This is a genomic window from Galactobacillus timonensis, from assembly GCF_900240265.1.
Lineage (GTDB): Bacteria > Bacillota_I > Bacilli_A > Erysipelotrichales > Erysipelotrichaceae > Bulleidia > Bulleidia timonensis.
Map to the genome: position 1 here is coordinate 2,028,748 of NZ_LT964739.1, position 57,671 is coordinate 2,086,418.

52 protein-coding genes, 2 tRNA genes and 1 other annotated feature (2 of these 55 only partly in view) are annotated in these 57,671 nt (G+C 52.1%); of the genes, 47 read left to right on the forward strand and 7 right to left on the reverse strand.

Translation table 11 applies throughout. From position 1 onward, the window contains the following. The 10 genes from C1714_RS09630 to C1714_RS09675 form a co-directional block, all read left to right on the forward strand. A protein-coding gene (locus C1714_RS09630; protein WP_102342965.1) for an NAD-dependent epimerase/dehydratase family protein crosses the window boundary here: on the forward strand, positions 1–108 show its 3' end. 789 nt of this gene lie to the left of the window's left edge; the window shows 108 of its 897 coding nt (coding positions 790–897); its start codon lies off the left edge, out of view; it ends in the stop codon at positions 106–108. An 81-nt stretch (positions 109–189) separates the two neighbouring features. Beyond that, entirely contained in the window at positions 190–1,632 is a 1,443-nt protein-coding gene (locus tag C1714_RS09635) for an oligosaccharide flippase family protein (protein ID WP_102342966.1), read from the forward strand. Beyond that, positions 1,625–2,599 carry a glycosyltransferase family 2 protein gene (locus C1714_RS09640; RefSeq protein WP_102342967.1) on the forward strand — a complete coding sequence of 325 codons (975 nt, stop codon included), beginning with the start codon at positions 1,625–1,627 and terminating at the stop codon, positions 2,597–2,599. The genes C1714_RS09635 and C1714_RS09640 overlap by 8 nt, the downstream gene beginning before the upstream one ends. A gap of 4 nt (positions 2,600–2,603) precedes the next feature. Then, entirely contained in the window at positions 2,604–3,653 is a 1,050-nt protein-coding gene (locus tag C1714_RS09645) for a glycosyltransferase family 2 protein (RefSeq protein ID WP_102342968.1), read from the forward strand. Beyond that, positions 3,628–4,422 (forward strand): thioredoxin domain-containing protein, encoded by a 795-nt coding sequence (locus C1714_RS09650; protein ID WP_102342969.1) that lies wholly within the window; start codon positions 3,628–3,630, stop codon positions 4,420–4,422. Before C1714_RS09645 ends, C1714_RS09650 begins: the two co-directional genes overlap by 26 nt. 70 nt (positions 4,423–4,492) lie before the next feature. Next, complete coding sequence (locus C1714_RS09655; protein WP_167850006.1) at positions 4,493–5,470, forward strand: glycosyltransferase; 978 nt, start codon at positions 4,493–4,495, stop codon at positions 5,468–5,470. A gap of 131 nt (positions 5,471–5,601) precedes the next feature. Further along, the gene (locus tag C1714_RS09660) at positions 5,602–7,044 is read left to right on the forward strand and encodes an oligosaccharide flippase family protein (RefSeq protein WP_102342971.1); all 1,443 of its coding nucleotides are present in this window, start codon (positions 5,602–5,604) and stop codon (positions 7,042–7,044) included. Between the two features lie 6 nt (positions 7,045–7,050). Then, entirely contained in the window at positions 7,051–8,436 is a 1,386-nt protein-coding gene (locus C1714_RS09665; RefSeq protein WP_102342972.1) for an NAD(P)/FAD-dependent oxidoreductase, read from the forward strand. Then, the gene (locus tag C1714_RS09670; RefSeq protein WP_102342973.1) at positions 8,429–9,004 is read left to right on the forward strand and encodes a hypothetical protein; all 576 of its coding nucleotides are present in this window, start codon (positions 8,429–8,431) and stop codon (positions 9,002–9,004) included. Before C1714_RS09665 ends, C1714_RS09670 begins: the two co-directional genes overlap by 8 nt. After that, the gene (locus tag C1714_RS09675) at positions 8,997–10,199 is read left to right on the forward strand and encodes a glycoside hydrolase family protein (RefSeq protein WP_102342974.1); all 1,203 of its coding nucleotides are present in this window, start codon (positions 8,997–8,999) and stop codon (positions 10,197–10,199) included. The genes C1714_RS09670 and C1714_RS09675 overlap by 8 nt, the downstream gene beginning before the upstream one ends. Positions 10,200–10,285: 86 nt before the next feature. Here the strand turns inward: C1714_RS09675 and pta are convergent, their stop codons facing one another. Next, positions 10,286–11,293, reverse strand: coding sequence for a phosphate acetyltransferase (gene pta, locus C1714_RS09680; protein WP_102342975.1), 1,008 nt, complete (start codon positions 11,291–11,293; stop codon positions 10,286–10,288). 65 nt (positions 11,294–11,358) lie between these two features. Between pta and C1714_RS09685 the strand changes: the two genes are divergently transcribed. Next, complete coding sequence (locus C1714_RS09685) at positions 11,359–11,955, forward strand: DUF5011/hyalin repeat domain-containing protein (protein WP_102342976.1); 597 nt, start codon at positions 11,359–11,361, stop codon at positions 11,953–11,955. A 60-nt stretch (positions 11,956–12,015) separates the two neighbouring features. On the opposite strand, the gene C1714_RS09690 is transcribed toward C1714_RS09685, so the two are convergent. After that, the gene (locus tag C1714_RS09690; RefSeq protein ID WP_102342977.1) at positions 12,016–13,191 is read right to left on the reverse strand and encodes a hypothetical protein; all 1,176 of its coding nucleotides are present in this window, start codon (positions 13,189–13,191) and stop codon (positions 12,016–12,018) included. Then, the gene (locus C1714_RS09695; protein WP_102342978.1) at positions 13,176–14,201 is read right to left on the reverse strand and encodes a phosphodiester glycosidase family protein; all 1,026 of its coding nucleotides are present in this window, start codon (positions 14,199–14,201) and stop codon (positions 13,176–13,178) included. Before C1714_RS09695 ends, C1714_RS09690 begins: the two co-directional genes overlap by 16 nt. A gap of 132 nt (positions 14,202–14,333) precedes the next feature. Here C1714_RS09695 and trxA point away from each other — a divergent pair, with 132 nt between their 5' ends. The 6 genes from trxA (at position 14,334) to C1714_RS09720 (ending at position 21,010) form a co-directional block, all read left to right on the forward strand. After that, positions 14,334–14,648, forward strand: coding sequence for a thioredoxin (trxA, locus tag C1714_RS09700; RefSeq protein WP_102342979.1), 315 nt, complete (start codon positions 14,334–14,336; stop codon positions 14,646–14,648). Between the two features lie 174 nt (positions 14,649–14,822). Continuing rightward, entirely contained in the window at positions 14,823–14,963 is a 141-nt protein-coding gene (locus C1714_RS14085; protein WP_167850007.1) for a hypothetical protein, read from the forward strand. A 58-nt stretch (positions 14,964–15,021) separates the two neighbouring features. Then, positions 15,022–15,978 carry a Gfo/Idh/MocA family protein gene (locus C1714_RS09705; RefSeq protein WP_102342980.1) on the forward strand — a complete coding sequence of 319 codons (957 nt, stop codon included), beginning with the start codon at positions 15,022–15,024 and terminating at the stop codon, positions 15,976–15,978. Between the two features lie 179 nt (positions 15,979–16,157). Next, the gene (locus C1714_RS09710; protein WP_167850008.1) at positions 16,158–18,041 is read left to right on the forward strand and encodes an LTA synthase family protein; all 1,884 of its coding nucleotides are present in this window, start codon (positions 16,158–16,160) and stop codon (positions 18,039–18,041) included. A 1-nt stretch (position 18,042) separates the two neighbouring features. Continuing rightward, a complete protein-coding gene (locus tag C1714_RS09715; protein ID WP_245305093.1) occupies positions 18,043–18,960 on the forward strand; it encodes a glycosyltransferase family 2 protein in 918 nt (305 codons plus the stop codon). 7 nt (positions 18,961–18,967) lie between these two features. Further along, positions 18,968–21,010: a hypothetical protein gene (locus C1714_RS09720; protein ID WP_135567929.1), complete on the forward strand. Its 2,043-nt coding sequence runs from the start codon at positions 18,968–18,970 to the stop codon at positions 21,008–21,010. Positions 21,011–21,241: 231 nt separating this feature from the next. Here C1714_RS09720 and C1714_RS09725 read toward each other — a convergent pair whose 3' ends face one another. Next, a complete protein-coding gene (locus C1714_RS09725) occupies positions 21,242–22,555 on the reverse strand; it encodes an IS4 family transposase (RefSeq protein WP_102342983.1) in 1,314 nt (437 codons plus the stop codon). A 465-nt stretch (positions 22,556–23,020) separates the two neighbouring features. Between C1714_RS09725 and C1714_RS09730 the strand changes: the two genes are divergently transcribed. The 18 genes from C1714_RS09730 to C1714_RS09815 all read left to right on the forward strand — a co-directional run bounded on the left by C1714_RS09730 (position 23,021) and on the right by C1714_RS09815 (position 42,737). Continuing rightward, complete coding sequence (locus C1714_RS09730) at positions 23,021–24,040, forward strand: IS1/IS1595 family N-terminal zinc-binding domain-containing protein (protein WP_102342984.1); 1,020 nt, start codon at positions 23,021–23,023, stop codon at positions 24,038–24,040. A 295-nt stretch (positions 24,041–24,335) separates the two neighbouring features. Continuing rightward, positions 24,336–24,875: a helix-turn-helix domain-containing protein gene (locus C1714_RS09735; RefSeq protein WP_102342985.1), complete on the forward strand. Its 540-nt coding sequence runs from the start codon at positions 24,336–24,338 to the stop codon at positions 24,873–24,875. 29 nt (positions 24,876–24,904) lie between these two features. Beyond that, positions 24,905–26,485 carry an ABC transporter ATP-binding protein gene (locus tag C1714_RS09740; protein ID WP_102342986.1) on the forward strand — a complete coding sequence of 527 codons (1,581 nt, stop codon included), beginning with the start codon at positions 24,905–24,907 and terminating at the stop codon, positions 26,483–26,485. 3 nt (positions 26,486–26,488) lie between these two features. Then, positions 26,489–27,274, forward strand: a complete 786-nt coding sequence (locus C1714_RS09745) for an ABC transporter permease (protein ID WP_102342987.1) — start codon at positions 26,489–26,491, stop codon at positions 27,272–27,274. Positions 27,275–27,277: 3 nt separating this feature from the next. After that, the gene (locus tag C1714_RS09750) at positions 27,278–28,096 is read left to right on the forward strand and encodes an ABC transporter permease (RefSeq protein WP_102342988.1); all 819 of its coding nucleotides are present in this window, start codon (positions 27,278–27,280) and stop codon (positions 28,094–28,096) included. Next, on the forward strand, positions 28,068–29,195 hold the full coding sequence (locus tag C1714_RS09755; RefSeq protein ID WP_102342989.1) for an ABC transporter substrate-binding protein: 1,128 nt from the start codon (positions 28,068–28,070) through the stop codon (positions 29,193–29,195). Before C1714_RS09750 ends, C1714_RS09755 begins: the two co-directional genes overlap by 29 nt. A gap of 51 nt (positions 29,196–29,246) precedes the next feature. Then, positions 29,247–31,508: a glycoside hydrolase family 9 protein gene (locus C1714_RS09760; RefSeq protein WP_167850009.1), complete on the forward strand. Its 2,262-nt coding sequence runs from the start codon at positions 29,247–29,249 to the stop codon at positions 31,506–31,508. A 56-nt stretch (positions 31,509–31,564) separates the two neighbouring features. Next, positions 31,565–31,638, forward strand: a tRNA-Cys gene (locus tag C1714_RS09765). Positions 31,639–31,650: 12 nt separating this feature from the next. After that, positions 31,651–31,734 (forward strand) — tRNA-Leu (locus C1714_RS09770). Between the two features lie 103 nt (positions 31,735–31,837). After that, positions 31,838–32,653: a transketolase gene (locus C1714_RS09775; RefSeq protein ID WP_102342991.1), complete on the forward strand. Its 816-nt coding sequence runs from the start codon at positions 31,838–31,840 to the stop codon at positions 32,651–32,653. Beyond that, positions 32,653–33,579, forward strand: a complete 927-nt coding sequence (locus tag C1714_RS09780) for a transketolase family protein (RefSeq protein WP_102342992.1) — start codon at positions 32,653–32,655, stop codon at positions 33,577–33,579. The genes C1714_RS09775 and C1714_RS09780 overlap by 1 nt, the downstream gene beginning before the upstream one ends. 14 nt (positions 33,580–33,593) lie before the next feature. Further along, the gene (gene efp / locus C1714_RS09785; protein WP_102343207.1) at positions 33,594–34,169 is read left to right on the forward strand and encodes an elongation factor P; all 576 of its coding nucleotides are present in this window, start codon (positions 33,594–33,596) and stop codon (positions 34,167–34,169) included. Between the two features lie 95 nt (positions 34,170–34,264). Continuing rightward, on the forward strand, positions 34,265–35,869 hold the full coding sequence (locus C1714_RS09790; protein WP_102342993.1) for a hypothetical protein: 1,605 nt from the start codon (positions 34,265–34,267) through the stop codon (positions 35,867–35,869). A 13-nt stretch (positions 35,870–35,882) separates the two neighbouring features. Continuing rightward, entirely contained in the window at positions 35,883–36,863 is a 981-nt protein-coding gene (locus C1714_RS09795) for a hypothetical protein (RefSeq protein WP_102342994.1), read from the forward strand. After that, the gene (gene cmk / locus C1714_RS09800) at positions 36,860–37,543 is read left to right on the forward strand and encodes a (d)CMP kinase (protein WP_102342995.1); all 684 of its coding nucleotides are present in this window, start codon (positions 36,860–36,862) and stop codon (positions 37,541–37,543) included. Before C1714_RS09795 ends, cmk begins: the two co-directional genes overlap by 4 nt. After that, complete coding sequence (gene der, locus C1714_RS09805) at positions 37,528–38,838, forward strand: ribosome biogenesis GTPase Der (RefSeq protein ID WP_102342996.1); 1,311 nt, start codon at positions 37,528–37,530, stop codon at positions 38,836–38,838. The genes cmk and der overlap by 16 nt, the downstream gene beginning before the upstream one ends. Beyond that, complete coding sequence (locus C1714_RS09810) at positions 38,835–39,830, forward strand: NAD(P)H-dependent glycerol-3-phosphate dehydrogenase (protein WP_102342997.1); 996 nt, start codon at positions 38,835–38,837, stop codon at positions 39,828–39,830. The genes der and C1714_RS09810 overlap by 4 nt, the downstream gene beginning before the upstream one ends. A gap of 51 nt (positions 39,831–39,881) precedes the next feature. Then, on the forward strand, positions 39,882–42,737 hold the full coding sequence (locus C1714_RS09815; protein WP_167850010.1) for a transglycosylase domain-containing protein: 2,856 nt from the start codon (positions 39,882–39,884) through the stop codon (positions 42,735–42,737). A gap of 97 nt (positions 42,738–42,834) precedes the next feature. Here the strand turns inward: C1714_RS09815 and C1714_RS09820 are convergent, their stop codons facing one another. Continuing rightward, a complete protein-coding gene (locus tag C1714_RS09820; RefSeq protein ID WP_102342999.1) occupies positions 42,835–43,683 on the reverse strand; it encodes a DegV family protein in 849 nt (282 codons plus the stop codon). Between the two features lie 78 nt (positions 43,684–43,761). Here C1714_RS09820 and C1714_RS09825 point away from each other — a divergent pair, with 78 nt between their 5' ends. The 4 genes from C1714_RS09825 to C1714_RS09840 are packed head-to-tail and all read left to right on the forward strand — an operon-like array spanning position 43,762 to position 49,632. After that, positions 43,762–46,824, forward strand: a complete 3,063-nt coding sequence (locus tag C1714_RS09825) for a DNA polymerase III subunit alpha (protein WP_102343000.1) — start codon at positions 43,762–43,764, stop codon at positions 46,822–46,824. Between the two features lie 25 nt (positions 46,825–46,849). Beyond that, positions 46,850–47,518 carry a response regulator transcription factor gene (locus tag C1714_RS09830; protein ID WP_102343001.1) on the forward strand — a complete coding sequence of 223 codons (669 nt, stop codon included), beginning with the start codon at positions 46,850–46,852 and terminating at the stop codon, positions 47,516–47,518. After that, entirely contained in the window at positions 47,508–48,995 is a 1,488-nt protein-coding gene (locus C1714_RS09835; protein ID WP_102343002.1) for a sensor histidine kinase, read from the forward strand. The genes C1714_RS09830 and C1714_RS09835 overlap by 11 nt, the downstream gene beginning before the upstream one ends. Next, positions 48,982–49,632: a tRNA1(Val) (adenine(37)-N6)-methyltransferase gene (locus C1714_RS09840; RefSeq protein ID WP_167850011.1), complete on the forward strand. Its 651-nt coding sequence runs from the start codon at positions 48,982–48,984 to the stop codon at positions 49,630–49,632. Before C1714_RS09835 ends, C1714_RS09840 begins: the two co-directional genes overlap by 14 nt. A 52-nt stretch (positions 49,633–49,684) precedes the next feature. Here C1714_RS09840 and C1714_RS09845 read toward each other — a convergent pair whose 3' ends face one another. Next, positions 49,685–49,942 carry a hypothetical protein gene (locus C1714_RS09845; protein WP_102343003.1) on the reverse strand — a complete coding sequence of 86 codons (258 nt, stop codon included), beginning with the start codon at positions 49,940–49,942 and terminating at the stop codon, positions 49,685–49,687. 289 nt (positions 49,943–50,231) lie between these two features. Here C1714_RS09845 and rplU point away from each other — a divergent pair, with 289 nt between their 5' ends. The 6 genes from rplU (at position 50,232) to ruvB (ending at position 54,163) form a co-directional block, all read left to right on the forward strand. Beyond that, positions 50,232–50,543, forward strand: coding sequence for a 50S ribosomal protein L21 (gene rplU, locus C1714_RS09850; RefSeq protein WP_102343004.1), 312 nt, complete (start codon positions 50,232–50,234; stop codon positions 50,541–50,543). Beyond that, entirely contained in the window at positions 50,543–50,854 is a 312-nt protein-coding gene (locus tag C1714_RS09855) for a ribosomal-processing cysteine protease Prp (RefSeq protein ID WP_102343005.1), read from the forward strand. The genes rplU and C1714_RS09855 overlap by 1 nt, the downstream gene beginning before the upstream one ends. Before the next feature lie 2 nt (positions 50,855–50,856). Continuing rightward, positions 50,857–51,144, forward strand: a complete 288-nt coding sequence (gene rpmA / locus C1714_RS09860; protein WP_102343006.1) for a 50S ribosomal protein L27 — start codon at positions 50,857–50,859, stop codon at positions 51,142–51,144. Between the two features lie 118 nt (positions 51,145–51,262). Further along, the gene (obgE, locus tag C1714_RS09865) at positions 51,263–52,537 is read left to right on the forward strand and encodes a GTPase ObgE (RefSeq protein WP_102343007.1); all 1,275 of its coding nucleotides are present in this window, start codon (positions 51,263–51,265) and stop codon (positions 52,535–52,537) included. Between the two features lie 9 nt (positions 52,538–52,546). After that, entirely contained in the window at positions 52,547–53,146 is a 600-nt protein-coding gene (gene ruvA, locus C1714_RS09870) for a Holliday junction branch migration protein RuvA (protein WP_102343008.1), read from the forward strand. Continuing rightward, positions 53,147–54,163 (forward strand): Holliday junction branch migration DNA helicase RuvB, encoded by a 1,017-nt coding sequence (ruvB, locus tag C1714_RS09875; protein ID WP_102343009.1) that lies wholly within the window; start codon positions 53,147–53,149, stop codon positions 54,161–54,163. On the opposite strand, the gene C1714_RS09880 is transcribed toward ruvB, so the two are convergent. Beyond that, positions 54,160–54,723 (reverse strand): SOS response-associated peptidase, encoded by a 564-nt coding sequence (locus tag C1714_RS09880; RefSeq protein WP_102343010.1) that lies wholly within the window; start codon positions 54,721–54,723, stop codon positions 54,160–54,162. The two genes, ruvB and C1714_RS09880, sit on opposite strands and share 4 nt — an antisense overlap. 19 nt (positions 54,724–54,742) lie before the next feature. Here C1714_RS09880 and C1714_RS09885 point away from each other — a divergent pair, with 19 nt between their 5' ends. After that, entirely contained in the window at positions 54,743–55,099 is a 357-nt protein-coding gene (locus tag C1714_RS09885; protein WP_102343011.1) for a hypothetical protein, read from the forward strand. Then, positions 55,073–55,274, forward strand: a binding site (T-box leader). Its footprint overlaps the gene before it by 27 nt. 43 nt (positions 55,275–55,317) lie before the next feature. Then, positions 55,318–57,671, forward strand: partial view of a valine--tRNA ligase gene (locus tag C1714_RS09890; protein WP_102343012.1) — the 5' portion only. It continues 259 nt past the right edge of the window; 2,354 of the gene's 2,613 nt are visible here — the first part of the coding sequence; its start codon is at positions 55,318–55,320; the stop codon falls past the right edge of the window.

Below are 57,671 nucleotides of genomic sequence, written 5' to 3' on the forward strand. Positions count from 1 at the left end.
GATGTTTCGAAGCTGGAGGGGATTACAGGCATCCATTCTTCCATATCAATGGAGAAGGGGATGCGAATGGAAGATGAGCGGATCCGCCGTGAACTCGGTATTCGCTGACCGTTCCTTCGCCATCGGCCAATGGCGGATGGCGCCTGTGTCTTTTCTGCTATAATGCATGGAATCTTCTGACAGTCATATATGGATCGTAAAATACTTAGAAACTACATTTACAACGCGCTGTATCAGCTGATCCGGATTATTCTTCCGTTCATCCTGGTACCTTATACACTTTCCCATATCGGGACCAGGACGCTGGGCATCTATGACTATGCCGGTTCGATCATGAACTGGTTCATTCTGTTCGGTGTACTTGGCATTAATACCTACGGGAACCGTGAGATTGCCAAGGTGCGCAACGACAAGGGTTCGCTGCAGACAGCGTTCTGGGAAATCTTTGCAATGCAGGTATGCAACGTCCTGATTGCGATGGCGCTGTTCTATGTCTGGATTGCACTGTTTGTTCATGAGAACGTGTTTTATTATCAGCTGACGGGTTTGACGATGATCGCCAGTGCGCTGGATATTTCGTGGTTTTTCTTCGGGGTTGAAGACTTCAAGAAGGCGAGTATCCGCAATATTCTGGTGAAATGCCTCGGCGTTGCGCTGATTTTCCTGATGGTTAAGTCGCCGTCGGATCTCTGGATCTATATTCTGATCAATGTGGGATCGGAGCTCTTCGGGCAGGCGGTTCTTTTTCTGCAACTGCGTCAGTATGTGGGCTTTGAAAAGATATCCCTGAAGAATGCGTACCGGCATCATTTCAAGGCGACATTTCAGCTGTTTATTCCGACGATTGCGATCTCGGTCTATACAATGCTGGATACGACGATGGTCGGAGCATTGTATTCGGAAGAGCATGTGACGCTCTACAAGACGAGCATGAACATTATCAAGATGTTTCTGTCTCTGATTACGGCGATCGGTACCGTGACGATGCCGCGGGTTACCAACGTCTTCTACAATGACAGCGATGGCGAAGCGAAGGCGGAGCATCTGATCAATTCGACGATGAAGTTCGTCAATATGCTGTCGTGGCCGATGTGCTTCGGCATGATGGCGATTGCGACCAATTTCATCGCCTGGTATACGCCGGAGTATCCGATTATTGCAAACCTGGTGCGGCTGGGCTGTCCGATCATCATTCTGATATCGATGTCGAATGTGACCGGAATTCAGTACATGGTTCCGACGGGCATGTTCAATCAGTATACGACCTCAATCGTTTCTGGATCGGTGATCAACTTCATCTGCAACATGATCATGATTCCGCGCCACGGGGCGACCGGTGCCATTGTCGGCAGTATCATTGCGGAGGCGACGGTTACCTGTGTTCAGCTGGTTCTTGTCTACAGGAAGAGTCATCTCAATTTCCGTCAGAAGTCCTATGCCCTCTATATCAGCGGATCGCTGCTGATGTATGTGATTGTCAACCGACTGAACTATGTCCTGGAAGTATCGGCGACGATGACGCTGCTGCAGGTACTTGTGGGCATGGTGGTGTATCTGGCGTGGCTGTTAATCTTCAGGGAACCGGTGCTGATGGCCGTACTGGGAAAGGTCAGGGATCGTCGTCATGCCTGAAGTATCGATCGTTGTTCCGGTCTATAAGGCCGAAGCCTATCTGGATCAATGTGCACAGTCGATCTTTGCGCAGACATTCAGGGATTTCGAGGTGATCTTCGTCGATGATGGCAGTCCGGACGGCTGTCCAGCGATGCTCGATGGCTATGCTGAAAAGGATCCGCGGGTACGTGTCATCCACAAGACCAACGGGGGCCTTTCGGATGCGCGCAATGCGGGCATGAAGATTGCCCGGGGCACCTATATTCAGTTCATTGATTCCGATGATTTCGTGGAGCCGGATCTTCTTGAGGAATGTGTCAGAAAGCTCAGGGAAACGGGTGCGGACATGGTCATCTTTGACTATGCCCAGTACTACATGTCAACCGGGACGAAGGAAGAGATCCGCAATGTCTTTTCCGAAAAGGAAACCTATCAATTGAGCGATCATCCTGAGCTTCTTACAAGCATCGCCAATGCGGCCTGGAATAAGATGTACAGGCTGTCGCTGTTCCGTGATTACGGGATCGAATATCCCTGGGGCTATTTCTATGAAGACCTGGGGACGACCTACCGTCTGCTGGCAAGGGCGAACAAGGTTGCCTTCGTCAATCAGGTTCTCTATGATTATCGTCAGGATCGTCCCGGCAATATTACGGGGACGTTTGATATTCGTGCCTTCCATGTGCTGGACATGGTGAAGATCAATCTTGATGATTATCAGCAGCTCGGCATCTATGAGAAATATTACGAGGAGCTGAAGTTTCTCGGCTGCGTCAACATTCTGGAATGTCTTAAGAAAACAAGAAACGCCGGTGATCATGCGCTGGCGCTGAAGTTTGTGCAGGTGTGTTTCTGGTTCATCCGCAGCCACTGGCCCGAATTCCCCAAGTGCAGATATAAGATTGCGCGTCAGAAGGGAGACTGGATCTATACCAGTGAGCCGCGGCTCAGACTGTATCTGAAATGGAAGTGGAAGGGAGAATAAATCTATGCCCCAGGTAACTGTTATTGTGCCGATTTACAACGTTGAGCGGTATCTGAAAAAATGTTTCGATTCGCTTCTGAAACAGACGTCGGATGACTATGTCGTGCTGGCGGTCAACGATGGTTCGCCCGATGGCTGTGACGCCATCATTGCCCAGTATGTCAAAACCTATCCGGACAGGTTCAAGGGCATCAAGAAAAAGAACGGCGGCTATGGTTCCGTACTGCAGATTGCGATCCGCGAGACGAAGACACCGTATTTTCTGGTGTGCGATCCAGATGATACGCTGGAGCCGGAAGCCGTGCAGACGCTGCTTTCCATGGCAAAAATGTCCGGAGCCGATATCACCGTCGGCGCCAAAACTCTGATCTATGAAGACAGTGATATCCGCGAATACGATGCGTCCTACAACAAGGATTTTACGACGCTGAAGAAGGATACGGTCTATGACGTCCATGATCCTGATTCTGACGGACTGTGGTTCATCAATCCAAGTCCGCACGCCAAGCTGTACAGGACCGAAATCGCGCGCGGCATCACGTTCCCGGAACATGTCGGTTATACCGATAACATGCTGTTTTATTTATCGATGCTGAATGCGAAGAAGCTGATCTATACCGATCAGCCTCTGGCCAAGTATCTGATCAACCGCAAGGGCAACTCGATGGGCGATGTCAGCGCTCCGGCGATGAACGGCGAAATTCTCGTCTTCAAGTCGATTCTTTCGCAGGCGGAACATATCGAAAATGTTCCGGACATGTTCTATTACCGCATGTATGAAAGTTTCCGTTACATGCTGCAGCAGATGCCTCGGCTCAACTGCAGTCGGGAAGACTTTGAAATTGCCATGGACTACCTTGGAACCTACAGTACCAAGCTCAGCGCCTATGGCTCGATCATCCGTCCTCTTTACCAGCAGTATGCCAAAGTCCGCCCGCTGGAAAAGATCCGGGATCTTGAACTGATGAACAGCCGCCTCAGCGCCTATGCCTTTGAGAGACTGAAGAAGAAAATGATGAAGGAGTACGATGAAAAACACAAATCAGACAATTAAATCCGCAGTGCTGGCACTGATTCTATTGGCCGGCTGCGGCAGCAGCACTGCAGCTACGGCCGCCACCGCCTCACCATCATCCGCCACCACCGGTACACAGGGCTGTGATATTTTCGAAGAATGTGCGGATGATACGGCGGCGCCGGAAGGAGAGGAGAGTGGCAGTGCAGCCGCTGCCTCCACATCCTTCAAGGAAGAATATGAATCCCTCAACGGAACGGAAACATCCTCCGGCAATACGTATCGGACCGTATCCATTCCCGAGGAAAATCCCATCGTCGAGATTACGGGTGATGAAGCAGCTTCCAAGATTCAAAACGGCGACACGTTCTATCTCTACATTGGAGATGAACAGTGTCCATGGTGCCGCAGTGTCATTGAGCAGGCTTTGACTTCGGCAGCTGAACACGGTGTCGATACCATCTACTATGTGCAGATCTGGGATGCGGACCATAACGAAGTGCTCCGTGACCGCTATGAACTGCAGGATGGCAAAGCGGTACAGACAGGCTTTGGAACAGGAGCCTATACGGTACTGCTGAAAGCTGCGGATGCCTTCCTGGATGAATACACCCTGGAAGATGATGATGGCAATACGGTAGATACCGGTGAGAAACGCATCTATGCGCCTACGTTTATGAAGATTGAAAACGGAACGGTAACGGCATTGACGACCGGCACCTCACCTTCGCAGACGGATGCCTATCAGGATCTTGATGATGGCATTGTCGCCGATGAAAAGGCGATGTTTGATTCTTTCTTCAATTAATCGATCCATTCGTACCAATGGCACAGCGTCCGGTTTGAAAACCGGGTGCTGTGCTATAATTTTTTTCGTTATGAATGCAAACATTCTCGTCTCTGTCATTGTGCCGATGTATAACGCCTCCAGATATCTTTCAACGTGTCTGGATTCATTAGCCTCCGCAACTTTCCGCGATCATATGCAGGTGATTCTGGTCAATGACGGCAGTACGGATGAGACAGCGGCTCTTGCCGGGAGTTATGTGGATCGTTTCCCCGATCTCTTTCAGCTGGTTGAAAAACAGAACGGCGGCCTTTCGGATGCCCGCAATTTTGGCCTGCCGTATGTAAAGGGCACCTATCTTGCCTTTCTTGACAGCGACGACTGGATTGAGCCGGACCTTTACGAACGTCTGTATCAAACGATTGAAAACGAAGGGGCGGATGTATGCGTCTGTGATCTGGAGTACTGGTTTGAGGATCCTTCCAAACGCTTTGTCATGAAGGGCTTGAGTCAGTGGCAGGCAGATACGGTTCAGAAGAAGGCACTTCTTTCACCGATGTTTGCCTGGAACAAACTGTACCGGGCGGAGCTTTTTACGGCGGACAATGGTTACCGCTATCCGCTGCATACCTGGTATGAGGACATTCCGGTAACGACGCTTCTCTTTGCAAAGGCGGAGCGGATTGCCTATCTTCCCGAATGCGGCATCCACTATCGCCAGCATGATGATTCGATTATGGGATCGGTTCATGATAAGCGCGTCAAGGACATCTTTGGCGTACTGGAGCTGGTGCGGAAGGAATTCAGGGACGCCGGCCTTTCTGACACGTATCATGAAGAACTGGAGTATCTTCATATTGAGCATCTGTGTCTTTACGGCATGTTCCGCTTTATCCGCAGCGACTGGAGCGAAGAATGTGCAGCGAAGGCAGGGGACGTGATGAAGAAGGAGTTTCCGGACTGGAAGCACAACTGCTATATCCGGAATCTAGGCTGGAAAAACCGTATGTTCCTTGCCTGCTATAATGAAAAAACGGCAGCACTCTTCAATCGAAGAATCCGCGGCTGAAAAGGAGAAACCCTACGTCGAGAACCCGCTACAGTTTCTACAACTTCATCGTCAGTACGATTGCGGCCATTATTCTGCCGATCATCGGCTTTATTAAGGTTCGCCTTTTTATCAATGCCTACGGCTCCGAGGTGAACGGCCTGCAGCTGACCGTAGCCCAGGTCATCAATTTCCTCAATATCTGTGAACTGGCGTATTCGCTTGCCTTCCGGCAGCTTCTCTATAAGCCGCTGGCGGAAAATGACCGGGAAGGGGTAAAGCGCATCTATTGCGGCGCCGTACGTGTCTTCCGCATCACAGGCATCATTGTCATCACCGCCTCTCTGGTCGTCGCTCTGCTGTTCCCGTATTTTTCCGAGTCTCCGCTTTCTTACGGCGGGACGGTAGCGACCGTTCTTCTGCTGGCCCTTCCGTACGGCATCAGCTACTTCCTCATGGGACCGAATTTTGTCATCATGGCCGATCAGAAGGAGTACAAGATCAACATTCTGATTCAGACCGTTGCCATTCTCAGAATGGTGCTGATGGTTCTGCTCATTCATTTCGGTGCCAGCTTCTTTGCGATTCTGCTGGTCGAAGCGGGCAACATTCTGGTGTCCAATACCGGAGCAAGAATCATCGGCTTCCGCGAATATCCATGGCTCAAGGAAAAGCCCGCCGATACGAAGGATCATTCCTTCCGCGACAAGGCTCCCTATGCCATGGTGCAGCGCCTTTCGGAACTGGCCCTGACCCAGACCGACAGCATCATCATTTCGGGGGAGCTTGGTTATGCGATGAGCTCCGTCTATGGCAACTATTCCTATCTTTCGGAAAATATCGGAAAAATTTCGCAGTCCATGGTCCAGTCGCCGATGAACAGCTTCGGCAACCTGTTCAATGACCCGAAGCGGGAATCCTATCCGATCTTCCTTGAATTTTTTAACTTTGCGTCCTATCTTGCGACGGTCGTCGCGGTGTGCATCTTTACGGTGCTGCCGGAGTTCATTCCCATCTGGATGCAGCATGATCCGCTGTATGCCGTTGATGTCGGTGTCTGTTTCTGGCTGGCTCTCAACATCTTCTATACGACGCTGCGGCAGCCGATCATCATTGTCCGCGATGCCAACGGTCTCTATGTCAATGCCCGCAACAACGGGTATCTGCTGGCGGCAGTGAAGATCGTTCTGAGCATTCTGCTGGTTGGAAAGTTCGGCATTGCCGGCGCGGTTCTTGGTACGGCGATTGCCTACTGGACCGTTGACTTCGGCTATAACCCGAAGCTTGTCTATGACAAGGTGTTCCATCTGCCTGTGCGCAGGTATGTTCTGCTCGTACTGGGCCGGCTGGCCATGGCGCTTGGGATCGGGCTTGGCTCCTGGTGGCTGTGGCGGAAGTTCTTTGCACCGCATGCGATTACCGGTGTGCTTCCGTTAATCATCAATATCGTCATCCTCGGTATCATTGTTCTGATTGTGACAGCAGCTCTGTATGCAATGTTTTTCCCCGGCTTCCGCCATCTGATTGAGCGTGGACGCAACGTTCTCGCCCGCCGGCGGCAGAAGAAAACGGACAGGCAGGGACAGAAGGAGTAAATATCTATGGAATATGATGTCATCATCATCGGCGGCGGAATCGGCGGCCTGATGTGCGCCTGGAGACTGGCAGAAGAGAAGCCGGATCTGAAGATCCTGATTCTTGAAAAGGGCAGAAAGCTCGAAGACCGCAGCTGCCCGATCGTGGCCGGAAAGTCGGAGCGCTGCCTTAAGTGCAAACCATGCGCCATCATGGAAGGCATGGCCGGTGCCGGCGCTTTTTCCGATGGAAAATACAACATTACGGCGGAATACGGAGGCTGGCTGCCGGACTATATGCCAGCTGAAACTGTCGTCAGCTACATTGAGCAGGCGGATCAGATTCTGCAGAAGTGCGGCGCTGACAATGAACGCTACATGCCGGATTCGCAGCTGAAGGCGGAGTGTCTCAAGTATGACCTGCACATGCAGCAGGCGCAGGTCAAGCATCTTGGCACCGATGCCAACTACGGAACGATGCTGCGGATGATCAGGACTCTTGAAGAAAAAATTACCATCGAGACACTTGCCGACGTGACGGATGTGGACAAGGAACATCATACGGTTTCCTATGTACAGCAGGGCAGGGAACATACGGTTTCCGGTGATTCGATTATTTTTGCGGTCGGCCGCATCGGCAACCGGATGTTTGAGGAGTGGTGCCGGCGCAATCACATTGCCATGACCAACAACCAGGTCGACATCGGTGTGCGCGTTGAGCTGCCGTATGAGATCTGGGAACCGTTCTCCAGGAAGATCTATGAACCGAAGATCTACTACAAGGCGGGACATTACGGCGACAAGGTCCGTATGTTCTGCTTCAATGAGCGCGGCTATGTTGTTACGGAAAACTCCGACGGCGTTCTGACGGTCAACGGCCATTCCTACAAGGATGCGGCCCGCCAGTCCAGCAACAGCAACTTCGCTCTGCTTTCGAGCACCTTCTTTACGGAACCCTTTGATCAGCCGGTGGAATATGCGCGCTACGTCGCTTCCCTTGCCAACAAGATTTCCGGCGGCTATGTGCTAGTGCAGAGGCTGGGAGATCTGGAAAGCGGTCAGCGGACAACGACATCGCGTCTTGCCCAGTCCAGTGTGCGGCCGACACTTGCGGCGGTTCCGGGCGATCTGAGTCTGTGCATGCCGAAGCGTCAGCTGGATAACATCATTGAAACGCTTCATGCGCTGAATGCGGTAGCGCCGGGAACAGCCAACTACGATACGCTGCTGTACGGCGTCGAGTGCAAATATTACAGTGCGCGGCCGGCCTGCCATGACTTTGAACTTGACGGTACGCAGCACATTTACGCTCTTGGTGACGGAGCGGGATTTACGCGTTCCCTTTCCCAGGCGGCCGCCAACGGCCTGATTGTGGCGGATCATATGCTGAAGTCCGGGAACAATCATGGCTGAGGATTACGGCTTTCTGCGTCCCGACCGGCTTCCGGATGTTTCCTATAGCGAGCAGCGTCTTGCGCATCTTGATCTTCCATGGTTTACGACCCAGGAAACAAACGCGCTTGCCAGGAACCATTGCGGCGCAGCTGCAGCTGCCAATGTTTTTCTGTATCTCTGCTCGATCCATCATCGTTTTCCGAAAGATGGCGACCGGATTGCATTCTTCAAGGATGTCCACCGCTATGTGGGCGATGGACCTCTTTTGAGTATTTCAGGACAGATGGCAGCCTATGCCCTGATGCACCGGATTCCTCTTCAGTTTTATCCTGTGTTTGGCTTCCGGGGGATTCAACAGGCGATCAGCAAAGGAAGAATTGTATCCGTTCAGCTGATGTACAGTCCCAATGTCGGCCATTGGACACTGTGCACCGGCTGGCGCGTGGATCAGGACGGCACAAGGTATCTGAGGCTGGTGAGCGGCTGGAAAGGGGATGCAGATACCTTTTACTGTCTGGACCGTGACAACGGCTGTCATCTGATTACCTCGACGGCTTATTATTGGAGGGGAGAATCCTATGCCTAAGGTTCTGCTGGTATTTGCCATCGCTGCCTCGTGTCTGTTTTCGTCGGGCTGCTCCTCTTCCGCCTCTGCAGCTGTTCCGCCGGTATATGAGGATGTGACGGAAGCATGGCTGCAGAACAGGATCGATGCGTTTCTTGAGGATGGCAGCTCTCTTCTTGATCAGACGGCGGATGGCGATGCGATTATCTGGAGCGTTCGCTCCGGGGCGGCCGAGATCCGTGACAACTGTCTGTACAAGACGGAAGAGGCGAAGGAATACGAACCGGTCGTATTGGACGCCACTGTCAACGGCACTTCCTATACGCTGGATCACCTGTTATTGCTGGATCCGTATGTCGGCTATCTGATTCCGTATTTTGAAGCCAGCGGGGAGACGATGGAACAATTGAAACTCGGCTATACCTACAATGGCACCTACTGGTTTAAGCTGAACAATGATCAGCCGGTACTGAAGCCTTCCAAGGGAACGCAGCGTCTGAGGGATCCTTCGTTTGTACGAAGAAGGGACGGCAGTCTGGAGCTGCTGGCGACGCAGGGGTTCAACAATCCCGAAATCTATGCCTTTGAGCTGAAGGACGGTACACAGTTTACCGGTGAACGTCTTCTGAAGGTCAACCGTTCCTCTGATCAGATGTCGATGAGCCAGACACAGGCCTGGGCCCCCGAGGCGTTCTATGACCGCCGGATCGATCGCTATGTAATCTACTGGTCGTCGATCGAAGACGGGGCGATCTATTACAATACGACGAAAAATTTTAAAACTGTATCGCTGCCTTCCGTCCTGTTTGAGACCGGCTATCCGATCATTGACGGTACGCTGCAGAAAGACGATGGCAGCTGGGTCATGATCTGGAAGGATGAGCGAAGTCCGGCCCGCAAATATGCCTGGCTGTACCGTTCGGAGGGAAGCGATTGGAACGCCCTGACGCAGACAGAGGAAAAACCGCTGATCTCCTGGCATCCTCTGGAAGGACCGCTGGTACTGAAGGATTTCGGTACGGGCATGTACTATATCGCCGCCGATGACTATACCCGCGGAAGATTCCGTATCTTTGAGAGCGAAGATCTTCTGCACGGTCACTTCCGTACAACCGAAGCGGAAGTCATGGTCCCCTTTGAACATCCTGCCCATGCCAGCGCGACGCCAGTCACGTGGAAGGAACTGGAACGGGTGATGAATGCGTTCGGCGCCTGAAGCAACCCCTGAAAAAAAACCGGATGAGCGGATCATGATCTGATCCATCCCATCCGTTTTTTTTCCTGATCTTTTCGACGAACGGATTACTTATGAGCCATCTGCGCCTGAACAGCCGTCAGAGCGATGACACCAACAATATCCTGCCAGTAGCAGCCGCGGGAGAGGTCATTGACCGGAGCTGCAAGTCCCTGCAGCATCGGGCCGTAAGCTTCTGCACCGCCAAGGCGCTGAACCAGCTTGTAGCCGATATTTCCGGCATCGATGTTCGGGAAAATCAGAACATTGGCATGGCCGGCAACCGTGGAACCCGGAGCCTTGCGCTGTCCGACTTCCGGATCGAGAGCTGCATCGAGCTGCAGTTCACCATCGCAGTCAACATTCGGATATTCGGTCTTGGCAATGTTGACAGCGTTGACAACCTTGTCAACCAGGGCATGCTTTGCGGATCCCTTGGTCGAATGGGACAGGAAGGCAACATGTGCCTTGGCACCGACAAATGCCTCAAAGGATTCAGCGGAGTCAGCCGCAATCGCAGCGAGCTGTTCCGGATCCGGATCCTGATTCAGAGCGCAGTCCGCAAAGACAAACGTTCCATTTTCTCCATACTTGCAGTTGGGAACATCCATGACGAAGAATCCCGAAGCGAGCTTCTTGCCCGGAGCGGTACGCAGAACCTGCAGAGCAGGGCGAAGCGTATTTGCCGTCGAGTGGCAGGCACCCGAAACGACACCATCCGCATCACCGTTCTTAACCATGACGACAGCGAACATCGTCTTGTCCGTCAGAAGCGTCTGCTTGGCAAGATCATAGGTCATGCCTTTCTTTTCGCGGATCTTTGCAAGAAGCGTAGCATAGGCATCGAGCTTGTCGCTGGTTTCCGGATTGATTACTGTCACACCTTCCAGTGAAACACCGTATTTTGCGGCATCCGCATTGGCAACAGCCGGATCGCCGAGAACGATGATATTGGCGAGATCCTCCTTCACTGCTTCCGCAGCAGCACGGATGACACGCTCATCCTCCGCCTCCGGAAGTACAATGGTCTTCTTATTGGCGCGGGCCTTTGCCTTGATTCCATCAATAAATGACATATTTGACTCTGAAAGCCTCCTCTTTCTTTAGTGATTTTACACTTCTCACAGCTATAATGAACAGGATGAATGCAAAGAAATTGATTGCCGCCGTCCTTGCTGCGGGGCTGGGTGTGCTTGCCGCATGCCAGTCTTCGCCGACGGAAAAGACGGATCAGAACGGTCCCTATATCAACATGACGCAGTATGAATTTACAACGACGGTCGGAACGCCGATCAACTTTACAAATATTTCCGGCTATGACGATTACGATGGACTGCTGAATACGCACCTGGAAGGGTACGTTGATTACAATACGGCAGGAGACTATTATCCAAGCATCACCTGCACCGATTTTTCCGGGAATAAAACATCCGTTCCGATTACGATCCACGTTCTGCCTGCACTGGAAGAAGGCGAATCCAAGGCATCTGCAGAGCCGACTGCTTCCGCAGAAAGCGGCTGTCCCGGGGCAAGTGATCCTTCCCAGGCCTGTGACGTTGTGCTTGATGATACAGTTTCCCGGTATTCACAGCTGTTTTACGGCAGTCAGGGCAGCGAAGCCTGCCAGGCGCTTCTTGAAGAAGACGATGGCCGCAGCTGTCAGCCGGTATACCGCAACGATGGGAAGCTGTGGGGGTATGGCCTTCTGGAAGCTCAGGATGACACTGACACGCAGTAATAATTCACACGAAATCACCCAAAATAAAACGAACTCCGCTGAAGGAGTTCTTTTTTGGAATCAGGAAATTGTATTTTCGCCTTCCGTTATCGTGGAAGTGTCATCGGTAATGGTGATGAGATTGGTTGCCAGCCAGGAATCACCGTCCCGGACAAAGAAGATCTGATAGGTACTTGCATAGGTCTTTACGTTGGTACCCGCCGTGACAACGACATTGTAGGAAATGGTTCCGACAAAGGCATCATCCCCCAGGGGCATGACATCGGAAATGGCAATGTCCTGGAAGTCTATGGAGTCATGCGAAGAGAAGTACTGGTTATCCAGAGAGCGGATCGCATAGTAGAACTCGGTATTGGGATACAGATGCCGGCGCAGGTCATAGAACGTACCGTCCTTGGTGATATAGCGGGAATAGGCCATGGCCGTATCCTCAATGTTCTGCGCAAATTCCGAATACTGTTCGGCCGTCGGCTTTGGACCGATGTAATAGTGGTTGCCGGAATAATCCCGCACCGCCATGTTGTTTTCACTGTCTTCCGGTACCGGTTCGGGAGCACGTACCAGGTTTTCTACGGTATACCGTGTCACGGTGGGGAAGGTATCGTCAATCGAAAGACTTTCAAAGGCAAGTGGAATATGGTCTCCTTCACTGGCAAAGGAAGAAGACGAAATCGGCACATCATTGATCCGGAATGCCGCATCATTCAGCACATCGAACGTATAGGAACCGCCGCTGACCACGGTCCGTACCTTCCAGGTGGAACTGCCTTCGGGCTTGTAGGTTTCCAGCGTCGAAACCTTGCTGGAAAGATAGTAGGCGTCGTAGTAGCGCATGCCCGTGTCCGTCTCTTCGACAAGCGAGTAGGTGTAGCCGTTGGCATGGTTGTCGCCATAGGTATAGATGAGGTAGGTGATCAGATTTTCCTTCGTATTCACTTCCGTGAAATAGGTGGAATCGGTGCGGTAGATCTCATCCCAGTTATGGTCCGCAACATTTTTCATATACCGGTTCATGGCGCCAGTAACACTCTGACGCTCATAACGGGCGAGCCAGAAGTACTCATAGCCAAGTCCCGCCGCGCAGAGAATCAGGGTCACAATGAAAACCCGCAGGAGCCGGGAATAGAAACGGCCCCATGCCTTGAGCTGTTCCATGCGGGCGGCGTTCTTTTTCCGGCGCTTTGCGATCTGTTTTTCCAGTTCCTTCTCTTTTTCGTCTTTTACTTCACCAGCCATGCGGTAGGAACGCTCCTGTCTGAGTTCATCGAAACAATACTGTTGATAATTTCGCCATTGTAAACCATGATGCTGGAAGAGCCGCCGTCAAGGTTCACCGCTACCACAGCTCCATACTGCAGCATCAGATCCTGGCAGTTTGCATAGGTTGCGCCCAGCGAGTTGGGCTGACGGCCGTCAATGATCAGCAGCAGCACGGCACCATCCGCACGCTGACCGATGACGGTACGCGGATTAATGCCGCCGCCGGTTCCGGTAATCGGAAGGGCATGACCATCATAGACAAGGACCGGGCCGAAGGTGACCGCATCGACCAGACCCCATTCCAGAGCCTGGGCACCCGTCATATCGCCGGCAATCAGATGATGCTCGGCATTGAAGCCGGCAACCGTGCCCCAGGTCGTTTCTGTTCCTGCGACGAGCTGCCCGTCCTTGATCACGATGCCCTGGGGAATGGAACCATCGCCCTGACCGTTAGGGTCATCGAAGCCGCCGGCATTGATTCCGGCAACGGCGCCGTCCGCCTGCACATAGTCCAGGACACTGTAACCCTGGGTTGGATCCTCCATCAGCAGATTGACGCCCAGATCGATGCGGCTCGGATCGCGGACGATCATCAGCTTTCCCTTATAGGTAGAGCCCTGAATGTCGATGATTTCAAGGTCATCCTTCTCATCTTCCGGAATGTTGAATTCCGTAGTATCATCGTCGCTCACATTGGCATCGACGGAAATGACCTGGTTCTTCGACAGCATCTGCTGGATTTCTTCATCCGTAAACATGAAGTTGATCACGGCCCGTCCGCGGCGCGTTTCCCACATTGTCGTTACGACCATATCGGAAAAGGTCTGGGAAGGGCCCTTCAGGACGATCAGCAGCGCAATATATCCTGTCAGTCCAAGCGTCAGCGCCTCTACGAGAATCAGAATCAGCGTCTGATGCCCGAAGCGCTTGAGACGGGTTTTGAGATGGACTTTCTTCTTTTTTCCCTTTTTTTTCTGGTTCGACATTTATTCTCCGATCGGCAAAGAATACGCCGTCTGAATCAGCGGTATTATACCATTCACGCTCTGAGCAAAATATTTGTATTCCTTAAGAGGGGATGAAATAATCATGCTATACCTGAACAGGAGGAATAAATCATGGTAGAAAAGATTGAATCGGAAGCTGCTTATGATGCAGTTCTTGCCAATAACGGCAGCGTATTTGTGGATTTCTATGCAGACTGGTGCGGACCCTGCAAGATGGTCGGACCGGTTGTCGACAAGATTTCGGACACGGTAGCGAGCGTAAAGTTCGTCAAGGTCAACGTAGATGACTTCCCTGAAATTGCTCAGCGCTATGGCATTATGTCGATCCCGACGCTGATCGCCTTCAAGAATGGTCAGCCGGTTGATCAGATCCTCGGCTTCCATCCGGAAGAAGAGCTGCGTGCTCTGATCGCCAAGATCGCCTGAGTGATTATTGATCAGGTTCATCCGCCCGGAATATCCGGGCTTTTTTTGTACATGAAAAGTTTCTGGACAGATTCCACTTTTCAGGAAATCTTCACATGCCAAAGTATTTGAATTTTTGTATTCATGATGGAATGAACAATAATACAGTTCAAACGAACAGGAGGAATCAGATCAATGACACGGATCGGAATCATCGGCAAAGACGGGGCCGAAAAGGTGATGGAGCTTCCGTTGAATGAAGAGGAGAAGACGAAATTCCATGCCTGCGCCTCCAGTATCCGGGCAACCATGGATATTGCCGATCATCTTGCCTGATTGATTCTGTGTCGCCTCCTGCCTATTCCTGTATGATGAAGGCAGCAGGAGTTTCACTATGGTCAGATACGGAATCCTTGGGGCAGGGAAGATTGCCCACCGCTTTGCGGATTCATTGCGCCTGGAAGGCGATGAGCTTTACGCCATCAGCGGGCGAAACGAAGAAAAGCTCAATGCCTTTGCCCGGGAACATCCATGTCAGAAGATCTACCTTTCTCATGAAGAACTGATCGAAGACCCTAATATCGAAGCCGTCTATCTTTCGCTTCCGAATTTCATGCATGAAGAATGGGCGTGCCGTGCCATGCGGCAGAAAAAAGCAGTACTCTGCGAAAAGCCGGCCGCAATCAACGAATCAGAAATGCGTAAGATCCGGGCCGTTTCCCAACAGAGGCTTGTTCTGTTCATGGAAGCGATGAAGTGCCGCTTTACGCCTGCCTTTACAAAAGCAGTACAGCTGCTGTCATCCGGCACAATCGGAGAGCTGAAGAACATTCTGGTACAGAACGGATCTGTTCTTGATCCGGTACAATGCCGGGACCGTTATTATATGAAGCCGGAACTTGGCGGGGGATGTTTACTGGATGTTGGCTGCTATGGCGTCAGCTGGCTTCAGACCTATCTTGGCAATGACCTTCAGGTCATTGAATCACAGGTGCATCAGGGTACGGTAGATCTTTATGTCGATGCCCGGATGGAAGGAAACGGGATCGGGGGCCGGCTGATCTGTGCCTTTGATACAAAACTGGAATCAAAGGCTGTTTTTACCGGTACCGGTGGAACAATGGAAGTATGGCCCATGCACCGTCCGGATCATATCGCAATCCGGAACAATGAAAAGACAGTGGAACTTTCCATTCCCTATGACGGTGACGATTTTTCCGGCGAAATCCGCCACTTTGACAATCTTCTGCGCAGTTACACGCGGCAGAGTGATGTCATGTCACTGGCGGATTCGTGTGCATGCGCAGCCATTCTGGACCGGATACGGGCTTCGTTTCCGTCTTCGCACTGAAGCAGGTTTTTCAACGATCCTGTACGGATCAGTGGACATCAGCCTGACTGAATTCCCATTAGCTGCACAAGAAAAAAATGACTTCTGATGTATATAATATCGTTATTGGTTTTTGTGATTTTTGATCTGATCTTTACATGGGGAAGGGGAACCTGATGAAAAAGCGGCGGAGAAGGTTAATGGTGATCGAGCTGATCTATACGGTGGTTCTGCTCGTTTTCTGGCTGATTCTGATGCATTATTATGCGCCGTTAACGACATATTCAATTCCGCTGTTTGCGGCCTTCTTTGCCGGAGCGCTTCTTTTGATCTGGTTTTTGGGACCGGCGTTTTCCCGCTGGCTGCTTTTGGTGTACGGCGGTATCTTTACGGCCTATGTTGTTTCGCAGACCTGCTATTTCCGGGCGTTCAAATCGTATTACCGCTGGAATACGGTCAAGGATCTTGCCTCTGAAGTGACGAAAGCTGCCGACAGTGCTGCTGCCTTTGTTCAGAAGCAGGATCTTGTCTTTCTAATTGGCTTTCTTGCGATTCAGATTGTCTTCATTGTTCTGTTCTTCCGCTTTGAAAAAGGAGCCTACCGCTGGAACAAGACCTGGAAGTTCCGTCTTGTGTGCCTGGTCGTTTCAATTGCGCTGGGAGCAGGGAGTTTAACGGTATACAAAAAGAAGATCGGCGCGCTGGCAACGGATGACGGCGATTCCATGTACCTGTCGGATTCCTATCTTTATGAGAGGCTTCCGAATTCTCTGCAGGTCGTCAGCCGCTTTGGGCTATTGCCCTATGCAGTGCGGGATACGCAGTTGTTTCTGAACGGGTCGGATACGGATTCCATCGAAACAATGCGCAGCGATGTTGAATCCTTCCTTGCCCTGCGACCGGACCAGGAGACCAATGACTATACAGGTATGTTTGCCGGTAAAAATGCCTTCTTCATTCAGGCGGAGTCGTATAACCGGGCGGCGCTGGATCCGGATCTGACACCGAATCTCTGGAAGATGTATTCCAACGGTCTGCGCATCCAGGGCTTTAACACACCTGCCCTGCAGGGTTCTACCAGTGATACGGAGTTCATGGCCAATGTGTCTCTGATTCCCAACGGAGAGGGACATGCGGCCTGCTACGAGTATTCGTACAACACCTATCCGACGGCGCTTGCTCGAATGTTCCAGGAGAACGGCTACGGCACCACGGCCTATCACAACAATTACGGGGAATATTACAACCGCAAGCAGACCATGATCCAGTACGGCTACGATTCCTTCCTTGACTGTACGGATATGGGACTGAGTGATGCGTCTTCGGATACAGCGGTCATGCAGGTGATGCAGTACATGTACGATGCCAGCAGTGAGCCGTTCATGGGATACTGGATTTCCTACAGCGGCCATCAGCCCTATACGCTGGATGCGGTCGGCGTGACGGAAGAAAATGTCACCAGGGTACGTGAAAAATATCCGGATCTTCAGGATGACTATGTTTCCTATCTGGCCAAGAACATGGATCTGGACCAGGCCATCGGCATGCTGGAAGACAAGCTGCAGCAGGCGGGTCTTCTGGATGACACGGTATTCATTGTCTTCGGCGATCATGAAGCGAAGGAACTTGATTTCTGGGGCGACAGCCCGTTCTATAAGCAGACCGGAATCACAGCCGAAGACTACTATCGCTACACGGATCTTTATTTCTACTGCAGCGATATGGAAACGGGAAGGGAGTATGACAAGGTCGCGACGACACTGGATCTGGTTCCGACGGTTGCCAATCTCTGGGGCTTTACGATCGATACACATCAGATTCTTGGCCGCGACATCTTTGATTCGGACTATACCGGCTTCTTCTTCAGTCTCTGGGATGCGTGGAAGACGGACCATTATTCCTGGGATTTTGTCAATGACAGGTACACATTCTTCGACAATTATGATCCGGAGCTTGCGCGTCAGGAGATGATGTACGGCATGGAGGAGGAGCGGATTTCGCTGGAGCTGCTGAAGTGCGATTATTTCGGCAACGGGGCGGGAATCGGCGAATATGAAAAGCATCCAATCAATGAAGCATGGTAAGATGTTGGAAATGACAGATTCCAGGAAAAAAGTTGCCGTTCTGATTCCCTGCTACAACGAGGAGCTGACCATCAAAAGCGTCATCGATGATTTTCATGCGGTTCTTCCCGAAGCGGAAATCTATGTCTATGACAATAACTGCAGCGACCGTACGGCTGAAATTGCGAAAGCCGCGGGTGCCATCGTCCGCAAAGAGACAAGGCAGGGAAAGGGAAACGTTGTACGTTCCATGTTCCGGCAGATTGATGCGGATGCCTATGTGCTTGTGGATGGTGATAATACCTATCCGGCGGAAGAAATTGACCGTCTTCTCAAGCCTGTCCTGGAAGACGATGTTGACATGGCGATCGGCGATCGTCTGAGCAACGGTACCTACTACTCTGAAAACAAGCGGCCGTTTCATCAGTTTGGAAACAATCTGGTACGGGATCTGATCAACCGTCTGTTTCATGGCAGTATTCACGACATCATGACCGGCTACCGGGTGTTCAGCCGCCGCTTTGTCAAGTGTATGCCGGTGCGGTCGGAAGGCTTTCAGATTGAAACCGAGATGACGGTATTTGCGCTGGTGATGCGGATGAAGATCTGTGAAGAGCCGATCTCGTATCGGGACCGTCCGGCCGGTTCGTTCTCGAAGCTGAATACGTTTCATGACGGCTTCCGCGTCCTTAAGACGCTCTTTGATCTCTACAAGGACTATCGGCCGATGTTTTTCTTCTTCTGGTTTTTCGTGGTTCTCTTTGGGGCCGGTATCATTCTTCTGCACACGAGGCTTCAGGCCGCGGGTCTGGTCATTACCATTGCAGCCATATCCCTGATGGCGACAGGCATTGTCCTTGACTCCGTCAAGAATCTGAAGATCCAGTACCTTGAAGAAGTGCTGAATCAGTACGATGAGAGCCATTCGGATTTCGATTGATAAAGTTATGAAATGGATATTTATTCTCAGCATCGTCGCGATCATCCTGTTTGAAGGGATGGGAACTGCTGTTCTTGCGCGGCTTCATATTGCCAGCGGCCGTTTCAGTGCCCCTTATGGTGCGGCGGTTTTTCTGGCGCTCTGTGCGATCGGCTATTATCCGATTCAGCTGGTTCACGGGTCCTTTCTGTGGATTCAGATCATCACGGCTCTGGTTGCGCTGTCTGCTGTTGGCTGTACCATCCGCCACTGGCGCGATGTGGTCTATGAATTTTCGCGGAAGGAAATCTGGATCATCATCGTTTCGCTGATCGTTTTTCTGGCGGTTCTTTACCAGTGCCATCCGGATCTTGAATATTCGGATGCGCCGATGTATCTGAACAACATTGCCCAGAACATTCATAATCCGCAGATTAATCTCTTCAATCTCTATACGGGAAAGACGGGTGCGGAATGGGATGCGCTGTACCTTTACCAGGGCTATTATCAGCTCGTTTCGGTGTATGCCTCCATCCTTCTGGATCTGAAATCAATCCCCGTCCTCAAATCCGTCATCTGGGGTATTGGCACCATTTACAATGTCCTGGCAGCGATGCTGGTGGTGAATATTGTCAAGAAGCTGGATATTTCCAAGCGCTGGCAGAAGATTGTTCTGCTTGTGTTTGCGCTGTTCTATCTGAATTTCTACTATTGGCGGATCATTGATGCCTACTATGGAAACACGTGGCGCAGTTTCTTCATCACGATGCTGATGTTCCTGATCTATCGCTGGCTGGCCGGTGATTTCCGCGACTCTTCGGCGCGCTGGATTCTTGCGCTGGTGTCGTTTGCCGGCATCGCTTCCTCAAGTTCCTATCTGCCGGTGTCTTTTGCGGCGCTGTCGATTTTTGCAATGTATCTTTGTTTTCTTCGGCGGGACAATGTGTTCTACAACCTTTCGTGGATTGTTCTGCCGCTGGTCATTTATGCGTGCATTCTTCTGCATCGCACCCATCCTGCGGCAGGCATCGGTCTGGCCCTGATTTTCCTTGTCTACTACTGCTTTTCACAGAAGGATCGGGTTCAGGATGTTCTGGTCAGAGTGGATGACTGGTTTGCAAGACATGCGAAGCTGCTGTTTGTCTTTGTTCTGCCGCTATTGCTGATGGGATACAGTCTCTACATGCACATTGCGGATCCGGACTATCTCTATGACTATGAATATTTCTTCCGCAACCATCAGGACGTGGACATGGTCAAGGATTATTTCTTTGTCTATTCCAACTGGGCTGACAATCTGATCAATGTTCTGCGCTGGGGCGGCGTGGTTCTGGTATGCCGCAATGCCCTGACGTCGGATGAGCGTTATCTTCGCTTCAACTTCCTGATGATGATCGTGATTTTCATGAATCCGCTGTGTACGCCGACAATCGCAAAGTTCCTTGCGAGCAACGTATTCTACCGGATCTGGGAAGTGATGTTCAATCCGTTTACGGAGCTGTATCTGCTTGGAGCGTGGATGAAGGCCGGCGAAAAAAAGAAGTGGCTTCCGGCGGCTGTCTCCTCGGTTTTGGTCCTTGTGACTGTTTACAGCAATGTTGAGGCATTGCGTGCCAATCGCAGCTATCAGTACGGTTTCTATGTGGAAAACAAGGAATTCTATGATCCCCTGAGCAAGATTGAGCCGGAGTCCGAGGAAATGTTCAAGGTCCTCAAGAGTGAACTCGACAGCCGGCAGTGGAGCGATCAGCCCGTCGTTATTTCGCAGGCCGAAGGAATGCGGGTCTATCTTCCCGATGTCTATCAGCCCATTACGGCGCGTGATACCTACTATCCTTCCACACGGATCGATCAGGATCTCTATGAGATCTGCCGCCGCCATCACCCCTGGGACAGTGACAGCGGGCAGGAAGAAGTTGATTATTCCAAAACGCAATCACTGTTCAAAAAGTACGGGATCCAGTATGCGATTGTCCGCTATTGGGAAAATCCGGAGCTGGACGGGCAGCTGGCATCGTTTGCAGAAAACATCTATACAACCGAATGTCTGAAGCTGTATCGGATTCAATAGGTTTGGGAAGGCACAACGCCAATGGCGTTAAGTTAAGGGGTTGAAAAGCCCTGATATCTGTTGCGGTTGACATTCTGAGCCACACTGATGATTGAGATGATCAACGGTGTGGCTTTTCTTACGGATCGTGTGATCAAAACTGACACATTTTGCCATGACGAAAAGGACAGAGCGATTGCCTGTCATGAAAATCGGTGGATTTAGTTTTGCGGATGTTTTATACTCTGATCGTTAGGCAGATCTATACGTAAACAACTTTGCGGATTGAGAACGTATATTTCTAACAAACGATCTTCCTGGTCTGATTGGGATCAGGAACTTTTTTATTCTGAATATCAGCTTCTCCTCATCGATATGGCCTGCAAGGTACTGCCTGATATTTGTTACAGCAGAACTGAAATTGAATCTGTACTCATGCCTGGTATCTGACTTTTCTGACGGAACGGCTGCCACAATGAACTGACAAAGGTTATACAGAATTGTCCGTGCATAGATTTCCTGATAAAGAAACTGTCTGCTTCTGCCATGAAATCCTGTAAGACCGATGGTATATTTCAACTCGCGGAAACTTCCTTCAATGCCCCACCTTTGGTGATAAAGTTCCTTCATTACGTTGATCGGGAACTGCTCTCTTGGCAGGTTGGTAATAAGACACTCATGAGTATCCTCGGTGCTTTTGAAACGTACTGCGCGGAAATTCAGATGGTAAGATTCTTCTTCGATGGGAAGAAAACGGAAGACTTGATTGTTCATGATACGGACATATTTTTCCGGATGCTTTTTTACTTCATTGGTCTGCAGCCGTGTGAGGATCTTTTCAAGATCAAGGTCGAATTCCTTATCCTCCAGATTCATGGTGCTGAGAATACCGTTGCTTGAGATATCTTTGACGCGAATGATGTATTTTATCTGGTTCTCAGCGAGAAATGCCATCAGCTGATATTTCTCATAACCGCGATCGGCAATATAAATGAACTTCCCATATTTCTCCGCATTCTTTTCAAGCATTTCTTCTGCGGCATTGGGCTCATTTGATTTGGCTGCTGTATCAATCTCAATGTCGGCATAACAGCGGTTCAGAACATCGTATAACGCATTCAGATGAAGCTGATTAAAACCGCGTGCCATTCCACTTTGAATATGATAAGTTTCGCTGTCTTCTGGATTATATGGAATATTGATATCGGAGCCGTCGGAAGCGAGAAGTCGATATCCCTGAAACCGATTGTTGACGTTAATACTGTCAGTGAATAAAGTGAATACCCGATACAGCGCCCGGGGATCCAATTTCCGCCGCTGTTGAATGACAGCAGAAACAGATGGAGGGACCACCATATCAGTGAAATAATCTCCGATCTCAGAAGATAATGATTTGGATTGGAACTGGATCAGGAATTTCATGAGTTCTTCCGGCGGCAGCTTACGCTTGCGGGTGAAATCAAACCCAGGAGATTTGCAGTAGCAGCCAATAGAAGAAGACACATAGTTGATCGCATCATTGAGATGCTTATGAACAGCGCCCAGCGAATAGAGATAGGAAACCATAGTCGAAAAATACCCCCTACAATTTCCTTCGGATTGTCTAAAAATTCCTGTGCTCAGCCTGTCAAGTACTTTTTTGAAAAAAGTGCATATTTATGCATTTTCAAACGTTTTTATGTAAGTGATGAAAACGTCTTGGCATAGCACTTTGCAAAATAAAAAACACTCGCCTTTTTTTGAAACGAGTGTTTCTTGTCAGAAGTCAGTGTTTCCTGTTAACTTACTGACATTGGGCACAACGCCTTCCTTTTTTTCGCGATTCTTGCATGCATTTTACATAAACAGCTGCCGGAAGGACTGGTTTAGGGTTTTTAAACAAAAATCCCTTTTTGCACAGTGTTGGTGAAGAACCTATAATTTGGATAGCCCGACGGGGCTAGAAAGCTAAAACGCTTTGGTAAGTGGTTCTGAGTTAGCTGTGGTAGGCCTCCTCATGACTGCTTACTTAAGCATTGAGGTCTACCACCGATGTATAATCAATCGCTTACCTCCTCCAGGCGACGTACGCCCTGGGATTATAAGGAGAGTCTTTCGCCGTACGAGCAGTTCATTAAGGATCAGTATGTGGAAGTCTTTGATCGCAGGCATCAGAGCCTGATAGAATCCGGAGAAGCAGAGTTTCTGAATGCATTTCAGGTCTTTCAATGCAGGCATTGCGGATCAGAAAACTTCATCAAGTACGGTCATACTTCAAATGGCGTAAACAGGTATCTTTGCAAAGATTGTGGAAGGACATTCACCATCACAACCGGGACCATTTTTGAAGATCATAAAATACCGTACACAGAATGGGTTGAGCAGCTTCTGAGAATTATCGGTTATGAAAGTATGAGTCTTGCCTCAAAGAATGGCCGTAATTCCTTCACAACAACGAAGTACTGGGACGCGAAGCTGTTCAGAATCCTGGATAACTATCAGGAGAACATTGTGCTGTTCGGAAATGTTCAGATCGATGAAACATACTGGGATCTGGGAAAAAAGCACAGGCAGCTGATTGACGGCAAACAATACAGAGGCATATCCAGAAACAAGATGTGTATCGCAATTGGAACTGATGGCACGCAGACAATTACAATCTACGAAAACCATCAAGGAAAGCCTACGAAAGAGAGTACCTGGAATGCCTTCAACCAGCATATTCAGGAAGGTTCAGTACTGATCCATGACAGTGAGCGTTCACATTCAATTCTGGTATCGGATCTGAACCTTAAAGAACAGAAATATAATTCACGAGATCTGATCAGACTGGACGATAAGGACAATCCTCTCAGAGAAGTGAACCATGCATGTGCTCTGCTGAAAGCTTTCCTAAGATCACATTCCGGTTTTGAACGTGATGAACTGCAGGGATATCTTGATCTGTTTGCATTTCTGATGAATCCGCCTGCAGAACCGCTGGAAAAGGTCAAAGTGCTGCTGGTGAGCTCACTATATATCCCAGAAACGCTCAGATATCGAGATTACTATTCCGTAGAACCGCATGACTAAGCGGTTCTAGACTCAGGTTTACCAACACTGTGCAAAAAGGGATTTTNGGAAAAGGTCAAAGTGCTGCTGGTGAGCTCACTATATATCCCAGAAACGCTCAGATATCGAGATTACTATTCCGTAGAACCGCATGACTAAGCGGTTCTAGACTCAGGTTTACCAACACTGTGCAAAAAGGGATTTTTTAAACAAAATGTTTAAAAATGGGTTGCACGCAGGGGTGGGGACTGTATAATAAAATCTGTTTTTGAATTCTAAAAGAATTGTTTACAGTTACTAAACAAAGGAGGGGCGGATGGATATTGGCAAACGAATACGTCAGCTGCGTGTACAGAACGATCTGACGCTGGAGGAACTGGCTTCGCGGACCGAGCTGACCAAGGGTTTTCTTTCCCAGTTGGAACGCAATCTCGCTTCCTGCAGTATTGCGACTCTGGAAGACATTGCCGAGGCGCTCGGCGTCAGTATGTCGGAATTCTTCGCCTCACAGGAAGAGGAACAGGTCGTCTTTACGGAAAACGATGCCTTCGTTGATGAAAGGGACAACGAAACAATTCACTGGATTGTGCCCAATGCGCAGAAAAACGCCATGGAGCCGGTGATCATCGATCTGCTTCCGCATCAGGAAACGGATCCGATGGAACCGCATAACGGCGAGGAATTCGGCTATGTGCTTTCCGGGAAGATCGCGCTGGTGTGGGGCGGCAATAAGAAGGGCCGGATTCTTCACAAAGGGGACAACTTCTACATGCCGGGCAAGTACCGCTACTGTCTGGCAAACCGCTGGGATAAACCGGCAACGATTCTTTGGGTCTCAACGCCGCCGGCGTTCTGATAAAGATGAAAAAAGGGGAAGAAAGGGATATGGCAAAGAAACTGATTCAGCTTCAGAACATTGTTAAATCGTTCGACAATCAGGTTGTATTAAAGGGAATTTCACTCGATATCTATGAGAATGAATTCGTGACTCTGCTGGGACCGTCGGGCTGCGGCAAGACGACGCTGCTGCGCATTATCGCCGGCTTTCTGTCACCGGATGAGGGCCATGTCATCATGGATGGAGAAGACATTGCCGATGTTCCGGCCTACAAGCGTGACGTTAACACGGTTTTCCAGCACTATGCACTCTTTCCGCATCTGGATGTGTATGACAACATCGCCTTTGGACTGAATCTCAAGAAGATGCCGAAGGACATCATTGACCAGAAGGTGACCCGTATGATTTCGCTGGTCGGCCTGGAAGGCTTCGAGCATAAGGACATCACCTTGATGTCTGGCGGCCAGCAGCAGCGCGTGGCCATTGCCCGCGCCCTTGTCAATGAGCCGCGCGTCCTTCTTCTCGATGAGTCACTGTCGGCGCTGGACAAGAATCTTCGCAAGGAGATGCAGCTGGAACTCAAGGAGATCCAGCAGGAAGTCGGCATCACCTTCATCTTTGTCACCCATGATCAGGAAGAGGCGCTGACGATGTCGGACAAGATTGTCGTCATGCGCGAAGGAAACATTGAACAGATCGGTACGCCGACCGAGATCTACAACGAGCCGGTTGATGAATACTGTGCCCGCTTCATCGGCGATTCCAACATCATCGACGGCATCATGAAGGAAGACAAGCTCGTTTCCTTCGATGACCATGATTATGAATGCATCGACTACGGATTCGCCAAGAACGAGCCGGTCGACATCATGCTGCGGCCGGAGGATATTCACATTGTTCCCCGCAACAAAGGCCTGCTCAATGGTGAAGTGAAGTCCGTCCTCTTCAAGGGCGTTCATTACGAAGTCATCGCCGAAACATCGTCCGGTACCTCCAAGACCGTGACCATGCACGTGACGGGCGAACGCGATGTGACCAATGAAGAAGCCCATGAAAAGATTTCCGCATCCTCGTTCATGATGGACGTGGAAGATGTTGCCAGCCTCACGGATACGGAAGTTATTGCCCGTGCCAATGCACAGGCATGGAAGACGGATACGGAGGATCAGGAAAACGTATCCCTGACCAGGGTCGAATATCATGTGGAGCCCAAGACCGGCACCTATTCCTGCGTTTTTGGCACGGAAGCCGGAACCGAGATCAAGATCCAGATCGTTGTCGTCAAGCCGACAGCTGTCGAGGACATGAGCAACGATGAGTCGATTCAGGCTTTTGACTTCTATCGCTCCGTCGATGAAATCAAGGAAAGTGTTGCGCTGGATACGGATCTGATCCGCTGGGCGGATGCCTATGCATGGAACCTGGAAGACAACAGCCGTGTCGAAATCTGGGATGTGAAATATGATTTCGACGATGAAAACATCGTTCCGGGCGATTATCCGATTACGTTCTCGACCCAGGGCCGGGAGCTGAAGATTGAGACGACGCGTCAGCTGAAGGAAGGCGAACGCATCGGTCTGACCTGGCATCCGGACGACATCCATGTCATGGGCAAGATGGGGAAATAAGGCATGAAATCCTTTGCAAGACTGGTGCGGCCGTATATCGTCTGGGCCGCGATCATGATTGTGCTGCCGATGCTGATGATTGTCCTGTATGCCTTCACCAAGCAGGGCAACAGTACGCTGACGCTGCAGTTTACCTTTGAAAACTTTGCCCGCTTCTTCTCGGATCCGGTCTTCCCGACGGTTCTGTGGCGGTCGCTGAAGATGGCGTTCATTACGACACTCATCTGCATTGCAATCGGCTATCCGGTGGCTTACTACATTGCCCGCCAGCATCCCAACAAGCAGAGCATCATGGTTCTTCTGATCACGCTGCCAATGTGGATCAACATGCTGGTGCGTACCTATGCATGGCGCGGCATCCTGAGCCATCTGCACATGGCTGCGGAGCTGAAGGTATATGTCGGCATGGTATACAACTTTCTGCCGTTCATGATCCTGGAGGTCTATACGGCGCTGTGCAAGATTGATCCCGCATTGATCACCGCGGCTCACGATCTTGGCGCCGATGACCGTCAGACATTCCGGAAGGTTATTCTTCCGCTTTCCCTGAGCGGCGTTGTGTCGGGCATTACACTCGTGTTTCTGCCGGCAGTCTCTTCGTTCTTCATTCCCAAGTTCCTGGGCGGTGGACGCTACGTGCTGATCGGCAACCTCATTGAAGACTATTTCATCACGACAGGCGACTGGAACTTCGGCTCCGCCGTGTCGCTGATCATGGCTGTCATCATCCTGATTTCGATGTTCGTGATCCGGAAGCTTGAAAAGCAGCCGGCAGAAAGGGAGGACTGAGTGATGGAAAAGAAAAACAGCAGATGGTCCACCATCGGTTTCTGGCTGATCATTGCCTTCTTCTATCTGCCGATTCTGTATGTGATCTTCTTCAGCTTCAACCGTTCCAAGTCGCTGACGAACTTTACCGGCTTTTCGCTGCGCTGGTATGAGCGGATGTTCTCCAGCCGCCCGATTCTGGAAGCGGTTGGCGTTACCTTTGCGTGCGCCGTTATTGCGACGGCGGTTTCCACGGTGGCCGGAACCATTACGGCAATCGGTCTTTCCAAGTCAAAGAAGGTTCTTCGGGAAGCGATCCAGCAGGTCAACAATCTGCCGATGCTCAACCCGGATATTGTGACGGCGATCGGCTTCATGCTGTTCTTTACGTCGCTGCGGATTCAGACGGGCTTTATAACGATGGTTCTGGCGCATATTGCCTTCTGCATTCCCTATGTCATTCTTTCCGTGATGCCGCGCTTAAGAGCGATGGATCCCAACATGGCGGAAGCGGCGCTGGATCTTGGCTGCACACCGATGCAGGCGATCCGCAAGGTCATCATTCCGCAGATCAAGCCGGGCATTGTATCCGGTGCGCTGGTCGCCTTCACCATGTCGTTTGATGATTTCGTGATTTCTCTGTTTACGACGGGGCCGGGCGTATCCAATATTTCGATGTATGTGTATGCCAACGTGAAGCGTGTCAATCCGACGATCAATGCGCTCTCCACGGTCGTCATTGTGATTCTGACCGTGGTGCTGATTGCGGTGAACGTGATTCCGGCACGGCGGGCAAAGAAGAAGGAGATGGAACATGGAAAAGTCGCTGCTGTCCACGATTAAGATTGTGTCTTCTGCTGCCCTTGCCGCATCGATGCTGGCAGGATGCGGAAGTGAGGCGGCCGTAGATCCGGATGTTGAAATCATCGATTCGCAGGCGGTCTATGGCTGCAGTACGATCAACGTCTATAACGCCGGCGAATACATTGCCGACGAGACGATTCCGGAGTTCGAGCGCCGCTTTACGGCCCGTGTCAACTATGACGTCTTTGACTCCAATGAGACGCTGTATACGAAGCTGCTTGGTGGCAGCTCCTATGATGTACTGGTACCTTCGGATTACATGATCGAGCGTCTGATGAGCGAAGATATGCTGCAGCCCCTGGATAAATCGGTCGTTACGAATTTTTCCAACATTGCGCCGGACGTAATGGACATGGTGAAGCAGTTCGACCCGGAGGAACAGTATGCGGCCCCCTATTTCTACGGCTCCGTCGGTCTTGTCTACAACAATCAGGTCGTTGATCAGGAAACCATCGAAAACGAGGGCTGGGACATTCTGCACGATGAGCGCTACAAGGGCAGGGTCTATGCCTACGATTCGCAGCGTGACATGTTCATGGTCGCTCTCAAGGCGCTTGGCTATTCGATGAATACCGAAGATCCGACCCAGATCCAGGAGGCCTATGACTGGCTGATGGAAATGAACGATGCCGTGGATCCGGCCTATGTGACGGATGAAGTAATCGATGGCATGGCCAACGGCGATATGGATATTGCCATCATGTACTCGGGCGACGCGGCTTATGTCATCTCGGAAAATTCGGACATGAGCTATCTGGAACCTTCGCAGGGAACCAATATCTGGGTGGATGCGATGGTCATTCCGGCCAATTCGTCCTGCCCGGCACTGGCCAATGAGTTCATCAACTTCATGATGGAAGACGACATCGCCCAGATGAATTCGGAATATGTCGGCTATACGTCGCCGAATACGGTAGTGCGCGACTATCTTTCCGGAGAACTCGGCGACTACTTTGAAAATCCTGCCTATCTGCCCCGCAGCGGCTATGATAAGGATGAAGTGTTCCATTTCAATGAGAAGATGACGCGGCAGCTTGCCGATCTGTACACCAGGGTCAAGATGAGCGCAGCAGGTTAAGAAATGTTCAGAAATCTCCCGAGGCGGGAGATTTCTTTTATAATGGGGCACATGGACAAAAAACAACGGGACAGAAATCAGCTGAATGTCGAGCTGCTGCTGAAGGCAATGCTCGCGGTGGCGCTTGTTCTCAGTATTTCAGTGATTCTGAGGCGGCGGAACATTCATCTGGAAGATCGTAATACGACGCTTGCACAGGAAAAAACAGCCGCACCTGAGGCCTCCGCGACCGCGACACCGGCGCCGGCAGTCTCCTATTTTCAGAATGTATCTGAAAAGGGCAGCTTCAGCTATGAGCCGGACAATGCGACCGGCTTTGTCAGCAGCTGGACTGCCTATTCCCAGGATGGCGCCATTACACCGACCCTGAGCTATGATCAGGCACAGATCGAAGTGGCCAGCGGCGGCTCGACGCGTGAGAGCTCCTATCTTTCGCTCGGCGGTCTGCATTTTCCTGTCGACACGGAGGTGAGTGTATCTTTTTCCGCCTCTGCTACTGCAGACAGTGAGATCCGTGTGATGACCTTTGACGGCAGCACCGGCGCATCTGTCGCGGATCAGACTTTTTCGATCACGGGGCAGGAACAGAATTATTCCTTTTCTTTTACTTCGCCTTCGGAAATCCCGGATGGCATTGTTACGATCTATTACGGCGGCAGCGGCGACTATCATTCGCTCACGTTCCGAAACATCCGGATTCTTCCATCTTCCATGGATGAATCTGTGCGGGTCAACCAGGCGGGCTATGTCAGCGCAAACCGCAAGGAGTGCACGTTTTCCAACGCCTCGGGCGACTTCTTTGATGTCGTTGAACAGGGGACGGGGAATGTGGTATATACCGGTGCCATTGTTTCCAGAGGTGCGGACGAGTTCAGCGGTGAAACGACCGGCATCGGTGACTTTTCGTCGCTGCAGACGGAAGGGTCTTATTACATTCGTACGCAGACGGGACAGATTTCGCCGGTGTTTACGATCGCTGCGGATCCGTATGCTGCTCTTTCGCAGGATCTTCTGCATTTCTTTGTTCTGCAGAGGTGCGGTATGGATCTGGATTCGGCAACTGCCGGCGCTTTGGCCCATGCAGCATGTCACAGTGCACCGGCATTGCTGTATGGGACGGAGTCAACTGCGGATGTCCATGGCGGCTGGCATGATGCAGGTGATTTCGGCCGGTATGTGAAGACAGGTGCGAAGGCGGTGATGGATCTGATGATGGCATATATGTATGCGCCATCGCTTTGGAGTGATGATACGGCGAGCCCGGATGCCGGCAATGGGACAGCGGATATTCTGGATGAGGTTCGCTATGAGCTTGAATGGATGCTGCGGATGCAGACGTCGGATGGCAGTGTGTATGCGCGGGCGACGGCGGCTTTCTTTCCGGGTGATTTTCTGAATCCGGCGGATGATGACAGCCAGATCTATGTGCTGCCGGCGGATACTTCGGCTACGGGCAGCTTTGCCGGTGTCATGGCGACGGCTTCGATTGTTTATGAATCCATTGATCCTGCCTTTTCCCAACAGTGCCTACAGGCGGCCAGCAGGGCATGGGATTATCTGAAATCGGAGCAGGATCATAAATATATGGACAATCCGGATGAAATTACCAGCGGCAACTATCGGGATGCTTCGGACAGTGACAACCGGTTCTTCGCTTCGGCTGCCTTATATGCTGCAGCGAAGGATTCCAAATATCTGGAAACGGCAAAGCAGCTGTATGAGGCAGATGCCGTGGCTGCTCAGGGGCTGTCCTGGGATGAGGTTGGTGAATACGGAGCCTGGATGCTGGTGAGCTGCAGTGATCTTTCTTCGGCGGATGCGGCTTTCTTTACACTGCTGAAGAATGGTATAACGACGCAGGCGGACCTTGTTCTGTCGCAGGCGTCCAATGGCTATGGATACAGCGGGGTTGCCTATGTCGGGGGCTCGAATCTGCGGGAGGCGGATAACGGGATTGCCTGTGCGCTGGCCGGGTATGTGAGCGCTGATCAAAAGTACTGGGACGGGGCGATGAACCATCTTTCCTATCTGCTTGGGCGCAATGCGCTGAATCTCTGCTTTGTCAGCGGTGAAGGAACGCACAGTCCGACGTCGATTCACAACCGCTTATATCTGAGTCTGAATTCGGTGCCGGCCGGTGCGGTTGTCGGGGGACCGGATGCGGACAGGGAAGATGATATGACCGAGGCTCTTTCTGACGGTACGGCGCTGGCGAAGATGTATGTGGACTCGTACCGCAGCTATTCGACCAATGAGCCTTCGATCTATTACAACAGTTCTGTGCTGGCACTGGTGACGCTGATGCGGCAATAATTTCGGTTGTTTTTTGATCGGTGCTTTGATAATATAGAAAAGCACTGATCGAGTGTGGTACCTTAGCCAAGTGGTAAGGCAACAGACTGCAACTCTGTGAGCGCCGGTTCGACTCCGGCAGGTACCTCCATTTTTGTTATCAGGGGTCGTGGCGGAACTGGTAGACGCACGGGACTTAAAATCCTGTGGTAGCGATACCGTACGGGTTCGATTCCCGTCGACCCCATCTCATGCTGAAATATTAGCCGCCGTGTGCGGTTTTCTTTTTTTGCTGAATTCGATATTATGAAGGATAGGCAGACTGTTTCATCGTATAAAGGAGCTGAATCATGGAAATATCAGAATTAAAGGATCATGCGAAAAACATTCGGGTAAATATTTTGAAGGAAGTCGCCAATGCGAAATCGGGGCATCCGGGCGGCTCTCTTGGGGCGGCGGATCTCATTACGGAACTGTTTTTCGAGGAAATGGATCTGAGTGCGGATAACGCATCTTCAAAGGATCGTGACCGCTTTGTCCTTTCAAAGGGCCATACGTCGCCGATGCTGTATGCGGCTCTGGCGGAGAAGGGAATCATCCCCGAAGAGGAGCTGATGACGTTCCGCAGACTCAACTCGCGTCTGCAGGGACATCCGAATATGAACTATGTTCCGGGCGTTGATATGAGCACGGGCTCGCTTGGACAGGGTTTGGCGGCGGCCGATGGTATGGCCATTGCCAATAAGCTCGCCGGAAACGATCATCGAATCTATGTTCTCTGCGGTGATGGAGAATGTGAGGAAGGCGAGATCTGGGAGGCGGCGATGGCGGCTGCCCATTATAAGAGTGATAATCTGTGTGCGATCATCGATGTCAATGGTCTGCAGATCGACGGCCGTACGGAGGATGTCATTGGTCCGGAGCCTCTGGATGTGAAGTTTGAAGCCTTTGGTTGGCATGTGGTCAATATTGACGGGCATGACTTCAATCAGATGCGGGTGGCTTTTAAGGAGGCCCGCGAGACGAAGGACCGTCCGACGGCGATCATTGCGCATACTATCAAGGGCAAGGGCGTATCCTTTATGGAAAATGAAGCGGGCTGGCACGGCAAGGCTCCCAATGCGGAGCAGCTGGCAGCGGCTCTGAAAGAACTGGAGGCTGAATAATGGCGAAGGCTACACGTGAAGCGTATGGCGAGACTCTCGCTCAGCTGGTGACGGAAAATCCGAAGATCGTTGTGCTGGATGCGGATCTTGCCGGCAGTACGAAGACGGCAATGGCAAAGAAGGTGGCGCCGGAGCGTTTCTTCGATATGGGCATTGCGGAGGCGGACATGATCGGTCATGCGGCCGGTCTGGCGGCTTCGGGATATGTTGCGTTTGCGTCTTCGTTTGCGATGTTTGCGACCGGCCGGGCCTGGGAACAGATCCGCAACAGTGTTGCCTATCCGCATCTGCCGGTAAAGGTATGTGCGACGCATGCCGGAATTTCGGTTGGTGAAGACGGCGTTTCGCACCAGGCGATTGAGGATATTGCCCTGATGCGCGTAATCAGCGGTATGCAGGTGTATGTTCCCTGCGATGCGGCTGAGACAGCAGCTGTCATTCGCTATGTCGCTTCGACCAAGGATCCGTGCTATGTGCGTCTTGGCCGTTCTGCGGTAGACGATGTCTACCATTCCGAAGCGGATGTGAATGTTCTGAAGGCAAACGTGATCCGTCAGGGCCATGGGGTGGTTCTGTTTGCCTGCGGACTGATGGTGCAGTCGGCGCTGGCAGCGGCCGAGATGCTGAAGGCGGATGGCATTGATCTGACGGTTGTGGATGTGTGTGCGATCAAGCCGTGCGATGAAGATGGTATTGTGAAGCTGCTGGCAGCCAACGATACGGTATTTACGGCGGAGGAGCACAGTACAATCGGCGGCCTTGGCGGTATGATTGCAGAGCTGGCCTCTGAAAAGTGCCCGCGTCCGGTATACCGGATCGGACTGCAGGATGTGTTTGCCGAAAGCGGTGCGGCGAAGGATCTGATGCACAAGTACGGGCTGGACGGGGAAGGCGTTGCGGCCTTCATCCGTAACAGGCTGAAGTAATGGAGGAAAAGAATATGGTAATCGTGAATGATTTGAAACCGGGATCTACGTTTGAATATGAAAAGAGTCTGTACCAGGTCATGAATCTGGCTTTGAACAAGACGGCGATGCGTCAGATGATCGTCAAAGTCAAGGTCAAGGATCTGCGTTCCGGTGTCGTGAAGGAAATTTCCTTTACGGGCGGTGACAAGGTTGAGGATGTCCACGTCGACAAGAAGGAGATGCAGTATCTCTATGATGACGGGGATTCGCTGGTATTCATGGACAATGAGACCTATGATCAGATCAGCATTCCGAAGGATCGTCTGACCTGGGAGATGCAGTTTCTCAAGCCGAATGACAACGTCAACATCATGATGTACAACGGCGAAGTGCTCGGGGTCATTCTTCCGGATAAGGTGAACCTCGAGATCGTTGAGTGCGAACAGGCGGTCAAGGGCGACACGGCGACGGCGGCGCTGAAGAATGCGACGCTGGAAACAGGTCTTACGATCAAGGTTCCTCTGTTCATTCAGAACCATGAGATGGTCATCATTTCTACGGCGGATGGTCGTTACTGCGGCCGTGCAGAATCGAAAAGCAGAGGCTGAGGCTCCCGATCTGGAGAGCCTTTTTCTTTGGCCGGCGCTCAAAAGGGACAGGTCCATGTGCTATCATAATGAATGATTTAGAAGGGGGTTTTACTGTGCCTGAAACCGAAGTCAAAGAAAAAATTACTGACACCGCAGAAGCTGCGGATGAAAAGATAAAAAATCCGGCGCCAAAGAAGGCGCGCCGGCCAAGAACCAATCCGGACGGAACACCTGTGAAGCGTCAGACAAGAAAGCCCAGAGCGCATAAAGAGGCGGCGGATGGCACTTCCCGCTCAGGTGCGGAAGGAAACGGGACCCATAAGAAAAGAAGCGGATCCTCTAAGAAGGGCTCCCGGGGAAAGGCGGCTGCAACTGCTGAAGTCATAACTGCACAAGAGACGGATCACGCAGCTCCGGCAATGACACCTGCATCCGCAGCAGCGACAGAGACACCGACTGCTGAAACAACGCCCGTAACGATGAATGCAGAGCCGAAGGCTGCGGAAGAAACCGTTTCGCAGGAAACACGTCCGCAGGAGGAAGTGAAACCTGCCGAAGACAAAGCGGCAGAATCCGTATCCGATCATCCCGCTGAAGAAGTTGCACCCGCAGCGGCGCCGGAATCTGAAAAGGCCGAGGAAGTACCGCCTGAAGCACCGGAAGAAGCGAAGGAAACAGCCGCAGAGTCTGAGGCAGATGATTCCGAACCGGCAGGACCTGCAGTTTCCGATGAAGCGGAACCAGCAGGAGAGGCTGCGGCAACAGCGGCTGTTGAAGAAGACCAGCCCGAAGTGTCCGCTAAGGAAGAGGCAGATGATTCCGAAAAGGAGGCAGTACCTGCAGCTTCCGATGAAGCGGAACCAGCAGGAGAGGCTGCGGCAACAGCGGCTGTTGAAGAAGACCAGGCGGAAGTGCCTGCTAAGGAAGTGGAGCAGTCGAAGCCGGAAGAGACAGACGATACGAAGTCAGAGACTGCCTCTGCTGCAGCTGAAGAAACGAAAATGCCGAAGAAGGAACCGCAGATCCCTTTCCAGCAGACTGTTCGGTTTGCTAATGTTGAGGAGCGTGATTTTGAGCCGAAGATCGTACGTGAGCTTGACAGTGAGCCGGCCAAAACAAGCGTTCTCAAAGGGCTGTATGATCCGATTTCCAACATGCTCGCCCAGGCTTCAACCGATGCGCACAGTGACTGGAAATATGCTCTGTTCCGTATTCTTCTGAAATACGGCATCATTGCGTTCTTCTTCGTCTATGTTCTTCAGGGAAAGCTGAATACGGATTCCTTCAGTTTTGCGCGCATGCCGTTTACGGATGCAGTTTCGCTCTGGTTCCGTATCGTTGCACTGGGGACAATTACGGAGTATGCCGGTGCCTGCCTGAAGATGTTTCTGGGAAGCTTCCGCTTCTCGCTGTCCAATCTTCTGCGCCTGGTGGACATCAGCTGCGAAAGTGCATGGTTCCTGACGCTGCTGTACAGTCTTGCGGCTCTTGCGATGGACGGCAGCATCTACTTTAGTTTCGTCATCGCAATGACAGCGGTTTCCGGTTCGGTACTTCTTCATGCGATTTCCTATGAATACACATTTCAGTGCGGAAGACGCCGCTCTGTTCTTGCCTGTGTCTGCACAGCGTTGTTAACGGCATTGCTGGTCGGGTTGTGGATCCGCCTGTTCGGCGGCGATCTGATCCGCATTGTCAACAGCTTTATCACTCTTTAAGGGAGAACCTTCCATGCCGAAATATTCACGTACCAAACGTTATGAAGATCTGCGCCGGCGCATGCAGAGCGAAGGAGACAAGGATCTGTCCCGCAGCGATCTCTCCGAGGTCAATGCCCATCTTGCCAAAGATGTGCAGAGTCCCGTGAGCGACGCCGGCCGGGCCCATGATCCCATCCATCAGCGCCGCTACAGTGCGCCCATCGCTCAGCCGACGGAAGAGACGCCGGAAGCCGAATTCAATTCATCCATCCTTCGGGGCAGTGAGCGCTCGGAGGACTTTGATAATGAATATGTCCGCGAATTTCTGAAAGAAGCCAAGCAGTACAGCGTCGACCACGGCAATGCCTACACGACCAACACGGATCTGAACCTGCTGCGCATCCTCAAGGAAGGTCAGCCGGAAAAGAAGGCCGAGGCACCAAAGCCTGCGCCTTCCGTTTCTCCAGCTCCAAGCAAACCGTATCCAGATGCACAGTCTTCTTCGTCCGGTTCCGCCGGGGACGATACCTACGGCAGCACTTCGGTTTCCGATTTCCTTGATTCGCTGGACAGTGATGACAGTGACCAGGCCGTTCAGCAGACACAGTCCATGACCCGTGAAGACATTGCGGCCGAAGTTCAGAATATGATCCGCAATGCGCAGCAGCCTGCCCAGACTTCCTCTCCTTCTCCAATCACTCCAGGGGCCAGGGAAGTTCCGTCTTCCGAAACCGTTTCAACGACGCAGCTGCTGAATACGGGGGTCAGAAATTCCATTGCCGAAGCGGTCAATTCCTCTTCGGACACGACGCGCCGCCAGCTTCTGCAGGAAACGACGCAGATGCGGGCACAGCTGGATGACTATCAGGACAATCTGACGGAAGTCTCTGACAAGATGAAGCGTACCAATCAGATTCTCAACGTCGTGCTGATCGTTCTGATCATTGCGCTTTCTGTTGTTCTGGTCGTTGTCATTTACTGGGTACTGCAGTCGCAGGGGGTTCTGGGATGAAGATCAATATTGCCATTGACGGGCCAAGTGCTGCCGGCAAGAGCACCATTGCCAAAATGCTGGCCAGCCGCCTTGGCTACGTTCACCTTGATACGGGTGCCATGTACCGCTGCACTGCCTATAAAGCGCTGGAAGAGGGTATTTCTCTCGATGATGAAAATGCTCTGGCAGCCATGCTTGCGGGTGCGGACATTGAGCTGACGCCGGAGGGAACGGTTTTTCTTGATGGCAGGGATGTGACAACCGCCATTCGTCAGGAACAGGTTTCCATGGCTGCCTCCCGTGTTTCAAGGCACGCCCGTGTGCGCCAGGATCTCGTTGCCCGTCAGCAGAAGATGGCGGCGGCGAAGGGGTTTATCATGGATGGCCGCGATATCGGCACCGTTGTACTGAAGGATGCCGAAGTTAAGGTTTTTCTGACTGCCAGTGTCCGTTCCCGTGCCCTGCGCCGTCTGCAGCAGGACTATGGAGATAAAGGGACAGATGAGCAGCTTGCGCTGATTGAAAAGGACATCGAGCAGCGCGACTATGACGATACGCACCGCAGCAACTCGCCCTTATGCAGGGCAGAGGATGCCGTGGTGATTGACAGTTCGGATATGACCCGCGAGCAGGTGGTCGATGCCATCCTCAGGCTTGCGCAGCCGTATCTTCAGGAGGATTCATGCGTTCAACAATAGCAATTGTCGGAAGACCGAATGTAGGCAAATCGACGATTTTCAACCGGTGCATCGGCAGCCGGCTGTCCATTGTCGAAGATGAGCCGGGCGTCACCCGCGACCGGATCTACGGAACCGGGACCTGGCTCAACAAGGAATTTCATATGATCGATACCGGCGGCATTCAGCTGGAAGATCAGCCGTATCAGAATGAAATCCGTGCCCAGGTCCAGGTAGCTGTCCAGGAGGCGGATGTCATTCTTTTCGTCACGGACGGAACGGTCGGCGTCACCGACGATGACCGCTATATCGCCCAGATGCTGCATAGATCGAAGAAGCCGATTGTTCTGGCTGTCAATCACATTGACGATTCTTCCCGTCTGGCGTCGATCTATGAGTTCTATTCCCTTGGCGTCGGGGATCCGATTGCGGTATCCGGCGTCCATGGCGTCGGCGTCGGCGATGTGCTGGATGCCTGTTTTGCGGCCATGCCGAAAGAAGAAGCGGTGCCGGAGCCGGAAGGAATCCGGATCGCTGTCATTGGTCAGCCGAACGTCGGCAAGTCTTCGCTGGTCAATGCAATTCTGAATCAGGATCGTGCCATCGTTGCCAACGAAGAAGGAACGACCCGTGACGCTGTTGATACTGCGTTCCAGTGGAACGGCAAGCCCTATGTCATTGTCGATACGGCCGGCATCCGCAAGCGCGGGCGGGTATATGAAAACATCGAAAAGTATTCCGTCATGCGGGCCATGCAGGCAATCGAGCGCTGCGACGTCGCACTGTTTCTGATGGATGCGAGCCTTGGCATCCGGGAACAGGACAAGCACGTGGCCGGCTATGCCCACGATGCAGGCAAGCCTGTCATCATTGTCGTCAATAAGTGGGACGCAATCGAGAAGGATGACAAGACGATGCACGAATTCGAAGAGAAGGTGCGGGCCCAGTTCGTTTATCTTTCCTTTGCGCCGGTTCTGTTTGTCAGTGCCCTGACGCATCAGAGAGTCAATACGATTCTGCCGATGGTGGACCGTGTCTATGAAAACAGCCGCCGCCGCATCCCGACCAATGTCCTGAATGAAGTCATCGCCGATACGCAGATTACGACCCCGGCACCGGCCCGCAACGGCAAACGGTTCCGCATCTACTATGCGACGCAGACCGGTGTTCAGCCGCCGGAGTTTGTCTTCTCCTGCAACGATCCTGAATTGCTGCATTTTACGTATCAGCGGTATCTGGAAAATCAGCTTCGGCAGGCTTTTGACTTTGAAGGAACGCCGATCCGGCTGATTGCCCGCAAGAAGGTTTCCGTATGAAGTGTGTCGTCCTGGGAAGCGGCAGCTGGGGCACCGCCCTTGCGCAGGTGCTCTGTGACAATGCCAATGATGTTGTGCTGTGGGGAAGAAACACTGCCGAAGTCGACGATATCAACGTCAATCACCGCAATTCCAAATATTTCCCCGATGTGAAAGTGAATGAAAAGCTTGCGGCGACGAATGATCTTTCAGCAGTGAGGGGAGCGGATCTTATTCTTCTTGCCGTACCTTCCTCGGCGATGGAGGCCGTATTGAAGGAAACCGTTTCCTATTTGGATCATCCGGTGCTGTTTGTGAATGCGGCCAAGGGCTTTCATCCCACGACGCATTCGCTTCTTTCTTCATACATTCGTGACCAGGTGCCGGATCATCTGTGCAAGGCGGTTGTTTCCCTGATCGGGCCAAGTCATGCCGAGGAGGTCATTCTTCGTCAGCTGACAGCTCTCAATGCGGTCAGTGCAAATGAAGAAGCCGCCAGGACGGTTCAGAAGCTGTTTTCCAATTCCTATTTCCGTGTCTATACCAATACCGATGTCATCGGAGCGGAGACCGGTGTCGCCGTCAAGAACATCATGGCGATTGCGGCCGGCATTCTGTGCGGACTGGGGCAGGGTGATAATGCTCGGGCGGCGTTAGTTACACGCGGGCTTGCGGAGATGACGCGCTTTGGAACGGCGTGCGGTGGAAAGGCGGAGACGTTTCTCGGCCTGGACGGGGTGGGGGATCTGATGGTTACCTGTACCTCGATGCATTCGCGCAATTTCCAGGCAGGTCTTGCCATCGGAAGAAGCCGCAATGCGGCGGAATTTCTTCGAAACAATACGAAGACGGTTGAAGGAATTGCAGCCTGCCGCATCGTTCATGCGGAGGCGGCGCGGATGGGCGTTTCGATGCCGATTACAGATGCGGTTTACGCGGTCCTGTTTGAAAACGCTTCCGTCGATCAGACGATCGATGCCCTTATGCACAGGCGGCTGAAAGCGGAGTTCTAAACGTTCCGCTTCCTGCTATAATGTGCCGGTGGTATGGAGAAACGAATACCAATGAACGATAAGAAGAATACGAACAAAACGAATGAGGAAACTGAAAAAATGCCGGATGGAAAGGTACATCCGGTCACCGAAGCAGATTCTGAACATTCCGATTATATCCGTGAAGAGGATGGGACCGTTACCAGGATCTATCACATCCGTCACGAAGATCCAGAGGTCACAAAGCAGAAGGAACAGAGGCGTTTGAAGCTGCGCCGCAAGCGGAGACGGCTTCGCATATGGACGGTGATTCTTTCGGTTCTGGTCATTTTCAATGTCGTTGTCGCTTCCTTCGGCCTTCTGATTGCCAAGCGTATGGTCGAAGATGCCCCGACCCTTGATGTGACGGATTTCATTGGTGAAGAGTCCAGCAAGATCTATGACGATGAAGGAAACCTCGTCACGGAAGTAGGCGTCTATCTGCGCGAAAACATTACGTATGATCAGCTGCCGGAGTCGGTTGTGGATGCGTTCCTCTCCATTGAGGACAGCCGCTTCTTTACGCACAACGGTTTTGATATTCCGCGTTTTACGATGGCGATTATTCAGAACCTCAAGACCCGCAGCTTTGGGCAGGGCGGCTCCACCTTTACGATGCAGCTGGTGAAGAACACCTATTTTACGGTGGATTCCATGGATGCCAGCAATACCGGTACGGAGCGCACCAAGTCGATTGAATACAAGGTGCAGCAGATTTATCTCGCCATGGAGCTTGAAAAGCTGATTTCCAAGAAGGAGATTTTCCAGCTTTATCTGAACAAGCTGAACTTCGGCGGCAATATCCGCGGCATTCAGCGGGCAAGCGAATACTACTTCGGCAAGAATGTGAGTGAAATCAACCTGCCGGAGGCGGCAATGCTGGCGGGAATTGTCAACCTTCCCAACCGCTACAATCCTTACGATTATCTTGATTACGGTACGACGCGCCGCAATGAAGTTCTCTACCAGATGCTGAACCATGGCTATATCACCGAAAGTGAATATGACCTGGCCAAGAGTGTAAAGGTCGAAGATACACTTGTCGGCGATTCCCGTGAGGCCGCGGAAAACAGTCAGTATCAGGCGTATCTCGATGCGGTGCTTTCGGAAGCCCAGCAGATGACCGGTGAAGATCCGACGGTCAAGGGCATGCAGATCTATACGTATCTGAACCGCACGATCCAGGAAGAGATTGAGGCGATCCAGAACGGGGAACGTTCGGATACGGTGCTGTTCCCGGACGATCTGATGCAGATCGGCATTGTCAGTATGAACAACAAGACCGGTGCGATTGTCGGCATCGGCGGCGGCCGCAATTATGATGGCGCACGTCTTCTGAACCGGGCGACGATGAACTTCAAGCAGCCGGGCTCCAGTGTCAAGCCTGTAATTTCCTATGCGCTTGCCTTTGAGTATCTCGGCTATTCGCTGGATGAAATTCTGATGGACAAGCCGATTACCTATCCGGGTGAGTCGCGCGTTCTGGTGGATGCGTCCGGAAACTATCTGGGCGATGTATCCATCAAGGATGCGACCGGTCTTTCGCTGAACATTCCGGCGATCCTGACGCTTGAAAAGGTGGTGGACAAGGTCGGCAAGGCCAAGGTCGCTTCCTATCTTCAGAGCATCGGCTATACACGTGTGACGCAGGACAACTTCCATCTGTCCTTTGCGATCGGCGGCACCTGGTTTGAGACGACGCCGCTGGAAATGGCCGGCGCCCATGCGATGCTGATGAACTATGGGGTATATAACCAGCCTCATACCATCAATAAGATCATTATGACCTCGACAGGCGAAGAGTATTATCCGGAGGGACAGAACCGCAAAGTGCTCTCGTCCGGCAGTGCATGGATGGCGGCACAGCTGATGCAGTATGTTGTCGATGGTCCGCATTTCAATTTTACGCAGCTGCTGAAGCGCGATTATCCGGTCTATGCCAAGACGGGTACGACCGACTGGGGCTCTGATGGCCTTCAGTACGGTATTCCGCAGGGTCAGATGAAGGACAAGTGGATGGTCACCAGCACCAACATGTATACCAATGCGGTCTGGGTCGGCTATGACAAGGCCGTTGCCGGCGCGGGGACCTACTATACGAGTGCGAAGCAGAGGCTGAACATTCCAGGAAATATCAATAAGCTTCTGCTCGATGCAGAAGACAGGGCGTCGGGCGATCCGGGAACCTATGAAGAACCGAAGGACGTCGAAGATGTGACCTATGTGTACGGTACCTATCCGCATGTGGCGGTGGAAGACTGGATGCCGGCTGGTGTTTCAATTACGTCGCAGGTATCTTCTGCCGGCCTGGAAGCGCAGCCGACGGTCTCTGTGGCTGAATATCTGGATTATCAGGCATCGCAGCAGTCTTCGACAGGGCTGCACGCGACCTACGACGGGGCGGGAAATGTGTCCATCAACTGGTATACGGGTACCAACAGCTGCAGCGGCGGACAGAAGGATATCTCTCTGCATGATGACTATAACGACATTGAGAAATGGGGCGCATGCATGGTGGATCTGTCGTGGCTCAACGGTTCTTCGGGCAGCGGCTTCTGGGCGAGTGTCTCCAGCAATGGCGTCGCTGTCGGCAATGTGAGTTCGGATACTTCCTCCTGGAGCGGTTACGTCGGTGATCTTTCGGCTGGAAATGTTCAGGTATGCGGCGGCTTTACGAAGGCGGACGGAACAGCTTCCGGGCAGGCATGCTCGGTTGCGGTCTATACGGATGATGTCTATGGCTCAACAACATCAAGCTGGGGTTATTACGACGCGTCCGGCAACTATGTGGATGCGCAGCTTGACTATTCGCAATACGGCTACTGGGATGAAAACGGGACCTGGGTCGGCTCCGGCTGGTGGGATACCAACGGTTATCACATGGGCTGAGCCGCAGCCGTCAGCTTCGAAAACAGAACAACAGGCATTAAGAAAACGCGGAGCAATGAGTTCCGCGTTTTTATCGTATTGGAATGAAATGATGGAATCACTGCTTACGGAAGTACTGGAGACAGAGACTGCCGATTCCAACATGGACAGCAACGGGGCTGCAGAGAGGAAGAATTTCCATCTCTGCTTTCGGGAACATTTCCTGTGCCTGATGGTAGAACGTCTCGGCAAGATCGATCGCATTGACATGCGTAATCGTCAGATGCCAGTTCTCATCGAGATTGGCTTCCTTCATGTGCTCCAGAACACGTTTCATGGCCCGGCGCATAGAGATCACCTTATCGTAGGTATCGATTTTTCCCGCCGTTTCCCGGTTCAGATGCAGAATCGGCGTAATGCGCAGCAGCGTAGCCATGCGGGCGGCCGATGCGGTGAGACGTCCGCTTCTCGCCAGGTGCATCAGATCGCCGGGAATCACAATCGTCTCACAGGAAGAGATGATGTTTTCGGCGCTGACGCTGACTTCCATGGGAGAGTGTCCTTCTTCATTGAGCTGCTTGATGCGGTGGATCAGATAGTTTTCCACGGATGCCGTTGTATAGGTATCAAAGGAAAGAAACTGCAGACCGAGATCGGCCGCAATGGCATTCATCGTCGAAATTGTTCCTGAAAGGCCGTTGCAGATGGGAACGGCAACGATCATCTCCACACCCTGCGCCTTGAGATTCTCAAACAGATCCGTGATCAGGCCAGGGCTCGGCTGCGAGGTTGTCATGACCTTTTTCTGTTCAAGCAGGGAAATTATGGAACTCTGAGAAATGGTTTCCAGATCCTGATAGGAATTGGATCCTTCCATGATCTGCAGCGGCAGAGAATAGATACCGTCCGCCGCCTGCTCATCAATGCTGCGGCCGCTGCCGCTGTCTGTCACATACGCTATTTTCATGTTGTTCCTTCTTGTCTTAATTTTAGACTTGCCGCATGAAAAATGGAAATAAAATGTACTGTGCTAGAATCTGTGTATATGTCAGTGCATTTGTTTGTCCGCAGCTGCTACTCATTGCTCGACAGTACTGTACGCATCGAAGAACTTGTCCATCTTGCCAAAGCCATGGAATATCATTCGCTGGCTTTAACGGACCACAATGTTCTCTATGGTTTGCCGGCTTTTGAAGCTGCCTGCAGAAAAGAAGGGATCAAGCCGATCTTCGGCATGGAAACGGATGTCTTGATTGAAGATAAGACCGTTCCTTTCCTTGTGCTTGCCGAAACCAGAACCGGCTATCAGAATCTGATCGAGCTTTCTTCACTGCTCAATGATGGAAACCACGTCCACGGCATATCGCTGCAGGAGCTTTCCTCCCGCAGCCTCGGCCTGATCATCATTGCCTATGGCGAAGGGGGATGGGCCGATTCGCAGCTCATTCATACGGATCGTGAAGAAGCCTACCGTAAATTCGCCTTTCTCAAGCAGGCAATACCGGACCTGATTGCGGCCGTTTCCTATCAGGAGTCCAGCATGTGGGTAGAGCGCAACAATTTTCTGAAGCAGATCTGCCGCTCGCTTCACATTCCGACCGCTGCGGTTCATAAGATCTACTATCTGCAGCCGAAGGACGATGAAACCTACCGCATCGTAACCGGCATCCGCCGCCAGACGACCCTGAAGGATCCCAACCTCACGGTTTTATCGGGCCGGTATTTTCTTGATCCGAAAACATTCGCCAGCCTCTATGACGAAGAGGATCTGGCGATGACCGATGAAATTGCAGACCGCTGTCAGGCGGATCTTACGCTTCCCAAAACCAGTCTGCCGGCATTTCCGGTGCCGGATGGCCTGCGCAGTGATCAGTATCTGACGCAGCTTTGTCTTGCCGGTCTAAAGAAGCGGCTGAACGGGAAGGAAGATCCTGCCTATACGGCACGTCTTCATCAGGAACTGGATGTCATCATCCGCATGCACTTTTCAGATTATTTTCTGATCGTGTGGGACTTTATCCGCTATGCCCGCTCGCGGGGAATCTATGTCGGTCCGGGCCGGGGCAGTGCGTGCGGCTCCCTGGTTGCGTATTGTCTGGGCATTACGATGATTGATCCGTTAAAATACGGCCTGCTCTTTGAGCGGTTTCTGAATCCGGAGCGTATATCGATGCCGGATATTGATACCGATATTCCGGACAACCGGCGCAAAGATGTGATTGATTACGTTTATCAGAAATACGGAGCGGATCACATTCTCAATATTGTCGCCTTTGGTACCTTCGGCGCGCGTCAGGCCATTGTTGATACGGCCCGGGTCAATGGTCTATTGCCCAGGGATTATGAAACACTGATGCGTGCCATCCCCCGTTCTGGCAAGGCTACACTCAAGGAGGCCGTTGCTGCCACTCCGCATCTGCAGACGCTGCTGCAGGCGGAGGGAAAATACAGAAATCTTGTACAGATGGCAATGCGGCTGGAGGGACTGCCGAGAAATCTAACGATTCATCCGGCAGGCATCGTCATGAGCAGCGAGCCGGTGAACCGTCTTCTGCCTACGGCGGCCGTCAATCCGGGCATGCGCACTTCACAGTATGAGGCGAAGTATCTGGAAGCCCGCGGCTTTATCAAGATGGATTTTCTGGGGCTGCGCAATCTGACGATGATTGATGACGTTGCCAGGATGATTCAGAAGCGCAATCCGAAGTTTCAGATTCTGAAGATTCCTCTGAACGATCCGCATACCTATGCAGTGTTTCAGCGGGCCGATACGCTTGGCATCTTTCAGTTTGAATCCAACGGGATGAAGAATCTGCTCAAGAAGATGAAGCCTTCTTCCTATAACGATATTGTGGCGGCGCTGGCGCTGTACCGGCCGGCATCGGCAGGCAATATTGACCAGTATCTTGTGGCAAGAGCCCATCCCGAGCGTATTCACTATCTTCTTCCCCAACTGGAGCCGGTGCTGAAGGATACGTACGGCGTCATGATCTATCAGGAACAGACGATGATGACGGCGCGGATCTGTGCAGGCTTTTCTCTTGGAAAGGCGGATCTGCTGCGTAAGGCAATATCCAAAAAGGACCCCAGGACGATGGCCGGGCTGAAGGAGGATTTCGTTCTTGGCTGTCGAAAGAACCGGATCAAAGAGGAAACGATCACTGAGCTTTGGGATCTGATTGAAAAATTCGGCGGCTATGGCTTCAATAAGTCGCATGCGGTTGCCTATGCGCTGCTTGCGTATCAGACGGCATGGCTGAAGGCCAATGCGCCGCTCGACTTCTATTGTTCGCTGCTGGACAGTGTGGCAGGAGATACGGGGAAGACGGCACAGTACATTGATGAATGCCGCCGGCGCGGGATTTCCGTGAAATACCCGTCGGTCGTCTTTTCCGGCGTCCACTATTCCTGTGAAGATGGTTCGATCCGCATTGCCCTGTCGGCGATCAAGGGGATGGGAACCCATCAGGCACAGCAGATTGTCGAAGAACGTGAGAAGCGGCCGTTCTCCGGCTACTTTGATTTTGTGGCACGGATGGAACTGGCCAGGATGCCGCGCAGCGTTCTTGAGTCGCTGATTGATGCGGGAGCCCTGGATGATTTCAGGGAAACCCGTACGACGATGAAATCAGCGCTGGAGGAGGCGGTCAACTATGCGGATCTGGTCCAGGTGGAAAGAAACGGGCAGCTGACGCTGGATCTGAATCTGATTTCGCAGCCGGTTCTGGAGCCGAAGGAAGATCAGCCGGAGGCGCTGGTGGAGGCAGAGCGCAATGCGCTCGGCTTTACCCTGGGGCCGCACCCGATCATTGAGATGCGAAGGCGTCTGAAGATCAATCGTCCCTCGCTGATCGCGCTGCAGATGAGCCCGGGCTATGGCTATGGTTTCGGCTTTGTCAGCAGTGTCCGTCTTCATCGCACCAAACGTGGCCAGATGATGGCCTATCTGACGCTGAATGATGAGACGGCCGACTTTGATCTGACCGTGATGCCGCGGCTGTACAGTCAATACGCTTCCTCCATTGCAAAGGGTGTGTATCTGCTGTTTGAGGGGACGGTAAAAGACGACGGGTCCTGTATCGCGGAGCGGCTTGAGGTGGTAAAGTAAATTCCAAAAGAGGAGGGAAACAGGCATGGTCCGACTTCTGATTGTTGATGATGAAGTGAATATCCGGCAGGTTGTCTGCGAGTATGCGCGGCTCAACGATTATGAAATCGATGAGGCGGAGGACGGGATGCAGGCGATTGAGCTGGTCAGGAAAAATGATTATGACTGCGTGATTCTGGATGTCATGATGCCGAAGCTGGACGGCTTTACGGCCTGCAAGCAGATCAAGAAGATCAAGAATGTTCCGGTGATCATGCTCAGTGCCCGTCACGAGGAATACGATAAGCTGTACGGCTTTGAGCTTGGCGTGGATGATTATGTCGTCAAGCCGTTTTCGCCCAAGGAGCTGATGGCGCGCGTCAAGGTGATCCTGGAGCGGACGCATCGTTCGGAAAACCGGCAGCTGACCTTTGACAATGGCGGACTGGTCATTGATGCCGGCGGCCGTACGGTCAAGGTTGATGGCCAGAATGTCGATCTGACGCCGAAGGAGATGGATCTGCTTCTGTATATGGTGGATCATCAGAACATCGCGCTTTCCCGTACAAAGCTGCTGGAAGACGTTTGGAACTATGATTATTTCGGCGATTACCGGACAGTGGATGCGCATATCAAGATGCTGCGGCAGTCGCTTGGGCCGTATAAGAATCACATTGTGACAGTACGCGGAATGGGGTACAAGTTTGAAAATTGATCGGCACGGGATACGGTTTCAGCTGTGGCTGGTATTTCTGCTGTTTGCGGTGATGATCGTCGGCATTCTCGGCGTTCTGCAGACGGCGCTGGTACAGCCGTATTACCGCAACAGCAAAATCCAGTCGGTGCAGCAGGTCTCAAATGCGATTACACAGGACCTGCTTTTAAACGCGGCCGATGAAAAGGCGGTATCGGATGCGCTGCAGATCAGCGTTGAAAACAGCGTCTGCGTCCAGGTTTACAACGATCAGGACCGTCTCGTCTATGAAACAGACAGCCTGGGATCCGCCTGCGCCTTTCATGCCCCGAGCAAGGTGAGCTCGGATGCCTCGCTCAATGTCCGCAATCCACAGCAGTTAAAAACGATGCTCGATGAGCAGACGGGATCGGGGAGTGTTCTTCTGACCAATACGCAGACGAGTCAGGAGATGATCATCTATGGTCAGACGGTGCATGCGACGCTTGCCAATTACTACATCTATGTCAATTCACCGCTGGAGCCGGTGGATTCGATCATCAATTTCTTTTCACAGCAGTATTTTCTTTACATGGGCATTGTTGTCGTTGTGGCGTCCGTCGTCTCTTTGATCCTGTCCAATACGATCAGCCGGCCGATCAGGGCGATGCAGGCGCAGGCCAATAAGCTTGCTTCGGCGGATTACAGCGCCTCCTTCGAAGGCGGAAACTACACCGAAACAAAGGATCTTGCCACGACACTGAACGGGGCGGCGGAAAAGCTGGGGAAGATCAATGAGCTGCGCAAGGATCTGATTGCCAATGTGTCACATGATATTAAGACGCCGTTGACCAGCATCAAGGCATATGCGGAAATGATCCGCGATATTTCGGGAGACAATCCCGAAAAGCGCCAGCAGCATCTGAATGTCATTCTTTCGGAAGCGGACTACATGAATCATCTGGTGACGGATATGAGCGAGCTGGCCAAGCTGCAGTCGGGCAATTTCATCCTGCATCCGGTGAACTTTGACATCGTGGAGAAGATCAATGACCTCTGTGACTACAACGATGCGCAGGTGAAGGAGGGCGGACTGACGGTGATCCGCGATCTTCCAAACGAACTGATTGTCTATGCCGATGAAGTGAAGATTACGCAGGTCATCAATAACTTCTTTACCAATGCAATCAAGCACACGCCGCCGGGCAAAACCATTACGCTGCGCGCCTATCGCAAGGAAGACGAAGAGACGGCGCGGGTGGAAGTGATTGATGAGGGCGAAGGCATTTCGCCGGAAGAGCTGCCGTATATATGGGACCGCTATCAGAAGTCGTCGCGTTCCTTCTCACGTTCCATGACATCAACCGGTCTTGGGCTTTCCATTGCCAAGGGTATTCTGGGCGCGCACCATGCGAAGTTCGGCGTCATCTCGAAGGTCAATGAAGGTTCGACATTCTGGTTTGAACTGCAGCCGCCGCAGGAGCCGGAAGATATGGAAGAGGAAAATGAAGAAGAGTGAACCCTGGCTGGCCGGAACGGATTTTGTATTTCATGAACCGGCAGACTGCTTCCATGTCAATTCGGATACGTATCTGCTTGGCAGTTTTCTGCGCCTAAAGCACAATGATACGGTTCTTGATATCGGGACAAATACAGGGGCTCTGCTGCTGTATGCCTCGCTGTTTCAGCCGCAGAAGCTGATTGGCGTCGATATCAATGAAAAGGCAATTGAGCAGGCGGCAGTGAACCTGAAGGACAACGGTGTTTCTGCTGAGCTGTTTACGATGCCGGTGCAGCAGCTGAACATTCCGGCGGTCAGCGCCATTGTGTGCAATCCGCCGTACTTTGACAGCCGCCAGATGACCAAGGCCGGCCCTGAAGGTACAGCCCGGGCGGACGGAACACTGGGGATGCAGGATCTCTTTGCTTCGACAAGGCGGCTGTTAAAGGATCATGGGAAGCTGTTTCTTGTGCAGCGGCCGCGGCAACTGGAGAACATCCTTCTTGAGGCGTCACAGGTTCATCTGCATTTGACGCGGATGTGCTTTGCGTATGATCGGCCGGGCGGTCGGGCGAAGACAGTGCTGCTGGAGTTCTGTAGGAATGTGGCGCCGGAGTTGGAAGTGATGGAACCGGTTTATCTCAACGCAAAATAAAACCGCAGAATTTTCTTCTGCGGCAGATGATTCCATTGCTGCGGCTCTATGATCAGAGGGCGATGATGTCCTTCGGATCAACATCCGGCATGACACCGCCGGTTGCCTTTTCGAATTCTTCCTTGGTGATATCGTGGAATTCCCAGCGGCCGAGCGTACGGTTCGGTACGTCTTCCCACTTACCATCCTTGAATTCCTGAACGACGACACCGTTGTCGAACAGCAGGACATGAGACTTGTCCTCATTCCACATGAAGTAGAACGGCTGCTCATCGTCCATCAGGTTGATGCCATACTTTGACTTTAACATGTTCTTGCTCACTCCTTTTACGTCAACATCCTAATACGCATGCAAGGCTGAGAAAATATACAGAATCGAAAAACAGTCAATCAAAATGCTCAGAAATTGCGCTTGATTTTCCACGCTTGATTTTCCGCCGGAGTGTGGCTTGAAAACGTTGCAGAGAATTTTCAAATGTGCTAATATACTGCCGTTACGTCCTCTTGTACGAGGTCGGTAACCGCTCAGAACAGGGTTAAGACAGAGCAGATGTCCCCTTAATGGCGCGTCTTAAGATAACTGGTCAGGAGGTATATTCATGTACGCAATTATCGAAACAGGCGGCAAGCAGGTCAAGGTCGAGAAGGATTCCGTCATCTACGTCGAGAAGCTCGATGTGAAACCGGGAGCTGAGGTTGTCTTCGACAAGGTCATCCTCGTCAGCGACAACGGCACCAAGATCGGCACACCTTATGTAGAAGGTGCCAAGGTTACGGCAAAGGTTGAGAAGCAGGGCAAGGAAAAGAAGATCCGTATCTTCAAGTACAAGCCGAAGAAGGGTTCCACCCGTCGCCGTCAGGGCCATCGCCAGCCGTATACAAAGCTTACGATTGAAAGCATCGAGGGCTGATGATCCAGATTCGCGTTACGGAAACGCAGGAAAAGATTCGTTCCATCGAAATTACAGGACACGCGGACAGCGCTCCCTATGGACAGGATCTGGTCTGTGCATCCGTCAGCACGATTGCATTCGGACTCTGCAATGCGATTGATCTGCTCAATGGCAAAGCGGATGTTTCCATTCAGGATAACCGGATTTACCTCAGCAAAGCCGAACCGGATACGGTGACGCAGACAGTCCTGCACACCGGACTGATTCAGCTGCAGACACTGGCTGAGACAAATCCCGCATTCATTTCTATTCAAATATCGGAGGTGTAACTATGAAGTACGTTCTGGATATTCAGTTCTTCGCATCCAAGAAGGGTGTTTCTTCCACCAAGAACGGCCGTGATTCTGCAGGTCGTCGTCTGGGCGCCAAGAAGGGTGACGGACAGTTCGCAACTGCCGGCTCCATTCTTTACCGTCAGAGAGGCACGAAGATTTATCCGGGGAAGAACGTCGGCCGCGGCGGCGACGATACGCTGTTTGCTACAGCAAGTGGTATCGTTCGTTTCGAGCGTCTGGGCAAGGATCGGAAACAGGTTTCCGTTTACCCGGAAGAAGCGTAATTGCTGGAATCTACGGCTCCTGTTTCGACAGGAGCCCTTTTCTTATCCTCATTTCACGTGTTTCGTGATATTTTCATGAGGGATATTGTGTTGGTTCAGAATCAGGGAGGTTCACACCATGATTGATCAGATTAAAATTCATGTAAAAGCAGGTGACGGCGGCAAAGGCCTGGTCGGCTGGCGTCATGAAAAGTTTTATGCCAATGGCGGACCGTTCGGCGGCGACGGCGGCCGGGGCGGCCATGTTTATGTTGAAGTGGATACCAACGAAACGACGCTCGCCAAGCTTCGCTACACCAAGAGTGTCAAGGCCGGCAATGGCGAACCGGGCAAGATGAAGAAGATGCACGGCGCCGATGGCGAAGATGTGACGCTGCGGGTTCCCCTTGGCACCATGATCCGCAATGCCGCAACCGGAGATCTGCTCGCCGATCTTACCAGGCCCCATCAGATCGTACAGATTGCCCATGGTGGCAAGGGCGGCCTTGGCAACTATCACTTTGCGACTGCCCGCAACGATGCACCGGAATATGCGCAGCCTGGCGAGCCGGGAGAATCTCTGGATCTGATTTTTGAGCTGCGTCTGCTGGCGGATGCGGGGCTGATCGGCTTCCCTTCGGTGGGAAAGTCGACGTTCCTTTCGGCTGCCACCAATGCGCGTCCGGCCATCGCTGCCTATCCCTTTACAACCCTGGAGCCGAACATCGGCGTCGTGGAACTGAAGGATGGCCGCAGCTTTGTGCTGGCCGATATGCCGGGTCTGATTGAAGGAGCTGCCGAAGGCAGGGGGCTTGGTGATACCTTCCTTCGCCATATCCGCCGCTGCCGCGTGCTGATTCATGTGCTTGACATGAGTGGTGAGCAGGGGGATCCGCTGGAGGACTATGCCATCATCAACAAGGAGCTTGGCTCCTATGATGCTTCGCTGCTCGAAAAGCCGCAGATCGTCGTCGCCAACAAGATGGACATGGACGGGGCGGAAGATTATCTCAGGATGTTCAAGGAAGCCCATCCGGATCTGAAGGTGTTTGAGACAAGCACCCAGCTTCATAAGGGCATCGAGGCCGTTCTCAATGAAGCGGAGGTTCAGATCACCAGGGCACGGGAAGCGGAACAGGCAGCCCTCAAGGAACAGGAACAGGTTGTTGTCTACCGCTATGAACCGAAGCGGCCTGACTTTACGATTGAAAATCTTGGCAACCGCAAGTGGAAGGTCGTCTCGGAGAAGGTGGATCGTCTGGCGGATACCGTCGACTTTAACAAGGAGAACGATGTCTTTGCCTTTGCGGCTACCCTTACAAAGATGGGCATCGACAAGGCACTGGCCGAAGCCGGGGCTCGCGATGGGGATCAGGTCATTGTCGGCAGCTATGTCATGGACTACAACAAGTAGGATAGACCTATGATTGCGTTTATTAAGGGAACCATCGCTGCCATCGGGGCGGACTGGGTTGTCATTGAAAACAACGGGATGGGATGGCAGGTTGCCTACCCCCATTGTGATCGGGTTCATCTCAAGGATGAGGTTCAGATCTTTACCTATCTGAACTATTCGGATGTGGATCTGAGTCTTTACGGTTTTGAAAGCAGCGAAGAAAAGGAGCTGTTTCAGCGCCTGATTTCGGTCAAGGGCCTTGGCCCCAAAACAGCCATGGGCATGCTGGCGAAAGCAGGCACCGAAAAAATCATTCAGGCTGTGGAAACCGGCGATGTTTCGGCTTTGAAAAAAGTGCCGGGCATCGGAGCCAAGACGGCGAGCCAGATTGTTCTCGATCTCAAGGGCAAGCTTGTTCCGGTTGCTCAGAAGAATACGAAGGCCGATACCGTAACGTATCCGCCGGAAATCGAAGAAGCTCTGCAGGGATTGCGCAATCTGGGCTGGAAGGGCAGTGAGATCAGCGATGCGGCTGCCTATCTCAGCTCACTTGGACTCCATACGACCCAGGAATATCTCAAGGCCGGCCTGCAGTATCTGAATAAAAAGCGGACAGGAGGAATGTAAATGGACAGCGGCGATGAAAATATCATGTCTGTACTGCCTGAGGCAGGGGACAACGAAGAAACCATTCGTCCCCAGACTCTGGATGATTATGTCGGTCAGGAAGAGCTGAAGAACAATCTTCGTATTTTCATTCAGGCCGCTCTGCAGAGAAACGAATCTCTGGACCATGTCCTTCTCTACGGTCCTCCGGGACTGGGCAAGACGACGCTTGCCTACATTCTTGCCAATGAGATGCATGCCCATATCCGTACCGCCAGCGGACCATCGATCATGAAAGCCGGTGATCTTGCTTCGGTACTTTCGGTGCTGGAGCCGGGGGATGTACTGTTCATTGATGAGATTCACCGTCTTCCCCGTCAGGTGGAAGAAGTGCTGTATCCGGCGATGGAGGATTTCTGCCTGGATGTTATGGTCGGCAGTGAAGGCAGTTCACGGTCCGTGCGTCTCGATCTGCCGCCGTTTACGCTTGTCGGTGCAACGACGCGCTATGGCGATCTCTCTTCGCCTTTGCGGGACCGTTTCGGCATCGTGTCGAAGCTTGATTATTATACGGTCGAGCAGCTGTCCAAGATTGTGACCCGTTCGGCGCGGGTGATGAATGCGGAAATTGATCCGGATGCGGTTGTTGAAATCGCGCGGCGTTCCCGCGGTACGCCGCGGATTGCCAATCGTCTGCTGCGGCGGATCCGCGACTTTGCCCAGGTACTCAGCGGCGGCCGGATTACGAAGGAAATTGCCGCCCAGGCGCTTGATCGTCTCCATGTGGATGCGCTGGGGCTTGATGAAGTTGATCTTCGGTATCTCCATGGCATCATTGATCGGTTCCATGGCGGTCCGGTCGGGCTGGAGGCTTTGGCCAATGCGATCAGCGAAGAAGCTGTGACGCTGGAGGATGTCTATGAGCCCTACCTGATCCAGATCGGCTTTATCAACCGGACGGCACGGGGCCGTGTTGCAACAAAGGAAGCCTACGAGCATCTTGGCATCGAAGGTTCCTTCCAGAATACATTGTTCTAGGCACGCTCCTGTTCACGATCTTTCAGTGAAAGAGCAGCTGCCTGCTGAATCGTGCCGGCGGAAAAGAAGGCGTCGGCAGAGTCATGATCATAGGCCAGCGGCATGCGGTCATGAATCTCTGCGGCTTTTCCTGAAGCTGCCTGGGTCAGGATGACAAAGCTCAGACGGCCATCGGCTTCTCTGTGAAGCAGGCCGCCCAGGCCGATCGTTCCACGCTGATGTAGAAAGAGATATCGGGTATGGTCGGCTGACCATTCATAGTAGCCGCCGGCATAGACCAGGCAGCGCCGGCAGCCCTGAAAGAAGGGGCTGGAATCGGCGGTCTCGGCGCGGGCATTGATGATGAGACGGGCACTGCGTGAGGCAAAGCCCCAGCGGGCAAGGGTTGTATGGTAGCGGCCGCTGATGTCTCTGGTAAAAAGAAAGGCGGTCTGGCCGGGTGCGATTTCGCCGCGCTGCAGCAGCGTCAGTTCCTTGTTTGTGAGATGGTTCTTTGCCTGATCAATCAGTTTCTGAAAGTCTGGATTTGCGTTAACATCAAAGCTGTATCTTCCGCACATGGTTTCAGTTTAGCAAAGTATGTCGAAAAAGAGTCTGAAGAAAAACCCGCGTTCCCAGCTGGCCCGGATGTACCGGCGTCTTTATTTCTTTTCCTTCGGCGTTTTTCTGGGCATTTTCGGAGTCGGGGCACTTGTTCTTTCCATTGTCAATCTGATTCTTGAGACGCGGCCGACGCTGCGGATTGTGCAGTATGCGGCATTGATCATCGCTGATTTCTTCTGGTCGGGATCGCTTGTCAGTAGGCGCTTTTCCAGTTTTCTGAGGAAAAATTATGAGGCGCCGTCCCTGGATCAGCGCTCGACGGGAGAAATCGTATTTGAAAACGAAGAGGAAGACCCATATAATACCAGCAGAGCTAAGAAGCGGAATAAGTAGCTTTCTTCCAGGCAGCAAGAGAGAACGGTTATCCGGTGAAAGACCGTCTGTTCGATGAAAGTGAAGTCCTCCGTGAGCCGCTGCAGTGAATTCATCAGTAGCTGCGGCCGTATCGGCACGTTACGCCTTTGAGAAGCAAGCAAGGTGGTACCACGCAAGTTCCGGCGTCCTTGAGAGGGGACGCCTTTTTATTTGCTGGATTTGACAGGAGAATGAAGATGAAGAAAGAACTCGCCGCAAAGTACGATCATAAGGCTGTGGAAGACGGCCGTTATGACAAGTGGGTCAGGGCCGGCTATTTCACGGCCGGGGACAAATCCAAAGACCCGTTTACAATTGTCATTCCTCCTCCCAATGTGACCGGGATTCTGCACCTTGGTCATGCCTGGGACAATACGCTGCAGGATATCATCTGCCGCTATAAGCGGATGAAGGGCTATGATGTTCTGTATCTGCCGGGCATGGATCATGCCGGCATTGCGACGCAGGCAAAGGTTGATGCCCGCCTGAAGTCGGAAGGTATTTCACGCTATGACATCGGCCGTGAAAAGTTCCTCGACCGCGCCTGGGAGTGGAAGGAAGAATACGCCGCTACGATCCGGAAGCAATGGGCAAAGCTCGGCAACAGTCTTGATTATTCAAGAGAGCGCTTCACTATGGATGAAGGCTTCAACAAGGCGGTCCGCCATGTCTTTGTGACGCTGTACAACGAGGGGCTGATCTACCGTGGATGGCGGATCATCAACTGGGATCCGGAAGCGCGTACCGCCCTCAGCAACATTGAAGTCATCTACCAGGAAGATCCGGGCAAGATGTACTACATGAACTATGAGACGGTTGAAGATCATGAACATTTCATCGTCGCAACAACCCGTCCGGAGACGATGTTCGGCGATGTGTGCATCGTCGTCAACCCCAACGATGAGAAGCGCAAGCATCTGATCGGCAAGCACTGCATCAATCCGGCCAACGGCCAGCAGCTTCCGATCATCGGCGATGACTATATCGATATGGATTTCGGTACGGCCATCATGAAGTGTACGCCGGCTCACGATCCCAACGACTTTGCGATTGCGGAGCGTCACGGTCTTGACAAGCCCATCTGCATGAATCCGGACGGAACGATGAATGAGATCTGCGGTAAGTATGCAGGCATGGACCGCTATGCGTGCCGCGATGCACTGGTTGAGGATTTCACGCAGCGCGGCGTCATGGATCATATTGAAAACATTACGCATCAGGTTGGCCATTCGGAGCGTACACACTGCGTCGTGGAGCCGTATCTTTCCCAGCAGTGGTTCGTGAAGATGAAGCCGCTGGCCCAGGATGTGCTGGATCATCAGAAGGATCCGGATTCGCGGATCAACTTCTATCCGGAGCGCTTCAACAAGACCTTTACACAGTGGCTTGAGAACATCGAGGACTGGTGCATATCGCGTCAGCTCTGGTGGGGGCACCGCATTCCTGCATGGTATAACAAGACGACGGGTGAGACCTACGTTGGCGAAGAGGGGCCCAAGGATCCGGAGAACTGGACGCAGGATGAGGATGTTCTGGATACCTGGTTTTCTTCGGCACTGTGGCCGTTTGCGACGCTGGGATGGCCTGAGGAAACCGATGATTACAAGCGCTACTATCCGACAAGCACGATGGTGACCGGCTATGACATCATCTTCTTCTGGGTTGCGCGCATGGCGTTCCAGGGCCGTCACTTTACGAAGGAGCGTCCGTTCAAGGATGTTCTGATCCATGGTCTGATCCGCGATTCGCAGGGCCGCAAGATGTCCAAGTCGCTGGGCAACGGAATTGATCCGATGCAGGTCATTGATCAGTACGGTGTGGATGCGCTGCGTTTCTTCCTGGCGACCAACTCGACGCCGGGGCAGGATATGCGCTACATTCCGGAAAAGGTGGAGGCTGCCTGGAACTTCATTAATAAACTTTGGAATGCGAGCCGCTTTGTGCTGATGAATCTTGATGAGGACATGAAGCCGGAAGATGTGGACCTTTCGCATCTTTCAGAGGCGGATGCCTGGATTCTGGCGCGTCTCAATACGGTTCTTGATCATTTCAACGAGAACATGGAGAAGTATGAGTTTGCGCTGGTCGGCAACGAGCTGTACAGCTTCGTCTGGGATGATTTCTGCAGCTGGTACATTGAAATGAGCAAGGCGTCGCTGCAGAGTTCGGACGAAGAAGTGCGCAAGGCCGCAAAGAGTACGCTCTTTGTGATGCTCAATGCGATCGTTCGTCTGCTCCATCCGTTCATGCCGTTTGTGACGGAGGAGATCTATCTGGCTCTGCCGCATGAAAAGGAATCGATCTGTCTGGAAACCTGGCCTGAGAAGGTGGCAGGTGTTCCGATGAGGCACATTGCGGAGATGGATCGTGTGGTTTCGGTAATTTCGAAGCTGCGTGAGCTGAAGAATGACAATGGTCTGAAGCCTTCGCGCCGTCTGTCCTTCATTCTGAAGGATCTCGATGGAAATGTGATTCCGGTTGAGGAAAATCAGAAGGCGATGATTGACCGTATGGCGAAGAGTGACTGGGTCGATCATCTGGATGGTGATCT

Coding starts and splice junctions, on each gene's coding strand:
- C1714_RS09635 (WP_102342966.1), top strand. CDS start 190: ATGGATCGTAAAATACTTAGAAACTACATTTACAACGCGCTGTATCAG.
- C1714_RS09640 (WP_102342967.1), top strand. CDS start 1,625: ATGCCTGAAGTATCGATCGTTGTTCCGGTCTATAAGGCCGAAGCCTAT.
- C1714_RS09645 (WP_102342968.1), top strand. CDS start 2,604: ATGCCCCAGGTAACTGTTATTGTGCCGATTTACAACGTTGAGCGGTAT.
- C1714_RS09650 (WP_102342969.1), top strand. CDS start 3,628: ATGAAAAACACAAATCAGACAATTAAATCCGCAGTGCTGGCACTGATT.
- C1714_RS09655 (WP_167850006.1), top strand. CDS start 4,493: ATGAATGCAAACATTCTCGTCTCTGTCATTGTGCCGATGTATAACGCC.
- C1714_RS09665 (WP_102342972.1), top strand. CDS start 7,051: ATGGAATATGATGTCATCATCATCGGCGGCGGAATCGGCGGCCTGATG.
- C1714_RS09670 (WP_102342973.1), top strand. CDS start 8,429: ATGGCTGAGGATTACGGCTTTCTGCGTCCCGACCGGCTTCCGGATGTT.
- C1714_RS09675 (WP_102342974.1), top strand. CDS start 8,997: ATGCCTAAGGTTCTGCTGGTATTTGCCATCGCTGCCTCGTGTCTGTTT.
- pta (WP_102342975.1), bottom strand. CDS start 11,293: ATGTCATTTATTGATGGAATCAAGGCAAAGGCCCGCGCCAATAAGAAG.
- C1714_RS09685 (WP_102342976.1), top strand. CDS start 11,359: ATGAATGCAAAGAAATTGATTGCCGCCGTCCTTGCTGCGGGGCTGGGT.
- C1714_RS09690 (WP_102342977.1), bottom strand. CDS start 13,191: ATGGCTGGTGAAGTAAAAGACGAAAAAGAGAAGGAACTGGAAAAACAG.
- C1714_RS09695 (WP_102342978.1), bottom strand. CDS start 14,201: ATGTCGAACCAGAAAAAAAAGGGAAAAAAGAAGAAAGTCCATCTCAAA.
- trxA (WP_102342979.1), top strand. CDS start 14,334: ATGGTAGAAAAGATTGAATCGGAAGCTGCTTATGATGCAGTTCTTGCC.
- C1714_RS14085 (WP_167850007.1), top strand. CDS start 14,823: ATGACACGGATCGGAATCATCGGCAAAGACGGGGCCGAAAAGGTGATG.
- C1714_RS09705 (WP_102342980.1), top strand. CDS start 15,022: ATGGTCAGATACGGAATCCTTGGGGCAGGGAAGATTGCCCACCGCTTT.
- C1714_RS09710 (WP_167850008.1), top strand. CDS start 16,158: ATGGTGATCGAGCTGATCTATACGGTGGTTCTGCTCGTTTTCTGGCTG.
- C1714_RS09715 (WP_245305093.1), top strand. CDS start 18,043: ATGTTGGAAATGACAGATTCCAGGAAAAAAGTTGCCGTTCTGATTCCC.
- C1714_RS09720 (WP_135567929.1), top strand. CDS start 18,968: ATGAAATGGATATTTATTCTCAGCATCGTCGCGATCATCCTGTTTGAA.
- C1714_RS09725 (WP_102342983.1), bottom strand. CDS start 22,555: ATGGTTTCCTATCTCTATTCGCTGGGCGCTGTTCATAAGCATCTCAAT.
- C1714_RS09730 (WP_102342984.1), top strand. CDS start 23,021: ATGTATAATCAATCGCTTACCTCCTCCAGGCGACGTACGCCCTGGGAT.
- C1714_RS09735 (WP_102342985.1), top strand. CDS start 24,336: ATGGATATTGGCAAACGAATACGTCAGCTGCGTGTACAGAACGATCTG.
- C1714_RS09740 (WP_102342986.1), top strand. CDS start 24,905: ATGGCAAAGAAACTGATTCAGCTTCAGAACATTGTTAAATCGTTCGAC.
- C1714_RS09745 (WP_102342987.1), top strand. CDS start 26,489: ATGAAATCCTTTGCAAGACTGGTGCGGCCGTATATCGTCTGGGCCGCG.
- C1714_RS09750 (WP_102342988.1), top strand. CDS start 27,278: ATGGAAAAGAAAAACAGCAGATGGTCCACCATCGGTTTCTGGCTGATC.
- C1714_RS09755 (WP_102342989.1), top strand. CDS start 28,068: ATGGAAAAGTCGCTGCTGTCCACGATTAAGATTGTGTCTTCTGCTGCC.
- C1714_RS09760 (WP_167850009.1), top strand. CDS start 29,247: ATGGACAAAAAACAACGGGACAGAAATCAGCTGAATGTCGAGCTGCTG.
- C1714_RS09775 (WP_102342991.1), top strand. CDS start 31,838: ATGGAAATATCAGAATTAAAGGATCATGCGAAAAACATTCGGGTAAAT.
- C1714_RS09780 (WP_102342992.1), top strand. CDS start 32,653: ATGGCGAAGGCTACACGTGAAGCGTATGGCGAGACTCTCGCTCAGCTG.
- efp (WP_102343207.1), top strand. CDS start 33,594: ATGGTAATCGTGAATGATTTGAAACCGGGATCTACGTTTGAATATGAA.
- C1714_RS09795 (WP_102342994.1), top strand. CDS start 35,883: ATGCCGAAATATTCACGTACCAAACGTTATGAAGATCTGCGCCGGCGC.
- cmk (WP_102342995.1), top strand. CDS start 36,860: ATGAAGATCAATATTGCCATTGACGGGCCAAGTGCTGCCGGCAAGAGC.
- der (WP_102342996.1), top strand. CDS start 37,528: ATGCGTTCAACAATAGCAATTGTCGGAAGACCGAATGTAGGCAAATCG.
- C1714_RS09810 (WP_102342997.1), top strand. CDS start 38,835: ATGAAGTGTGTCGTCCTGGGAAGCGGCAGCTGGGGCACCGCCCTTGCG.
- C1714_RS09815 (WP_167850010.1), top strand. CDS start 39,882: ATGAACGATAAGAAGAATACGAACAAAACGAATGAGGAAACTGAAAAA.
- C1714_RS09820 (WP_102342999.1), bottom strand. CDS start 43,683: ATGAAAATAGCGTATGTGACAGACAGCGGCAGCGGCCGCAGCATTGAT.
- C1714_RS09825 (WP_102343000.1), top strand. CDS start 43,762: ATGTCAGTGCATTTGTTTGTCCGCAGCTGCTACTCATTGCTCGACAGT.
- C1714_RS09830 (WP_102343001.1), top strand. CDS start 46,850: ATGGTCCGACTTCTGATTGTTGATGATGAAGTGAATATCCGGCAGGTT.
- C1714_RS09840 (WP_167850011.1), top strand. CDS start 48,982: ATGAAGAAGAGTGAACCCTGGCTGGCCGGAACGGATTTTGTATTTCAT.
- C1714_RS09845 (WP_102343003.1), bottom strand. CDS start 49,942: ATGTTAAAGTCAAAGTATGGCATCAACCTGATGGACGATGAGCAGCCG.
- rplU (WP_102343004.1), top strand. CDS start 50,232: ATGTACGCAATTATCGAAACAGGCGGCAAGCAGGTCAAGGTCGAGAAG.
- C1714_RS09855 (WP_102343005.1), top strand. CDS start 50,543: ATGATCCAGATTCGCGTTACGGAAACGCAGGAAAAGATTCGTTCCATC.
- rpmA (WP_102343006.1), top strand. CDS start 50,857: ATGAAGTACGTTCTGGATATTCAGTTCTTCGCATCCAAGAAGGGTGTT.
- obgE (WP_102343007.1), top strand. CDS start 51,263: ATGATTGATCAGATTAAAATTCATGTAAAAGCAGGTGACGGCGGCAAA.
- ruvA (WP_102343008.1), top strand. CDS start 52,547: ATGATTGCGTTTATTAAGGGAACCATCGCTGCCATCGGGGCGGACTGG.
- ruvB (WP_102343009.1), top strand. CDS start 53,147: ATGGACAGCGGCGATGAAAATATCATGTCTGTACTGCCTGAGGCAGGG.
- C1714_RS09880 (WP_102343010.1), bottom strand. CDS start 54,723: ATGTGCGGAAGATACAGCTTTGATGTTAACGCAAATCCAGACTTTCAG.
- C1714_RS09885 (WP_102343011.1), top strand. CDS start 54,743: ATGTCGAAAAAGAGTCTGAAGAAAAACCCGCGTTCCCAGCTGGCCCGG.